Annotated in this window: 47 protein-coding genes (2 of these 47 running past the window's edge); 34 read left to right on the top strand and 13 right to left on the bottom strand. The window is 66.5% G+C overall.

The window, feature by feature from the left end:
- The 3 genes from C0R46_RS14500 to C0R46_RS14490 all read left to right on the top strand — a co-directional run.
- On the top strand, positions 1 to 1,131 hold the 3' portion of the coding sequence (locus tag C0R46_RS14500) for a glycerol-3-phosphate dehydrogenase (protein ID WP_102960361.1). It extends 381 nt beyond the left edge of the window; the window shows 1,131 of its 1,512 coding nt (coding positions 382–1,512); its start codon lies off the left edge, out of view; the stop codon is at positions 1,129 to 1,131.
- 48 nt (positions 1,132 to 1,179) lie between these two features.
- On the top strand, positions 1,180 to 2,112 hold the full coding sequence (locus C0R46_RS14495) for a TIM barrel protein (RefSeq protein WP_102960360.1): 933 nt from the start codon (positions 1,180 to 1,182) through the stop codon (positions 2,110 to 2,112).
- A gap of 238 nt (positions 2,113 to 2,350) precedes the next feature.
- Positions 2,351 to 2,857 carry a cupin domain-containing protein gene (locus tag C0R46_RS14490; protein WP_102960359.1) on the top strand — a complete coding sequence of 169 codons (507 nt, stop codon included), beginning with the start codon at positions 2,351 to 2,353 and terminating at the stop codon, positions 2,855 to 2,857.
- 75 nt (positions 2,858 to 2,932) lie between these two features.
- Here C0R46_RS14490 and C0R46_RS14485 read toward each other — a convergent pair whose 3' ends face one another.
- Positions 2,933 to 3,523, bottom strand: a complete 591-nt coding sequence (locus C0R46_RS14485) for a TetR/AcrR family transcriptional regulator (RefSeq protein WP_102960358.1) — start codon at positions 3,521 to 3,523, stop codon at positions 2,933 to 2,935.
- 546 nt (positions 3,524 to 4,069) lie between these two features.
- Between C0R46_RS14485 and C0R46_RS14480 the strand changes: the two genes are divergently transcribed.
- The 3 genes from C0R46_RS14480 (at position 4,070) to C0R46_RS14470 (ending at position 9,088) form a co-directional block, all read left to right on the top strand.
- Positions 4,070 to 5,305 carry an efflux RND transporter periplasmic adaptor subunit gene (locus C0R46_RS14480; RefSeq protein ID WP_102960357.1) on the top strand — a complete coding sequence of 412 codons (1,236 nt, stop codon included), beginning with the start codon at positions 4,070 to 4,072 and terminating at the stop codon, positions 5,303 to 5,305.
- Positions 5,306 to 5,377: 72 nt separating this feature from the next.
- On the top strand, positions 5,378 to 8,554 hold the full coding sequence (locus C0R46_RS14475) for an efflux RND transporter permease subunit (protein WP_102960356.1): 3,177 nt from the start codon (positions 5,378 to 5,380) through the stop codon (positions 8,552 to 8,554).
- Between the two features lie 168 nt (positions 8,555 to 8,722).
- Positions 8,723 to 9,088 (top strand): cupin domain-containing protein, encoded by a 366-nt coding sequence (locus C0R46_RS14470; RefSeq protein WP_102960355.1) that lies wholly within the window; start codon positions 8,723 to 8,725, stop codon positions 9,086 to 9,088.
- 104 nt (positions 9,089 to 9,192) lie between these two features.
- On the opposite strand, the gene C0R46_RS14465 is transcribed toward C0R46_RS14470, so the two are convergent.
- Positions 9,193 to 10,098, bottom strand: coding sequence for an AraC family transcriptional regulator (locus C0R46_RS14465; RefSeq protein ID WP_102960437.1), 906 nt, complete (start codon positions 10,096 to 10,098; stop codon positions 9,193 to 9,195).
- Positions 10,099 to 10,197: 99 nt separating this feature from the next.
- Between C0R46_RS14465 and C0R46_RS14460 the strand changes: the two genes are divergently transcribed.
- Entirely contained in the window at positions 10,198 to 10,953 is a 756-nt protein-coding gene (locus C0R46_RS14460) for an SDR family oxidoreductase (protein ID WP_102960354.1), read from the top strand.
- A gap of 90 nt (positions 10,954 to 11,043) precedes the next feature.
- On the opposite strand, the gene C0R46_RS14455 is transcribed toward C0R46_RS14460, so the two are convergent.
- Positions 11,044 to 11,637: a TetR/AcrR family transcriptional regulator gene (locus tag C0R46_RS14455; protein WP_102960353.1), complete on the bottom strand. Its 594-nt coding sequence runs from the start codon at positions 11,635 to 11,637 to the stop codon at positions 11,044 to 11,046.
- A 78-nt stretch (positions 11,638 to 11,715) separates the two neighbouring features.
- On the opposite strand from C0R46_RS14455, the gene bdcA reads away from it, so the two are divergent.
- Positions 11,716 to 12,423, top strand: coding sequence for an SDR family oxidoreductase (bdcA, locus tag C0R46_RS14450; protein ID WP_102960352.1), 708 nt, complete (start codon positions 11,716 to 11,718; stop codon positions 12,421 to 12,423).
- 61 nt (positions 12,424 to 12,484) lie between these two features.
- On the opposite strand, the gene C0R46_RS14445 is transcribed toward bdcA, so the two are convergent.
- Positions 12,485 to 13,417: a LysR family transcriptional regulator gene (locus C0R46_RS14445; RefSeq protein WP_102960351.1), complete on the bottom strand. Its 933-nt coding sequence runs from the start codon at positions 13,415 to 13,417 to the stop codon at positions 12,485 to 12,487.
- Between the two features lie 90 nt (positions 13,418 to 13,507).
- Here C0R46_RS14445 and C0R46_RS14440 point away from each other — a divergent pair, with 90 nt between their 5' ends.
- The 8 genes from C0R46_RS14440 (at position 13,508) to arcC (ending at position 22,400) form a co-directional block, all read left to right on the top strand.
- Positions 13,508 to 14,524: an NADP-dependent oxidoreductase gene (locus C0R46_RS14440; protein ID WP_102960350.1), complete on the top strand. Its 1,017-nt coding sequence runs from the start codon at positions 13,508 to 13,510 to the stop codon at positions 14,522 to 14,524.
- A gap of 26 nt (positions 14,525 to 14,550) precedes the next feature.
- Positions 14,551 to 14,853 carry a putative quinol monooxygenase gene (locus C0R46_RS14435; RefSeq protein ID WP_102960349.1) on the top strand — a complete coding sequence of 101 codons (303 nt, stop codon included), beginning with the start codon at positions 14,551 to 14,553 and terminating at the stop codon, positions 14,851 to 14,853.
- Positions 14,854 to 15,173: 320 nt separating this feature from the next.
- Entirely contained in the window at positions 15,174 to 16,766 is a 1,593-nt protein-coding gene (locus C0R46_RS14430; RefSeq protein ID WP_102960348.1) for a hypothetical protein, read from the top strand.
- Between the two features lie 43 nt (positions 16,767 to 16,809).
- Positions 16,810 to 17,112 carry a hypothetical protein gene (locus C0R46_RS14425; protein WP_102960347.1) on the top strand — a complete coding sequence of 101 codons (303 nt, stop codon included), beginning with the start codon at positions 16,810 to 16,812 and terminating at the stop codon, positions 17,110 to 17,112.
- A gap of 655 nt (positions 17,113 to 17,767) precedes the next feature.
- The gene (arcD, locus tag C0R46_RS14420) at positions 17,768 to 19,234 is read left to right on the top strand and encodes an arginine-ornithine antiporter (RefSeq protein WP_102960346.1); all 1,467 of its coding nucleotides are present in this window, start codon (positions 17,768 to 17,770) and stop codon (positions 19,232 to 19,234) included.
- 26 nt (positions 19,235 to 19,260) lie between these two features.
- Positions 19,261 to 20,469, top strand: coding sequence for an arginine deiminase (locus C0R46_RS14415; RefSeq protein WP_102960345.1), 1,209 nt, complete (start codon positions 19,261 to 19,263; stop codon positions 20,467 to 20,469).
- A gap of 19 nt (positions 20,470 to 20,488) precedes the next feature.
- Positions 20,489 to 21,490, top strand: coding sequence for an ornithine carbamoyltransferase (argF, locus tag C0R46_RS14410; protein WP_102960344.1), 1,002 nt, complete (start codon positions 20,489 to 20,491; stop codon positions 21,488 to 21,490).
- Position 21,491: 1 nt separating this feature from the next.
- A complete protein-coding gene (arcC, locus tag C0R46_RS14405) occupies positions 21,492 to 22,400 on the top strand; it encodes a carbamate kinase (RefSeq protein WP_102960343.1) in 909 nt (302 codons plus the stop codon).
- A 193-nt stretch (positions 22,401 to 22,593) separates the two neighbouring features.
- Here arcC and C0R46_RS14400 read toward each other — a convergent pair whose 3' ends face one another.
- Together C0R46_RS14400 and ftsH are read right to left on the bottom strand one after the other, a co-directional pair.
- Positions 22,594 to 24,465: a heavy metal translocating P-type ATPase gene (locus C0R46_RS14400; protein ID WP_102960342.1), complete on the bottom strand. Its 1,872-nt coding sequence runs from the start codon at positions 24,463 to 24,465 to the stop codon at positions 22,594 to 22,596.
- A 12-nt stretch (positions 24,466 to 24,477) separates the two neighbouring features.
- Complete coding sequence (ftsH, locus tag C0R46_RS14395) at positions 24,478 to 26,334, bottom strand: ATP-dependent zinc metalloprotease FtsH (RefSeq protein ID WP_102960341.1); 1,857 nt, start codon at positions 26,332 to 26,334, stop codon at positions 24,478 to 24,480.
- 345 nt (positions 26,335 to 26,679) lie between these two features.
- Between ftsH and C0R46_RS14390 the strand changes: the two genes are divergently transcribed.
- The 4 genes from C0R46_RS14390 (at position 26,680) to C0R46_RS14375 (ending at position 31,945) form a co-directional block, all read left to right on the top strand.
- Positions 26,680 to 26,895 carry a YgaP family membrane protein gene (locus C0R46_RS14390; RefSeq protein WP_198598341.1) on the top strand — a complete coding sequence of 72 codons (216 nt, stop codon included), beginning with the start codon at positions 26,680 to 26,682 and terminating at the stop codon, positions 26,893 to 26,895.
- Positions 26,896 to 27,042: 147 nt separating this feature from the next.
- Positions 27,043 to 28,086, top strand: coding sequence for an HlyD family secretion protein (locus C0R46_RS14385; protein ID WP_102960340.1), 1,044 nt, complete (start codon positions 27,043 to 27,045; stop codon positions 28,084 to 28,086).
- Positions 28,083 to 30,815, top strand: a complete 2,733-nt coding sequence (rbbA, locus tag C0R46_RS14380; protein WP_102960339.1) for a ribosome-associated ATPase/putative transporter RbbA — start codon at positions 28,083 to 28,085, stop codon at positions 30,813 to 30,815. Before C0R46_RS14385 ends, rbbA begins: the two co-directional genes overlap by 4 nt.
- Positions 30,816 to 30,817: 2 nt before the next feature.
- Positions 30,818 to 31,945, top strand: coding sequence for an ABC transporter permease (locus C0R46_RS14375; RefSeq protein WP_102960338.1), 1,128 nt, complete (start codon positions 30,818 to 30,820; stop codon positions 31,943 to 31,945).
- Between the two features lie 87 nt (positions 31,946 to 32,032).
- On the opposite strand, the gene C0R46_RS14370 is transcribed toward C0R46_RS14375, so the two are convergent.
- Positions 32,033 to 34,735, bottom strand: a complete 2,703-nt coding sequence (locus C0R46_RS14370) for a cation-translocating P-type ATPase (RefSeq protein ID WP_102960337.1) — start codon at positions 34,733 to 34,735, stop codon at positions 32,033 to 32,035.
- Positions 34,736 to 34,957: 222 nt separating this feature from the next.
- Here C0R46_RS14370 and C0R46_RS14365 point away from each other — a divergent pair, with 222 nt between their 5' ends.
- From C0R46_RS14365 to C0R46_RS21140, 3 genes are all read left to right on the top strand, one after another.
- Complete coding sequence (locus tag C0R46_RS14365) at positions 34,958 to 35,941, top strand: zinc-dependent alcohol dehydrogenase family protein (protein ID WP_102960336.1); 984 nt, start codon at positions 34,958 to 34,960, stop codon at positions 35,939 to 35,941.
- Between the two features lie 59 nt (positions 35,942 to 36,000).
- Positions 36,001 to 36,864 carry a Crp/Fnr family transcriptional regulator gene (locus tag C0R46_RS14360; protein WP_198598340.1) on the top strand — a complete coding sequence of 288 codons (864 nt, stop codon included), beginning with the start codon at positions 36,001 to 36,003 and terminating at the stop codon, positions 36,862 to 36,864.
- Positions 36,865 to 37,070: 206 nt separating this feature from the next.
- A complete protein-coding gene (locus C0R46_RS21140) occupies positions 37,071 to 39,752 on the top strand; it encodes a hybrid sensor histidine kinase/response regulator (protein WP_245413593.1) in 2,682 nt (893 codons plus the stop codon).
- Between the two features lie 15 nt (positions 39,753 to 39,767).
- Here C0R46_RS21140 and C0R46_RS14350 read toward each other — a convergent pair whose 3' ends face one another.
- Complete coding sequence (locus tag C0R46_RS14350) at positions 39,768 to 40,514, bottom strand: response regulator (protein ID WP_102960334.1); 747 nt, start codon at positions 40,512 to 40,514, stop codon at positions 39,768 to 39,770.
- 393 nt (positions 40,515 to 40,907) lie between these two features.
- On the opposite strand from C0R46_RS14350, the gene C0R46_RS14345 reads away from it, so the two are divergent.
- On the top strand, positions 40,908 to 42,476 hold the full coding sequence (locus C0R46_RS14345; protein WP_102960333.1) for a bifunctional aminoglycoside phosphotransferase/ATP-binding protein: 1,569 nt from the start codon (positions 40,908 to 40,910) through the stop codon (positions 42,474 to 42,476).
- Positions 42,477 to 42,585: 109 nt separating this feature from the next.
- Here C0R46_RS14345 and C0R46_RS14340 read toward each other — a convergent pair whose 3' ends face one another.
- Positions 42,586 to 43,233: a BON domain-containing protein gene (locus tag C0R46_RS14340; RefSeq protein WP_102960434.1), complete on the bottom strand. Its 648-nt coding sequence runs from the start codon at positions 43,231 to 43,233 to the stop codon at positions 42,586 to 42,588.
- Between the two features lie 97 nt (positions 43,234 to 43,330).
- Positions 43,331 to 43,999, bottom strand: a complete 669-nt coding sequence (locus C0R46_RS14335; protein WP_102960332.1) for a GAF domain-containing protein — start codon at positions 43,997 to 43,999, stop codon at positions 43,331 to 43,333.
- A 460-nt stretch (positions 44,000 to 44,459) separates the two neighbouring features.
- Here C0R46_RS14335 and C0R46_RS14325 point away from each other — a divergent pair, with 460 nt between their 5' ends.
- The 4 genes from C0R46_RS14325 to C0R46_RS14310 all read left to right on the top strand — a co-directional run bounded on the left by C0R46_RS14325 (position 44,460) and on the right by C0R46_RS14310 (position 47,750).
- Positions 44,460 to 44,717, top strand: a complete 258-nt coding sequence (locus C0R46_RS14325) for a hypothetical protein (protein ID WP_102960330.1) — start codon at positions 44,460 to 44,462, stop codon at positions 44,715 to 44,717.
- A gap of 104 nt (positions 44,718 to 44,821) precedes the next feature.
- Positions 44,822 to 45,679, top strand: a complete 858-nt coding sequence (locus tag C0R46_RS14320) for a universal stress protein (protein ID WP_157944651.1) — start codon at positions 44,822 to 44,824, stop codon at positions 45,677 to 45,679.
- Positions 45,680 to 45,799: 120 nt separating this feature from the next.
- Positions 45,800 to 46,873, top strand: a complete 1,074-nt coding sequence (locus tag C0R46_RS14315) for an NAD(P)-dependent alcohol dehydrogenase (protein ID WP_102960328.1) — start codon at positions 45,800 to 45,802, stop codon at positions 46,871 to 46,873.
- Between the two features lie 172 nt (positions 46,874 to 47,045).
- Entirely contained in the window at positions 47,046 to 47,750 is a 705-nt protein-coding gene (locus C0R46_RS14310; RefSeq protein ID WP_102960327.1) for a DUF1003 domain-containing protein, read from the top strand.
- Between the two features lie 107 nt (positions 47,751 to 47,857).
- Here C0R46_RS14310 and C0R46_RS14305 read toward each other — a convergent pair whose 3' ends face one another.
- A complete protein-coding gene (locus tag C0R46_RS14305) occupies positions 47,858 to 49,573 on the bottom strand; it encodes an HAD-IIB family hydrolase (protein ID WP_102960326.1) in 1,716 nt (571 codons plus the stop codon).
- A gap of 205 nt (positions 49,574 to 49,778) precedes the next feature.
- On the opposite strand from C0R46_RS14305, the gene C0R46_RS14300 reads away from it, so the two are divergent.
- From C0R46_RS14300 to C0R46_RS14270, 6 genes are all read left to right on the top strand, one after another.
- Positions 49,779 to 50,699: a universal stress protein gene (locus C0R46_RS14300; protein ID WP_102960325.1), complete on the top strand. Its 921-nt coding sequence runs from the start codon at positions 49,779 to 49,781 to the stop codon at positions 50,697 to 50,699.
- Between the two features lie 458 nt (positions 50,700 to 51,157).
- The gene (locus C0R46_RS14290; RefSeq protein ID WP_102960323.1) at positions 51,158 to 51,709 is read left to right on the top strand and encodes an Hsp20/alpha crystallin family protein; all 552 of its coding nucleotides are present in this window, start codon (positions 51,158 to 51,160) and stop codon (positions 51,707 to 51,709) included.
- A 574-nt stretch (positions 51,710 to 52,283) separates the two neighbouring features.
- The gene (locus C0R46_RS14285; protein ID WP_102960322.1) at positions 52,284 to 52,634 is read left to right on the top strand and encodes an ArsR/SmtB family transcription factor; all 351 of its coding nucleotides are present in this window, start codon (positions 52,284 to 52,286) and stop codon (positions 52,632 to 52,634) included.
- Positions 52,631 to 53,044 (top strand): arsenate reductase (glutaredoxin), encoded by a 414-nt coding sequence (gene arsC, locus C0R46_RS14280; RefSeq protein ID WP_102960321.1) that lies wholly within the window; start codon positions 52,631 to 52,633, stop codon positions 53,042 to 53,044. The genes C0R46_RS14285 and arsC overlap by 4 nt, the downstream gene beginning before the upstream one ends.
- Entirely contained in the window at positions 53,041 to 53,766 is a 726-nt protein-coding gene (gene arsH, locus C0R46_RS14275; RefSeq protein WP_102960320.1) for an arsenical resistance protein ArsH, read from the top strand. The genes arsC and arsH overlap by 4 nt, the downstream gene beginning before the upstream one ends.
- Before the next feature lie 34 nt (positions 53,767 to 53,800).
- Positions 53,801 to 55,105 (top strand): arsenic transporter, encoded by a 1,305-nt coding sequence (locus tag C0R46_RS14270; RefSeq protein WP_102960319.1) that lies wholly within the window; start codon positions 53,801 to 53,803, stop codon positions 55,103 to 55,105.
- Positions 55,106 to 55,314: 209 nt separating this feature from the next.
- On the opposite strand, the gene C0R46_RS14265 is transcribed toward C0R46_RS14270, so the two are convergent.
- Positions 55,315 to 56,484, bottom strand: coding sequence for a Gfo/Idh/MocA family protein (locus C0R46_RS14265; protein ID WP_102960318.1), 1,170 nt, complete (start codon positions 56,482 to 56,484; stop codon positions 55,315 to 55,317).
- Positions 56,485 to 56,594: 110 nt separating this feature from the next.
- Positions 56,595 to 57,671 carry the 3' portion of a GMC family oxidoreductase gene (locus tag C0R46_RS14260; RefSeq protein WP_102960317.1) on the bottom strand. The gene runs 555 nt beyond the window's last position, so only the last 1,077 of its 1,632 coding nucleotides appear in the window; its start codon lies off the right edge, out of view; it ends in the stop codon at positions 56,595 to 56,597.

Below are 57,671 nucleotides of genomic sequence, written 5' to 3'. Positions count from 1 at the left end.
CTCAGCCGCGACCCGGAAGGGGCGCCGCTGCTCGATAAATACACACGCGGCTTCGAATATTCGGACTGCTGGGTGGACGACGCGCGGCTTGTGGTCCTCAACGCCGTCGGCGCCCAGGAGAGGGGCGCCGAGGTGCTCACCCGCACGGCCTTTGTCGGCGCCAGGCGCGAGTCCGGTGCCTGGACGGCGGAGCTGCGCAATAGCCGCACCGGGCAGACTCGGACGGTGCGCGCCCGCGCCATCGTCAATGCCGGTGGCCCCTGGGTGCAGGGCGTGATCGATCATATTGCCGGGACGGAGCACCGCCGGAAGGTGCGCCTCGTCAAGGGCAGCCACATCGTCGTTCCGAAGTTCTGGGAGGGGGCAAACGCCTATCTCGTCCAGAACCACGACAAGCGGGTGATCTTCATCAACCCCTATGAGGGCGACAAGGCGCTGATCGGCACCACCGACATCCCCTATGACGGGCGCGCCGAGGACGTGACCGCCGACGAGAGCGAGATCGACTACCTGCTCGCCGCGGTGAATCGCTACTTCAAGGAAAAGCTGACCCGCGCGGACGTGCTGCGCAGCTTCTCCGGCGTCAGGCCGCTGTTCGACGACGGCAAGGGCAATCCCTCGGCGGTCACCCGCGACTACGTCTTCGACGTCGACGACACGGACGGCGTGCCGCTCCTCAACATCTTCGGCGGCAAGATCACCACCTACCGCGAGCTTGCCGAGCGCGGCATGCACAGGCTGAAGCGGTTCTTTCCTGCGATGGGGCCGGACTGGACGCATGACTCGCCACTGCCGGGCGGCGAGATTCCGGATGCCGACTATGAAGCCTTCCGCGAGCGCCTGAAGGCCAATTACCCCTGGATGCCGGGTTCGCTGCGGCGCCATTACGGCCGTGTCCACGGTTCGCGCACCGCAGAGATCGTCGGCACGGCCACTTCGCTGGAGGGTCTCGGACGCCATTTCGGCGGCAATCTCTACGAGGCGGAGGTGCGCTATCTCGTTGACCACGAGTGGGCGCTCACCGCCGAGGACGTGATGTGGCGTCGCACCAAGCACCGGCTGCATCTGAGCGAGGCCGATCAGGCCGCTTTTGCCCGCTGGTTCGAAGCCGAATACGCCGTCGCCGCCTGATCGCCGTTTGCCGCCGTCTCGCACCGCCGTGCCGACCGGAGCCTTCCCATGCCCCTGACGCTCTCCCTCAATACCAATCCGCTGGTGAACCGCTTTGCCGATCCGGACGACCTGATCGGCACGGTGGCGCGGGACCTGCGCATCCGCGACCTGCAGCTGACCCACGAGTTCATCAACCCGTGCTGGCCGGCGCCGGTGATCCGCCGGCTGACGCGGCAGATGGACAAGGCGCTGGAGCGCACCGGCGTGCGCGTCACGAGCGGCATGACCGGTCCCTATGGCCGCCTCAACCATTTCGGACATCCGGACCGCGATGTGCGCCGCTACTATGTCGACTGGTTCAAGACCTTCGCCGACATCACGGCCGATCTCGGCGGCACCTCGGTCGGGACGCAGTTCGCGATCTTCACCTTTGCCGATTACGACGATCCGGCGCGGCGCGAGGACCTGATCCGGATCGCGGTCGACTGCTGGGGCGAAGTCGCCGAGCACGGCAAGCGGGCGGGCCTTGCTTACGTCTTCTGGGAGCCGATGTCGGTGGGCCGCGAGTTCGGCCACACGATCGCCGAGTGCATGACTTTGCAGGATCGGCTGACATCGGCCGGGCTCGCCATCCCGCTCTGGATGATGGCCGACATCGACCATGGCGACGTGACCTCGCCGAACCCCGACGACACCGACCCCTATGCCTGGGCCCGAGCGGTGCCGAAGGTCTCGCCGATCATCCACATCAAGCAGTCCAAGATGGACAAGAGCGGCCATCGGCCGTTCACCGCCGAGCACAATGCCAATGGCCGCATTCAGCCGGAGCCGCTGCTGCGTGCTTTCGCGGAGGGCGGCGCGGTGGACAACGAGATCTGCCTTGAGCTCTCCTTCAAGGAGCGCGAGCCGGACGATCGGCGCGTTATTCCTGCCATCGCCGAAAGCATCCGCTACTGGGCGCCGCATATCGACACGGGCGAGAGCAGCCTTCGCGTTTGAGCGGCAGCGGGCCTACCAAAGCCGTTGGCCCGCTCGTCCGCGACGATCCCCGCGACCGTGCCTTAGACGAGGGCCACGCGCGGATGGGGCTGCATCCGAGCTTCGGACAATTTCGAGGCGGAGGCCGCACCCGGCGCGAAGGCGCTAAATGGCTTGCGCGACACTAGGCAGCGGATGATTGGTCCTCGACCCCGCCGGCTCCTGGGGGAATGATGCCGCAAGCACAGGGAGAGCCGCGATGAGCCACGACCATCAACATTCGCACGGGGCTGCGGACGGCGAGCCGCGCTGGAAGCACGACGGCATTCGCGTCATCAAGGGCGATGCGCTGGACTCCAACACGCCTCAGACGCCCGGCATGTTCCGGCAGGCCGCAATCAACGCCGCCCGCGTGGGCGCGCAGAAGATCTGGGCGGGCACCGTCAGCATCGCGCCGAATGCCAAAACGGGCGTCCACCATCACGGCGCGTTGGAGAGCGTGATCTACGTCGTCAGCGGACGAGCGCGGCTGCGCTGGGGCGACAGGCTGGAATTCGTCGCCGAGGCGGAAGCCGGCGATTTCATCTTCGTGCCGCCCTACGTGCCACATCAGGAGATCAATGCCGATCCCTCTCAGGTGCTGCAATGCGTGCTGGTGCGGTCCGATAACGAGGCGGTGGTGGTGAACATCACCGATGTCGATCCCGTCGAGAAGCCGGAAGAGGTGTATTGGGTCGATCCGATCCACCGCCATCCGCACGGGTAGCGGTGGCTACGGGATCCGGTTGCGGTCGTGCGGATCGTGGCGGTCGCTGGTCGCTGCGAGCCGTCGACGAGCACCTTACACCGGCGGCCATGTCCGCATGGTCATTTCGACCACGCGGCGCAGTTCCTCCTTGCTCGCGCCACTGGCAGCCTGGACCGCGATGCCATTGCCCACCGACATGACATAGCGCGCCAGATCCGCGGGGTCGGCGCTTGGCGGCAGGTCGCCTGCGTCGCGCCATTCGGCCATGCGCCGGCACAAGGCAGCCTCGTTTTCCGCCCGCCGCAAGCACAGTTCCTGCCTGATACGCTCGCCTGCCGCGCTGCAGACGAGGGCTCCTTGCACCATCAGGCAGCCTTTGGGCATATCCTCGGCCGCATCCACCCCCGCTAAGCCGAGGAGCAGCCGCTCCACCGCCCGCCGTGAGGTCGGCTCGTTCAAGGCGCCGTAGGTGGCATCGGCATGCTGCGCGGCATAGCGATCCAGCGCCTTTCGGAACAAGTCCTCCTTGTTGCCGAACACCGCGTACAGACTGGGCTTGGCAATTCCCATGGCCTCCGTCAGGTCCGCCAGCGACGTTCCCTCGTAGCCCTGACGCCAGAAAAGCTCCATCGCGCTGTCGAGCGCTTCGTCAGGGTCGAACTCGCGCGGACGACCGAGTGCCATCTGCTTGCCTCCTCCGGCTGTGGGGCCACACCGGCCGCCATTAACTTTTATACCTATCGGTAAAATAGTCCGTTGACAGCTGCAGTCCAACCCCCTAATTCATTCCATACCGATTGGTAATGAACAAAGATAGTTCCTTGCTACCGGAACCGTCGCTCCCATTCACGTGCGGTTCCGAGTGGGTCGGTGCCGAGCCGGCACCTCGTACAGATAATCCGCCGGCGTATCGCCGAGCGGCGGGTGGTTGCGCGGCCTGAACGCTGCACTCCACCCGGATCCAAACCATAGAAGGCCAGCAAAGGCTCCGCGACTTCTCAAGGCGCGGCAACGACGCCTTGCGTCCTCTCGCCCAGGAGACCCGTCCATGAACCGCAGCATTGCCGCCGCCGACGCCGCCGTCTTCCTATCTGCAGGTCTTAGCCTGGCCTGCAACTTCGTCCCGGGCGTCCGCAGCGTCTGACCCGACATCCGCTCCAAGAACGCGCCGCAAGCCCCTTGTGGACCCTCGTGGGTCCTGGCTCGCGGGTACTCAGAAGAGATCCGTCCATGCTGAAACTGCAGACCGTCCTGAACCGGCTTTCCGCAACCGTCGGCGGCCTCACCGCGGCCACCCTTGCGCTCGCCTTCCTGAGCGTCGGCATCCAGGCCGAGGAGAAGGCAACCGCTGCCGGCACGGAGTCCGCAGCGGAGACCACTCCCGCCGCGCCCCCCGCCATTCCCGCCTCGGTCGCCCGCGTGGAGCGGCGGCCGGTGGAACTCTGGCAGCGCTTCTCCGGCCGCCTCGAAGCGGTCGAGCGCGTCGAGATCCGCTCGCGCGTCGCCGGCGCGGTCGAAGCCGCCCATTTCCGCGAAGGCGCGCTGGTGGAGAAGGGCGCACCGCTTCTCACCATCGATCCGGCACCCTATGAGGCTGCGGTCGCACGCGCCGAATCCGACCTGAAAGCCGCACGGGCGCGTCTCGCCTTTGCCAGCGGCGAGCGGGAACGCGGCGCCCAGCTGCAGGGCAACCGAACGATTGCCGCATCGGAATATGCGCGCCGCGTCCAGGCTGCCGACGAGGCAGCCGCGCAGCTTACGTCTGCCGAGGCAAGCCTTCGTACCGCCCGGCTCGATCTGTCCTATACTGCCATCCGTGCGCCGATCTCGGGCCGCATTGGCCGTCTGGAGGTGACCGAGGGCAATCTCGTATCGGCGGGCGCCGGCTCGCCGGTGCTGACGCGCATCGTTTCCATTGATCCGATCTATGCGACCTTCGACGCCGACGAAGCCTCGGTCGAGCGTCTCCTGCGCACCGCCGGCGGCATCGATGGCATCGAACGCGTTCCGGTGGAGATGGATCAGGGCGATGGCAAGGTCGTCCGCGGCCGCATCCAGCTGGTAGACCCGAGCGTCGACCCCGTGAACGGAACGGTCGCGATCCGCGCCAGCTTCCCCAATCCGGACGGAAGGCTTCTGCCGGGCCAGTTCGCCCGCCTGCGCCTCGGCGAGCCTCGCGCGGAGCCCGCCGTGCTCGTCTCCGAGCGGGCGGTGGGAACCGACCAGGACAAGCGCTACGTCCTCGTCGTCGACGGCGACGACACGGTGCAGTACCGCGAAGTCGATCTCGGACCGGCCGCGGGCGACATGCGGGTCGTCGAGAACGGTCTGAAGGCCGATGAGCGCGTGGTCGTCAACGGACTGCAGCGTCTGCGCCCCGGCGCGAAGATCGCCCCCCAGATGGTCTCCATGGAGACCGGCCGCTCGCTCGACCGGCAGGCCAGCGTAGATCCCAAGGCGCGCTAGCCAGCCCCGCCCGGCGGAGCCCGTCCCCCGCTCCGCCGGGCGCCTTTTTCCTTTCCAAGAAAGCCCGCTGCGATGAACATCTCCCGGTTCTTCGTCGACCGCCCCGTGTTTGCGGGCGTCCTGTCCATGATGATCTTCCTGGGCGGCCTCCTCTCGATCTTCGCCCTGCCGATCTCGGAATATCCCGAGGTCGTGCCGCCGTCGGTCGTGGTGCGCGCGACCTATCCCGGCGCCAACCCCGCGGTGATCGCCGAGACCGTCGCGACCCCGCTGGAGGAGCAGATCAACGGCGTCGAAGGCATGCTCTACATGTCGAGCCAGGCCACCACCGACGGCGCGATGCAGCTCACTGTCACCTTCCGCATCGGCACTGATCCCGACCAGGCTCAGCAGCTCGTGCAGAACCGGGTGGCGCAAGCCGAGCCTCGCCTGCCGGAGGAGGTGCGCCGCCTCGGCGTCTCCGTGGTGAAGTCCTCGCCCGACCTGATGCTGGTGGTGCACCTGACGTCACCGAACGGGCGCTACGACCTCACTTACCTGCGCAACTACGCGCTGCTCAACGTGCGCGACCGTCTGGCGCGCATCGACGGCATGGGCCAGGTCCAGCTCTTCGGCTCGGGCGACTATTCCATGCGCATTTGGCTCGACCCAGAGAAGACCGCGAGCCGCGGCCTGTCCGCCACCGACGTCGTCACCGCCATCCGCGAGCAGAACGTCCAGGCTGCAGCGGGCGTCATTGGCGCCTCGCCGAGCGTGCCGGGTGTCGAGTTCCAGCTGTCCGTGAATGCGCAAGGGCGCCTCAAGGATGTGGAGGAGTTCGCCAATATCATCGTGCGCACCGATGCGGCGACCGGCGCGATCACGCGCATCCGCGACATCGGGCGGGTCGAGCTCGGCGCATCCGAATACGCGCTGCGCTCGCTCCTCTCCAACGAGCCGGCCGTCGCCATCCCCGTGTTCCAGGCGCCCGGTTCCAACGCCATCGCGATCGCCGACGAGGTGCGCAGCGTGATGAGCGAGATCAAGCAGACAATGCCGGACGGCGTGGACTACGAGATCGTCTACGACACGACGCAGTTCGTGCGCGCCTCGATCGACGCGGTCGTGCACACGCTGCTCGAGGCCGTGGTGCTGGTGGTGCTCGTGGTCGTGGTCTTCCTCCAGACCTGGCGCGCTTCGATCATCCCGCTGCTCGCCGTGCCGGTCTCGATCGTCGGCACATTCGCCGTGATGCATCTCCTCGGCTTCTCGATCAACGCGCTCTCGCTGTTCGGCCTCGTGCTTGCGATCGGCATCGTGGTCGATGACGCGATCGTGGTGGTGGAGAATGTCGAACGCAACATCGAGAATGGCCTGCAGCCCCGCGAGGCGACCTACCAGGCCATGCGCGAGGTGTCGGGCCCGATCGTCGCGATCGCGCTAGTCCTGGTCGCCGTATTCGTCCCGCTCGCGTTCATCTCGGGCCTGACCGGGCAGTTCTACCGCCAGTTCGCGCTGACGCTCGCCATCTCCACGGTGATCTCGGCCTTCAACTCGCTGACGCTCTCGCCAGCGCTGGCCGCTCTCCTCCTGCGCGGCCACGACGCGCCCAAGGACCGGCTGACGCGCATCCTCGACGGCTCGCTTGGCTGGTTCTTTCGCGGCTTCAACCGCTTCTTCTCGGCCTCCTCGCATCGGTACGGGAAGGGTCTTGGCGGCGTCATCACGCGCAAGGGCATGACGCTGGGCCTCTATGTGGTCCTGGTCGCGCTGACCGGCGTTCTCTTCCGCACGGTCCCCGGCGGCTTCGTGCCGGCCCAGGACAAGCAGTATCTCGTCGGCTTCGCGCAGCTGCCGGATGGCGCTTCGCTCGACCGCACGGATGCGGTGGCGCGGCGCATGGGTGAGATCGCGCTGAAGGTGCCCGGCGTGGAAAGCACGCTCGCCTTCCCGGGCCTCTCGATCAACGGCTTCACCAACTCCTCCAACGCGGCCGTCGTATTTCTGACGCTGGCTCCCTTCGAGGACCGCCAGACGCCCGAGCTGTCAGCCGGCGCCATCGCGCAGGCCTTGAACGGCCAGTTCGCAGGGATCGAGGAGGCCTTTACGGCGATCTTCCCGCCCCCGCCCGTCCAAGGCCTGGGCACGATCGGCGGCTTCAAGCTGCAGATCGAAGATCGTTCCGGCCAGGGCTTCCAGGCGCTCGACGAGGTGGTGAAAACCTTTCTCGCCAAGGCCTACCAGACGCCCGAGCTGACGGGGATGTTCACCGGCTACGGCATCAATGTGCCCCAGCTCTACGCCGACGTCGACCGAGCCCGGGCGCGCCAGCTGGATGTGCCGATCACCGAGATCTTCAACACTCTGCAGATTTATCTCGGCTCGCTCTATGTGAACGACTTCAACGAGTTCGGGCGCACCTACTCGGTGCGCGTCCAGGCCGACGCGCCTTATCGTGCCCGGGCCGAAGACATCGGCAACCTCAAGGTGCGCTCGAACTCCGGCGCGATGATCCCGCTCTCGGCCCTGATGAGCGTCAATCCGGTGGCCGGGCCCGAGCGCGCGCTGCGCTACAACGGGTTCCTGGCCGCCGACGTCAACGGCAATGCCGCGCCCGGCTTCTCCTCGGGCCAGGCGCGGGAGGCGGTGGAGCGGATCGCGGCAGAGACCCTGCCGCCGGGCTTTGCCTATGAGTGGACGGAGATCACCTATCAGGAGATCATCGCGGGCAATTCCGGCGTCGTGATCTTCCCGCTCGCGATCCTTCTCGTCTTCCTCGTGCTTGCCGCCCAGTACGAAAGCCTGACCCTGCCCATCGCGATCCTCCTGATCGTGCCGGCCGGGCTCTTCTCGGCACTGGCGGGAATCTGGCTGACGGCAGGCGACAACAACATCTTCACGCAGATCGGACTGATCGTGCTGGTGGGACTGTCGGCCAAGAACGCCATCCTGATCGTGGAGTTCGCGCGCGAGCTGGAGGCGGAGGGGCGCAGTCCCCGCGAGGCGGCGATCGAGGCGGCGCGACTTCGCCTGCGCCCGATCCTGATGACGTCGCTCGCCTTCGTCATGGGCGTGTTGCCCCTGGTGCTCTCGACGGGCGCAGGCGCGGAGATGCGCTCGGCCATGGGCGTCGCCGTCTTCTCCGGCATGATCGGCGTCACGCTGTTCGGCCTCTTCTTGACGCCACTCTTCTACGTCCTCGTGCGCGGACGGCGGACGAAGCAGGCTGCTCCCGCCGCGATGCCCCTGGCGCTCGGCCACGAGTCGTAGCGCAGGATCGCAAAGGCCCGAAGAAGGGTGATGCCGCGGTTTGCGCGGCATTGCCCCTTACAAAGGCTAATGACGCTCTTTAGCAAAATCAGCTTCCCACCCCCGTGGCACGGCAGCAGTTGTCAGGTGTCCAGCCCCCTCTCTCGCCTCAAACGAAAGGAATAGCTGATGAACTCGGTCAATCTGGTCGCTGCCGCCGAGGCCCTCACCGAGCACTGGTCGCCCAAGGTGGTCGGGCGTGTGAACGACCAGTATGTCAAGGTCGCCAAGCTCCTCGGCGAGCTTACCTGGCACAAGCACGATGACGAGGACGAGCTCTTCCAGGTCCTGCACGGCCGCCTGCGCATCCAGTTCGAAGGTGGGCGTGAGACCGTACTGGAGGCGGGCGAGTTCTGCGTGGTGCCGAAGGGCACCCTGCACAACCCGGTTGCGGACGAGGAATGCTGGATCGTGCTGATCGAGACGGTCACGACGAAGCATACGGGCGACGTCGCGACATTGCGCACCAGGTCGATTGAACAGCAGCTGGCGTGATGGTGCGGGGTTTGGCGCACGGCGTGCCCGCTCGAAGCCGCGCCCGGCGCATGGACGCCATACAACCGATCGCTCGCGGCTGGAGCGCTCGGCAGCGGACGGTTCTAGCTCGGTATAGACGCGCCCAGGCGCGCGAACTGCATCGGCGGCACGCCCACGATCCGCGTGAAGGCAACGCTGAAGGAGCTGGCGGAGCCGTAGCCGACCGATTGCGCGACTTCCTTGACCCCGCCCTCCCCACGCCGCAGCATGTCCCTGGCGCGCGCCATTCGCCACCTCAGAAGGTACTCCATCGGCGGCACCCCCACCTCCTTGCGAAACCGGTCGAAGAAGACCGAACGCGAAAGGGACGCCGCCCGCGCCAGTTGCTCCACGGTCCAGCTCCGTCGGGGATCCGCATGGATGCTTCGTATGGCATTTGCCAGACGCGCGTCTGCAAGCCCCCTGAGCAAGCCCGGTTCAGCGGCAGCGCCCAATGTCGCGCGCAGCGCCTCGATCAGGAGCACCTCCAGCAGCCGCGCGAGGACCATCTCCCGGGCAGGTCGTGCGTCCTGCGCTTCATTTCTGACGAGCTGGACGAGAGTCGCGATCCGCTTCAGGTCCTGAACGTGGATGAACTCGGGAAGCAGAGACAAGAGCAACCCGGCATCCGGAGAACCGAAGGCGAGACGGCCGGCGAGCATGCGCACATTGGTCGGCCCTTCCGCATCGCCATGCCTCGTCTCGTCGTCCAGCATCGTGTGGACCGTTTCTCCCTTGGGCGGGCCGCCATCGAGGCTGGACATCGTGAAGTCACGTGCCGTGGGCACGAGGACGAAATCGTTCGCCCTCAGCTCAATCTCGGGCCGTCCATCCAGGGACAGGAGCACGGATCCCTCCAGGATCACGCAGAACAGCGGATCACCGGTGACCGAGACGTCGATGCGCCATGAGCCGGCGCCGCTCGCCTGCTTCGAGAAGGGCAGGCTCGGCTGGAGCAGCGCCACGACTTCCGCGAAGGGGTCAGTCAATTCAGGACTCTCGCGAATACCAACAGGACTTCCAATGATAGGCAGTCTCATCAACAGCGTCCACATGTCGTCCGTGCCATTGCACGCCAAGGAGACACCATGAACACCGTTCTTATCACAGGCTGCTCGTCAGGCTTCGGGCTCGACATTGCGAAGCACTTCCTCAACCAGGGCTGGAAGGTCGTCGCGACGATGCGCACGCCCAACGAGAGCGTTCTCCCGGCCTCGGAGAATCTGCGTATCCTCCCCCTGGACGTCCGCAGCGACGAGAGCGTCCGGCAGGCGATCGAAGCGGCGGGACCGATCGACGTCCTCGTCAACAATGCGGGCATCGGCTGGCTCAGCGCGCTCGAAGGCACGCCGATCGACGTGGCCCGCGACATCTTCGAGACCAACACGATCGGGACGATGCGGACGATGCAGGCTGTCCTGCCGCAGTTCCGCGAGCGCCGGTCGGGCACGATCGTCAATGTGACGTCCACCGTCACGGTGAAGCCGCTGCCGCTCCTGTCGGTCTACACCGCGAGCAAGTCGGCCGTGAACGCCTTCACCGAGTCCGTCGCCATCGAGCTTGAGCCCTTCGGCATCCGGGTCCGCATCGTGCTGCCGGGCCTCGCGCCTGAGACGAGCTTCGGCAAGAACGCGTTCGGCCGCATGGAGGAAGAGGGTGGGTTCCCCGACGCCTACGCGGACTACATCAACGCGACCGTCGCCCAGATGCGGCAGCACTCCGGACCTATCACCAAGTCAACGGATGTTGCCGAAGCGGTCTGGCGCGCGGCCACCGATCCGAGCTGCCCGATGAAACTTCCCGCAGGCGCCGACGCCGTGGCGGCCGCCGACTGGGAGAGCTGAGCCGCGCCGCTGCGGGCGGTGCGAAGGTCGGCGGAGCAAGCTCCCGCCGCCCTTCCCATCAATCGAGCCAAATACCGCTGTCGCAGCGTCTCAATCCGCGAGTGCCTGCCGGATCGCCGCCGCTGCCAAGCGGGCAGTCGCAAGAAGCTGGTCGGCTCCATGTCCGCTTCGTGCCTTGGCGGACAGGCCAAACATGGTCGTCGCAACGAAGTCCGTCAGGCGGTCGGCCTCCTCCGGATGGCGTGCCGCGATATAGGCCTTGATCATGTCTTCGGCCGCCACGTTATAGGCACGAGCCGCCTCGCGGGCTTGCGCATCGTTGCACCGGGTTCCTTCCACGACCAGGCAGCCGGCCGTCGCGGGATCAGCGGCATAGCGGCGAGCCGCTTCCTCCAACAAAGCCGCGAGGCCCTCAGGGACGGGCCGCTCGGGCCGCAAGATGTCTTCGAAGGGTATGGCGCCGGTATCGGCGTAAAGGTCCAGGATACGAGTGTAGAGGCCAAGCTTGCTGCCGAAGGCGGAATAGAAACTCGGTGGATTGATGCCGAGCGCTTCGGTCACATCCGTGACGCTGACAGCATCATAGCCGTGGGCCTGGAAGAGATGCTTGGCCGTGGCGACGGCCTCGTCTGGATCGAAACGTCGAGGCCGACCGCGCGGCCGGGAGTTTTTTGTACTCGTCATTATAAAAATCGTTGACCGTGTCTGCCTGCGGATTTATGTAGCGCCTCCTAACTTAATCCTCAAGAAGAGGCGGTATCGATGTTTCAAGGTAAATCCGTGCTCGTGCTCGGCGGCAGCCGCGGGATCGGCGCTGCGATCGTGCGGCGCTTTGCGAAGGATGGTGCGGCAGTCACCTTCACCTATGCCGGATCGCGCGAGGCAGCCGAGCGTCTGGCGGACGAGACCGGCAGCAAGGCGGTCCGCACCGACAGCGCCGACAGGGACGCCGTGATTGCGACCGTGCGCGAGAGCGGCCCCCTCGACGTTCTCGTCGTCAATTCTGGCTTCGCGGTCTTCGGCGACGCGCTCGAGCAGGATCCGGACGAGATCGATCGGCTGTTTCGGGTCAATGTCCACGCCCCCTACCATGCCTCGGTCGAGGCGGCGCGACGGATGCCCGAAGGCGGGCGGATCATCGTCATCGGCTCGGTCAACGGCGACCGCATGCCGGTCCCGGGGATGGCGTCCTACGCTCTCAGCAAGTCCGCCCTCCAGGGCTTAGCACGGGGCCTGGCGCGGGACTTCGGGCCGCGCGGCATCACGATCAACATCGTACAACCCGGGCCAATCGACACGGATGCCAATCCGGCAGACGGTCCGATGCGCGAGCTGATGCACAGCTTCATGGCGATCAAGCGCCATGGTCGGCCCGAGGAGGTCGCCGGCATGGTGGCGTGGCTCGCAGGCCCGGAGGCGGGCTTCGTCACCGGTGCGATGCACACGATTGACGGCGCCTTCGGCGCCTGACCGGCGAAGAGCGTCCTAGCCCGGTGCCCCGGGCCAAGGAAGCCGAACCGGACGGCGGCGCTCACTCGGGCGCCGCTGCTCGCATCTGCTCCCGGAAGGTCTCGTGCAGCGTCAAAAGGAACGCGCGCACGGCCGGGTTGGTCCGGCGGCTTGCTGGCCAGAGCGCCGTGATGTTGTCGCGCAGCACCGCAAAGGGCGACAGGACCGGCACCAGCTCGCCGCGTGCGACGTAAGGCGCGGTGACAAAGGTCGCCGCCATCCCGATGCCGCCGCCCGCCACGAGCATGGCGATCAGCGCCTCGCTGACGTCGACCGACAGGCCGGAGGCAGGCGTCATCTCAACCAGCCGGCCGCCGATCCGGAAGGGCCATTGCAGGATCTGGCCGGTGCTCTGGTAGCGCAGCGTAATGGTCTCGTGGCCGGCGAGATCGTCCGGGTGCTGCGGCGTGCCGCGCGCGGCAAGATAGCCAGGCGAGGCGAAGCAGCACAGGCGATGCGGCGCGAGCCTGCGCGCCAGGAGGCGCGTGTCGTCGAGCTCGCCGATCCGCACCGCGATGTCGATCCCCTCCTCCACGATGTCGACCATCCGGTCGCTTAAGCGGAGATCGATGCTCACCCGAGGATGTCTGCGGCGAAAGGCCGGCAGCGCAGGCGCAATCACATGCTGGCCGACCGGCAGCGGGGCTGCGATCCGCAGCGAGCCGGCCGGCTCGGAGCGCGCAGCCATCGCGGCCTGCTCGATTTCCTCCGCCTGGCGCAGCAGTCGGACGGCGCGCTCGTGCAGTTCCCGCCCCTCGGCGGTCAGCGTCAGCGAGCGGGTGGTGCGGGTGAAGAGCGCCACGCCGAGATGCGTCTCCAGCCGCTGGATGCTCTTGCTGACGGCCGAGGGCGAGATCGACAGCGCGTGTGCAGCCGCCGTGAAGCTGCCGAGCGAACCGGCCCGGGCGAAAGCCGCAAGACCGGCCAGCCGCTCCAATGCGATCTGTTCCTTCATGGCATGATTGAAATGTCGTCAGCCTCAATAATCAAGACCATCGCGACCGCTTAAATCGCTGTCATGTCCAACCCTCAGATGGATCGACCGATGAGTGACACGATGAAAGCCGTCCGCCTGCATGCCTTCGGCGGTCCGGATGTTCTGCACTACGAGGATGCGCCGGTGCCGAAGGCCGAATCCGGCGAAGTGCTGGTGCGGGTGCACGCCGTAGGCCTCAATCCGCCCGACTGGTACCTGCGCGACGGCTACCGGGCCCTGCCGCCGGAGTGGCAGCCCCATCCGGCGTTCCCGCTGATCCTCGGCTCCGACATCTCCGGCACCGTCCATCAGCTCGGCGATGGCGTGACGAACGTCTCCGTCGGGGACGAGGTCTATGCCATGGTCCGCTTCCCCGCCGACGCGATGCGGGGCGGCAAGGCCTATGCGGAATATGTCAGCGTCCCGGCTTCGGAGCTCGCGCTGAAGCCCGCCGGGATCGGTCATGTCGAGGCGGCCGCGGCGCCCATGTCGCTGCTCACCGCCTGGCAGTTCCTGATCGACCTCGGACACGAGGCGCCGAACCCGTTCCAGCCCTTTCCCCACGCGCCCGTGCCGCTCGCCGGCAGGAGCGTTCTCATCAACGGCGCCGGCGGCGGGGTCGGGCACCTCGCCGTTCAGCTCGCCCGCTGGCAGGGCGCACATGTGATCGCGGTCGCCTCGGGCAAGAACGCGGCACTGATGCGCGACCTCGGTGTCGACGAGTTCATCGACTACACCAAGGCCGCGGCGGACGAAATCGTGCGCGACGCCGACCTCGTGCTCGATACGGTCGGCGGCCAGGCGGCGGCGCGCTTCCTGAAGACGCTGAAGCGAGGCGGCGCCCTCTTTCCCGTTTTCCCGCTCGGCTTCGACGCCCATGACGAGGCAGCACGTCTCGGCATCACCGTGTCCTCGACGCAGGTCCGCTCCAGCGGCAGCCAGCTCGCGCAGGCATCCCGGCTGCTTGCCGACGGAACCGTCCGCGTCGTCATCGACAGCACCTTTCCCCTCGCCGAGGCGGCCCGGGCGCATGCGCGCGCCGAGGCGGGCGGCATCCAGGGCAAGATCGTCCTGACCGTCGACTGACCGGCTGCAGCGAGAGGAGACGAACCATGCTGATCGTTACCGGATACATCCATGTCGCGCCGTCGGACGCCGCTGCCTTCCTCAGCGAGATGGCCGCCTTCGCCGAGGCGGCGCGTGCCCGCGACGGCTGCCTCTTCTTCGCTGTCGCGCCGGAGGACATCGGAGAGGGCCGCATGCTCGTTGCCGAGCGCTGGCGCGATCAGGCGGCGTTGACCGCTCATCTCGGCGCCGAGGAGACGGCGGCCTTCGTGGCCCGCTGGCAGGCGCGGATGAGGGATGACATCGCCAAATTCGACGCCGCCAACGCGCGCACGCTCATGGCGTCATGAGGCTCGACCAGGAGGCCTGCTCGGCGTCCTGACATAGCGCGGATGCTGCAAGGCGGGGTCAAGCTCGGCGCTTTCCCTGGCGCGCTGTCGCTGGCCTCGCCGGGCCCAGGTGCTGCGGCAAGGCCGGTGCGGGCGTGTGACCTAGACGAGGTTGTGGCGGGATGACGAGCACAGCTCAACCGATGCTCTGCCGGATGGTGTGCCGGGCAGACAATCCAGAGCCTTATGGGATGCCGCCCGGATCGGCTGTTGCTACTGGTTTGCCTTTGCTGCCGTAGCGGCTAGAAGCCGTCATCATCAGAGGGAGAGGGGGAGTCTTCATGGTCCGCAGCGCCGTCATGTCCGTCTTCATCCTGGCCGCCTCCGGGCTGCCGGGCCATGCGCAGACGCCGGACTTGTCGGCGCCCGAACCGGCCGTTGCCGGAACGGCCGAAGGCGCCTTGCAGCTGCGCGACGCTCTCGCCTCGTACCTGACGTCTACCCCGTTCGAGCAGAAGCTGCTGCGAATCGAGCCTGACCCGGCCGGCCATCGCATCACGCTCGATCCCGCCGCGGCGCTGTCCGCTCTGGCGGGCAGCCCGGTCAAGTTCGCGCCACTGTCCTTCATCGTCAGCGAGCGTGCGGACGGAAGCTGGAACGTCTTCACCAAGGATCCGATCGACGTTGCGGCGTCCGGCGTGATCGAGGGTCAGACCCAGAGCTTCAGCTACAAGCAGGGCTCGCAGGCCTTCAAAGGGGTCTACTCGCCCGCGCTCGCAGCCTTCCTTTCCGCCTCCAGCCGTTCGGAGAAGACGGAGACGCAGTCGCACGACGCCCTGTCGGGCTCTATCGCGACGATCCGCGCGACGACGGTCGAGATGACGGCCAAGGCCGGGGCGAACGGCGGCACCGACATCAACGCCCGCCAGACCTACGAGGGCGTGAAGCAGACGACCACGGTGACGATCCCGCAGGAGGATACCGGCACCGATCCGACCTCGTTCGGCTTCGAGGCGAGCGCCGGGTTCATCGACACCACCCTCACAGCGAGGGACGCCCGGACGGCAGCCATGCGGGACTTCTACCTCATGGTGATGCGCTACCTGCCGCAGTTGCAGGCGGATGCGACACTGCCAGCCTCCGGGCCGCTCATGGCGCAGTTCAAGGACGGGCTCGGCGATCTCCTGCCGCTGTGGTCGACGCTCGAGGGCAATATCCTGGCGCGGGACGTCGGTATCACCTCGCTCTATGGCGGACTGAAATTCGCCGAGGCACGGCAGGTGGTTCGCTTCACCGGCGTCGACAGGAACGCTTCGTTCGACCTCGACTTCGCGCTGAACGGCATTCGCATCGACAGCGCGCTCGTCCCGGCATGGTCGGCGACTCTGCTGCCTGACGTCATCGAGATCGGCTACACCGTCTCCGGCGTGGATCTCCTGACGCCGGCCGAGATCGCATTGCGCGAGATCGACTTCGCCAAGGAACCGCCCCTTTCGGAGGCTGCACAGGCGCGCATCAGCGCAGCGTTCCAGCCGGAGCGCATCAGGAACAGGCTCAAGCCGAGCCGCATCGTGTCCAAGGATTTCGACGTCGCCCTCAGCGGCGATTTCAGTTTCACCGAAGCCAAGCCCCACGCCAGTATCAAGGTCGACATGGCCGGTCTGGACAAGACCGTTGCCACTCTGCAATCCGCAGCCGCGGCCAATCCCGACCTCTACCAGGCCATTACCATGCTGCAGTTCGTCAAGGGCATGGGGCGCCCCACGGATGGTGGCAGGATCGAATGGCTGGTCGATGTCGCCGCGGATGGATCTGTGAGCGTCAACGGGACCACCGTCAAAGGGCCGGACGAGACCCTGACGCCCGAAGAGCCGGATGGGGACGCACCGGCCCTCGATCAGCCGCTCGATGCACCGGCCGGCGACGATCTCTGACGCCGCGCCAACCCCAACTGTCCTATTGCCTGAAAGCAGCTTCATGTCCCTTGCAGTCCGTCTGGTTCTTGCCGTCGTCGCCGCGCTGGTGGTGGGAGGAGGCTTCATGGCGCTCGACCGCTTTAGAGGCGCCGAGTGGGTGGTCTCGCCGCAGGCGATCGAGGCAGCCAAGGCGCAGGGCAAAGTCGGCGTCGAGGACGACCGCGGTTCGGTCACCGTTCTGCCGATCCGCAGCGAGACGGCCGATGTGCTGCCGATCAAATGGGCCCTCGCGGGCGTGGGTGCAGGTGTTCTCGTCCTTGCCGCCACCCGCAAACGGCCGGCGGTGCGGGCGCAGAAGCCCTGACGGGAACCGGCGCGCAGGGAGGGTGCGCGCTGGAAGGCCTTTCTGCGATAGCTGCGCTGCAGCGCGGGAAAACATGCTTGGAGGCGACCACGCCGCGACCGAGGCCGGGCCGCCAACTCGGTCATGGCGGAAGCGGGTACATCAAGAAATCGGGGATCGGCCTCCGGAGCGCCGGTCGTTTGGAATGCTTCGGTGTGAACCGTCCATGCACTGACGCGGCGTGAGGCGGTGCTCCCGTTTTCCCGGCATCGAGGTAGCTCGACGTCACCGTCACGCTGGACGAATGCCTCCGCCCTCCGCCGTGCGGGTCACGAGCTGGTCGACAAGCTGGCTGGACGGAGCGTCTGCGGAACTTGCCCCGGGCGATCCGAAGATCTTCGCGAGACGGTGCGGCGGCCATCGCCGGTGGCCTCGCACCTCCACCCTCTCATGCGACTCTCAGACCGAACCTCAGGCACATGCTCCGTGCGATACTTGGCTACCGCTGCCCAGATCGAGCGGGGCTCGAATCCATGACGACGAGCAGCCTGGCTGCCCGTCGGCTCGGTTCCGTTCAGGGCACCGGCAGCGTCGGCGATTGACCGGCGTCAAAGTGCCGAGGCGGAACTCGGCGTTCCCTCCCTTGCGTCAACTCTGACGACCGGGAGAAACGATCATGGTGACGACTAGCATCGGAGAGCGGCTGCCTGACGCGTCCGCCACCAAATCAGGCAAGCTGCGTCTGGGCGCACTCACCGCCCTCGTGGTCGGCTCGATGGTCGGCTCGGGCGTCTTCAGCCTTCCGCAGAACATGGCTGCCGGCGCCGGTCCGCTTGCCATCCTGATCGGCTGGGGCATCACCGCGGCGGGCATGCTCGCCCTCGTCTTCGTCTACCAGACGCTCGCGGTCAGGAAGCCGGAGCTCGACGCCGGCCCTTATGCTTACGCCCGGGCAGGCTTCGGACCTTTCATCGGCTTCAACAGCGCCTGGGGCTACTGGATCAGCGCCTGGGTCGGCAACGTCTCCTATGCCGTTGTGGTGTTCAGCGCCCTCTCCTACTTCTTTCCCGGCTTCGGCGAGGGCAATACGTGGCAGGCGGTGCTCGGCGCGTCGTTCCTGCTTTGGCTGATCCACATGCTGATCCTCGCCGGCATCCGGCAGGCCGCGGTGGTCAACGCGCTCGTCACGCTCGCCAAGATCGCGCCGATCGTGCTGTTCATCGGGATCGCCGCCGTCGCCTTCCAAATCGATGTGTTCTCGATCGACCTGACCGGCCTCGGCACCGCCGATCTCGGCTCGATCACCACCCAGGTGAAAAGCACCATGCTTGTCACGCTGTGGGTGTTCATCGGGATCGAAGGCGCGAGCGTCTTCTCGGCCCGGGCGGAGCGTCGGCGTGACGTCGCCGTCGCGACCGGCGTCGGGTTCTTCACCTGCCTCGCACTTTACGCGCTGGTGTCTCTCCTGTCGCTCGGCGTGATGACGAGGCCGGAACTCGCCAGCCTCAAGAATCCGTCGATGGCCGGCGTGCTCGAGCATGTCGTCGGCCCGTGGGGCGCGATCCTGATCAACTTGGCGGTCGCCGTCTCCGTTCTCGGCGCATTCCTGAGCTGGACGCTGCTCGCCGCCGAAATCCCGCATGTAGCTGGACGCGACGGCACGATGCCGGCGTTCTTCGCCCGTGAGAGCGAGAACGGCGTGCCCTCCACCTCGCTTTTGATCACCAACGGCCTCGTGCAGCTGTTCCTGATCATCACGCTATTCGCCGAGAGCACCTACCAGGCTTTGTTCTCGATCGCCTCGGCGGCCATCCTCGTGCCCTATATCTTCTCCGGCGCCTATGCCGCGAAGCTCGCCTTCACTGGCGAAAGCTACAAGGAAGGCGAGTCGCGCTGGACCGGACTGGTCCTCGGACTGGTCGCGACCGGCTACGGCCTCTGGCTCGTCTATGCCGCCGGACCCGCCTACATCTTCATGTGCGCCGTACTCTATGCCGTGGGCGTGCCGTTCTACGCCTACGCCCGGCGCGAGCACCGTGAGCGGCTCTTTGGTCCGTTCGAGATGGTCCTCGCCGTCGCCCTCGTCGCGGTCGGCCTCTTCGCCGCCTACGAGATGTGGACCGGCGCCGTCAGCCCGCTCTGAAATAACGATCATCGAGAGAAACAACGATGCCCATACTCGGCGTCCATTCGGAGGTGGGTCGGCTCCGCGAGGTGCTCGTCCATCGCCCCGACCTCGGCCTGCGCCGCCTTACGCCGGCCAACTGCCATGCTCTCCTCTTCGACGACGTCCTCTGGGTCCGCAAGGCGCGCCAGGAGCACGACATCCTCACCGATACGCTCGAGGAACGCGGCGTCGCCGTTCGCGATCTCGGGACGCTTCTGGCGGAGACCATGGCTCTGCCAGAGGCCAGGCGTTGGCTGCTCGACCAGCGACTGGATCCGGAACGTCTCGGTTGGGATCTGCTCGACGAGCTCCGTGCCTGGCTGGACGAGATGCCGGCGCAGGAACTCTCGACCTATCTCGTCGGCGGCGTCACCAGGGCCGAACTTCCCTTCGTGCCGGTGGGACTTAGCGGGCTGTCGCTCGCGCCGCAGGACTTCGTGCTGCCGCCGCTGCCGAACCAGCTCTTCACCCGCGACAGCTCCTGCTGGATCTACGATGGAGTCAGCGTGAATTCGATGTTCTGGCCCGCGCGCCGGCCGGAGACGCTCAATGTCGACGCGATCTACCGTTTCCATCCTCGCTTCGCGGGCGCAGGCTTCACCGTCCTTTCGCAGCCGGGCCAGGCGACATTGGAGGGCGGCGACGTCATGCCGGTGGGCGACGGCGTCGTCCTCGTGGGAATGGGCGAGCGGACAACGCCGCAGGCGGTGAGCGCTCTGGCCAAGCGCCTCTTCGCAACCGGGACGGCAAGGCGGGTCGTCGCGGCGCTGATGCCGCGCGACCGCAGCTTCATGCATCTCGACACGGTCTTCACCTTCTGCGACCGCGACCTCGTCACGCTTTTTCCGCCGATCGTCGATCGGCTGCGCAGCTTTTCGCTGCGGCCGGGTGATCGGGAGGGTCAGATCGAAGTCGTTGAGGAAGCTCGACCTTTCATCGACGTGGTCGCCGAGGCGATGGGTCTGCCGAGGCTGCGAACGGTGGCGACCGGCGGCGATATCTGCGAGGCCGAGCGCGAACAATGGGACGATGGCAACAACGTCATTGCGGTCGAGCCCGGCGTCGTCATCGCCTACGATCGCAACGTCTACACCAACACTCTCCTGCGCCGAGCTGGCGTCGAGGTCATTACCGTCGAGGGCGCCGAGCTCAGCCGCGGACGCGGCGGCGGACATTGCATGACCTGTCCCCTCGCCCGCGATCCGGCCTGAAGCTTCGGGAGTTGCCGACATGCCTGTCAATCTGCACGGCCGCAGCGTTCTGACGCTGGACGACCTCTCGCCGCCTGAGATCCGCTTCCTCCTGCGTCTTGCTGCCGAGCTGAAGGCGGCGAAGACCAGCGGTACGGAGAAACCGTGCCTCCAGCGCAGGAACATCGCGCTGATCTTCGAAAAGGATTCGACACGCACGCGCACGGGCTTCGAGGTCGCAGCCTATGACCAGGGGGCGCACGTGACCTATCTCGGCCCCTCCGGCAGCCATATCGGCCACAAGGAGTCGATCAAGGACACTGCCCGGGTGCTCGGCCGCATCTATGACGCGATCGAGTTTCGCGGTGCAGGCCAAGCGATGGTCGAGGAGCTCGCCGCTTATGCCGGCGTACCCGTCTACAACGGCCTGACCGACGAGGCGCACCCCACACAGACGCTGGCCGACTTCATGACGATGCGCGAGTTCACCCACAAGCACCTGTCCGACATGGCGGTGACGTTCCTCGGCGACGGCCGCAACAATGTCGCGCGCTCGCTGGCCGTCGGCGCCGCGAAGGTCGGCATCGACATGCGCATCGCCGCGCCGAAGCCGCTCTGGCCGGACGAAGGCTTCGTCCTCCACCTGCGCGATCTCGCCGGCAAGAACGGCGGCAGTGTCACCGTCACGGAAGACGTCAGCCAGGGAGTGGCCGGTGCCGACTTCCTTTACACCGATGTCTGGCTCTCGATGGGGGAGCCGGAGTCGGTCTGGGCGGAGCGCATCCGCATGCTCGTGCCCTACCGCGTCACTGCGGCCGTGATGGAGGCCACCGGGAACCCCTACGTCAAGTTCATGCACTGCCTGCCCGCCTTCCATAACACCGAGACTGCGGTTGCGCAGGACATCGCAAAGCGCTTCGGCATCGACTGCATGGAAGTGGCCGAGGAGGTGTTCGAGTCGCCGGCCTCGATCGTCTTCGATCAGGCGGAGAACAGAATGCACACCATCAAGGCGCTTCTTGTCGCCACGATCGGGGGCTGAGATGCGCATCACCGTCGCGCTCGGTGGGAACGCTCTTCTCCGGCGAGGTGAGCCGCCGAGTGCGCAGAACCAGCGAGCGAATGTGCGAAAGGCCGCCAAGGCGCTGGCCGAACTCGTCGCAGCGGGACACCAGATCGTCGTCACCCACGGAAACGGCCCGCAGGTCGGGCTTCTCGCGCTGCAGGCCGCCGCAGGCCCCGCCGACGGCGCCTACCCCCTCGACATCCTCGATGCCGAGAGCGAAGGGATGATCGGCTATCTGATCGAGCAGGAACTCGCCGGTCTCCTGCCGGGGCGAGCGCTGGCGACCCTTCTCACCCTCGTGGAGGTTGACCGGAGCGATCCGGCCTTCTCCCGGCCGACCAAGCCTATAGGCCCGCTTTACGACGAAGCGACTGCCCGGCGCATGGAGGCCGAGCGCGGCTGGTGCGTGGCGCCGGATGGGGTTGGATGGCGGCGTGTGGTCGCCTCGCCGATGCCGGTGAAGATCATGGAAGCGGCCACGATCGCCATGCTCGTCGAACACGACGTTACGGTAATCTGCGGCGGCGGCGGCGGCATACCGGTCGTGGAGAGACCGGATGGCAGCCTTCAGGGTGTGGAGGCCGTGATCGACAAGGACTTTGCCAGCGATCTCCTGGCTCGCGGTCTCGGCGCCGACATGCTCTTGCTCCTGACGGATGTCGATGCGGTCTACGACGCGTTCGGCACGCCGGATGCCCGGGCGATCCGGCTGGGAACACCCGCCTCGCTCTCACCCGCGCGCTTCCCGGCCGGCTCGATGCGACCGAAACTCTCGGCGGCCCTCGCCTTTGCGGAGGCGACCGGGCGCCCCGCGGCCATCGGCCGGCTGGAGGATGCGCCGGCGATCGTGGCGGGGACACAGGGGACGCGGATCGAGGCGCGGTAAACTTAAGCCGATCCTGCCGGATAGCGGGCGGCGCCGAGACAATCCTGTCGAACCTTCAGCTTGCCACATTGCCCGGCAGCCACCTGCCGAGCCGATGATGGTCAGACGTTCGACATTCGGCGGGTTCGGGTGCGAGCATCCGGGGAAGGCCTCTGCCGCTCCGGAAGGAGCAGGAGCGTGAAACAAAGGACAGTCAGGTGAGCCAGGTCCCCCGACGCTCCCTTCGGCCGGCGCCGAGCGCCCGGAGCGCATTGAGAATGACGGCCACATCAATCGCCTCCTGCAGCAGAGCGCCTTCGACCGGACTGATCTGGCCTGCCGCAGCGGCGAGCATTCCAAGCGTTGAGAGGCTGATGCCGGCCAGCGCGCTTTGCAGCGCGATGTGCCGCGTACGCCGCGCGACCTTCATAGCTGGCAGGACGCGCGCGAGATCATCGACGAGGAGCACCATGTCCGCCGCCTCCGCCGAGGCGGCGGCGCCACGGGCGCCCATAGCGAGCCCGAGATCTGCGGCAGCCAGCGCAGGCGCATCGTTGACGCCGTCGCCGATCATCATCACCGGGCCGTGCTTGCGCTCGGCGAGAACGAGGAGGACCTTGCGCTCCGCCGTCAGCTCCGCGCGAACGGCATCAAAGCCGAGGCCGGCGCTGGCCGCGGCAGCAACCTCTCGGCGGTCGCCGGTGGCGAGCACCAGCCGCTCGACGCCGAGCGAGCGCAGGCGATCGATTAGGTGCATCATGCCGCTGCGCACGGGATCGGCATAGACGAGTTCGCCAGCGAACCGGCCATCCACGCCGACAGCGACCACCAATTCGCCCGGCCCTGCCTCCGCCCCGATGCCAGCCGCCACGCCGAGCCGGCCGGCGACGAACTGGCGCCCGCCGACCACCACGGCGCGCCCATCGACCTGCCCGGCAAGGCCTTCGCCCGGACGTTCCGATGTCGCCACGGGAGCTGCGAGCGTCAGCTTGCGGGTCTTTGCCTCTGCCACGATGGCCTGTGCGATCGGATGCGGCGAAGCCTGATCCAGCGACGCGGCAAGCCGCAGGAGCTCGTCCTGCAGCAGGCCTCCTGAGGGGCGGATGACGACCAGCCGCGGCCGCCCTTCGGTGAGCGTGCCGGTCTTGTCGAGAACGATCACCTTGATCCGCGCCAATGTCTCCAGCGCCTTCGCCCCCTTGACCAGCACGCCCTGCGCTGCCGCGCGCGACATGCCGGCGAGGAGCGCCACGGGGACCGCGAGTATCAGCGGACAGGGCGTCGCCACCACCAGCACCGCGACGGCACGGGTCGCATCCCCGGTCAGACCGTAAGCGGCCCCCGCCATGAGCAGTGTCGCGGCCAGGAATCCGAGGGCGTAGCGGTCCGCCATGCGAGTCATCGGCGAGCGTGAGCGCTGCGCCGCTTCGACCAGCCTAACGACGCCGGCGAAGGTGCTTTGGTCGGCCGTCCGCATCGCGACCATCCGAAAGGCGTCAGCGATATTGACTGTGCCGCTCAGAATCCGGTCGCCAGCGGCATGCCGGACAGGCATGGCCTCTCCGGTCAGCGCGGACTCGTCGAGCACGCAGAGACCGTCCGTCACCCGTCCGTCCACCGGCACAGTGTCGCCGCCGCGTATCATCAGCCGGTCTCCGGCCGCAATGGCAGCAATTGGAACCGGCTCCAGCCCGCTAGCAGTCTCACGCAGGGCCGAGCGCGGCACGCGGTCCAGCAGCGCCGTCATCTCCCGCCGTGCCCGGCGCTCGGCGAAGATCTCCAGGTACTGTCCGCCGGCGTACATCAGCGCGACGATCGCCGCAGCGAAGACTTCACCGACCACGAGCGCGGTGATCATCGAAAGCGCGGCGATGACGTCGAGGCCGAACTCCCCATGCTTCAGTCCAGAGCCGATCTCCACGACCAAGGCAGCGAGCACCAACAGGACCGCGGACGACAGGATCAGCGCGGCTGCACCGTCCAGGCCCGCCGATCGCGCCCCGAGGCCCAGAGCGAGCCCACCGGCTGCAACGCTCACGAGGTATGGACGGATGGTCTGCTGCAAATCGGCGGCATTCCAGGACATGGACGGCGGCGCTCAGGCTGCGGCTTGCGGTACGGCTTCGCCGCCTTGGCTTGTGCCGCCCCGCCGTCGCAGCGGCGCGAACTCTTCGGCCGTCAGCGTTTCTTTCTGGAGCAGCAGCGCAGCGCCCGCTTCGAGGTCGGATCGGCGCTGCTCGAGGATGTCCCGCGCGTGCCGGCCTGCCTGCTCGATGAGCTGGCGTACAGCCAGATCGATCTCTCGCCCGGACGCTTCCGACGCATCGATCGTCTGAGGCCGAGATCTCATCAGGAGGTTCTCGGCAGAGGCGACATAGGTCCTCTCACCCACGGTTGCGTCCATCCCGTACTTGACCACCATCTCGAAAGCGACCTCCGTCGCCCGCTGCAGATCGTCGGCCGCTCCGGTCGAGACGTCGCCGAAGATCAGCCGCTCCGCCGTCCGCCCGCCCATCAGCACCGCGAGGCGATCGGCGAGATCGCTCGACGAAAGCAGAAAGCGGTCCTCGGTCGGTCTCTGCATCGTATAGCCGAGAGCTCCGACACCGCGAGGAACGATCGAAACCTTCTGCACCGGATCCACGCTGGGAAGCGCCGAAGCCACGAGCGCATGGCCCATTTCGTGATAGGCGACGCGCCGCCGCTCCTCCTTGCCGAGCACGCGGCTCTTCTTCTCGATGCCGGCGACGATCCGTTCGATCGCTGCGGTGAAATCGTCAAAGCCGACCGCCGGGGCATTGCGCCGCGTCGCGGCGATCGCCGCCTCGTTGACAAGATTGGCGAGGTCGGCACCGGTGAAGCCGGTGGTGAGGCCCGCGACCTTGGTGAGATCGACTTCGGCGGCGAGGCGGATACGGCGGGCATGCACGCGCAGGATCGCGAGCCGCCCGCTGTGATCGGGCCGGTCGACGAGCACCTGCCGGTCGAAGCGACCAGCGCGCAGCAGCGCGGGGTCCAGTATCTCCGGCCGGTTGGTGGCGGCCAGCAGGATAACGCCGGAGCTCGGATCGAATCCGTCGAGTTCGGCGAGCAGCTGGTTCAGCGTCTGCTCTTTCTCGTCGAATCCGCCGGCCAGGCCGGGGGCGCGGCTGCGGCCGAGCGCATCGATTTCGTCGATGAAGATGATGCAGGGCGCAGCCTGTCGTGCTTGCTCGAAGAGATCGCGCACGCGAGCCGCTCCAACGCCCACGAACATCTCGACGAATTCCGAGCCGGAGATGGAGAAGAAGGCGACGCCGGCCTCGCCGGCGACCGCCCGGGCCAGCAGCGTCTTGCCGGTGCCCGGTGGTCCGACGAGAAGGATGCCTTTCGGCACCCGCGCCCCCAGCCGGCCGAAGGTCTTGGGATCCTTCAGGAAGGCGATCACCTCCTGCAGCTCGAACTTGGCCTCGTCGACCCCTGCGACGTCAGCGAAGGTCACCTTTGTGTCCTTCTCGACATAGATCTTGGCATGCGACTTCCCGATCGTCATCAGGCCGCCAAGGCCGTGGCGGTCCGCCATTCCTCGAATGAGGAACGTCCAGACGAGGTAAAAGAAGAAGGCCGGCAGCACCCAGGAGAGGATGGTGGAAATCCAGCCGCCAGACGTCGCGCCGGTGACGCGCACGCCATGCGCCGCCAGTTCGTCGGCAAGGCCGACGTCGACGCGCTCCGTCGCGAAGGCGAGCCTGCCGCTGGGCAGCGGCGCCCTGAGGGTGCCGTCGATCCGGTCCGGCGCGACGACGACCTCCGCGACCTTGTTCTCGCTCACCAGTTGACGGAACTGGCTGAACGGGATGGCCTCGACTGGCGAGATCCGCTCCAGCCCCCACTGAAGCAGCATCAATGCCAGGAAGGCGACAAAGACGTACCAGACGGTAAAGTCGTGCTTGCGGTTGGATGGGGCTGTGGCCATGGCATGATCCGTTTTGAAGTCGAAGGCTGATGCGCACTTCGTGATGGCGGCGCCTCAGCCTTCCCGGTCTCGTTTCCAGACAGGCGGTCCCCGCCACGATGGCGGCATCGGAACCGATCAGCCCGCAATCATCCGGTCCGACGATCGGAGAAACGTCTTCGAAGGCGGCGGCGCATTGACGCCGGTCAACCCCCAACCGTCCCCGGCTCCGGCCGAGCCGGAGCCGGCAGGCGAGGACGGCGTCCGGCGCGATGCGATTGATCCAGCGCAAGAAGGGCGGGAGCCGTCGGGGCGAAGCTGGCATGCGAAGACGCAAGCGTCGACGCGGAGAGGAAGGAGGATTCCATGTTCAGAATGGCCAATGTCGGAACTGCCGATCAGGTGGTCCGCCTCATACTGGCGGCTGCGACAGTGCTGGTCGCGGTCTACACGCTGGCAGCGCTGTGGAATTGGGCGGCCTATGTCGTGGCGGCCATATTGGCGCTGACGGCGATCGTGCGCTTCTGCCCGGCCTATGCGCTGTTCGGTGTCTCGACCTGCGAGAGCCCGAAGCGCTTCTGAGGCACCAAGGACGCCGGCGCCATGCTCCGGATTGACCGGCATCAAAGTGCTGCCTGCGCAATGGTGGGAAACACGCGTCGAGCGATGCCGGCTAGCTGTGTAACGGCGGCGGCACATGCAGATCACGAGGTGTGAGAGCCGCCACCGATGAGAACGCAATACCGTGCGACGTGCTTCGCCATCGCAGGCCTGCTGGCGCTGGACCCGATTCTCCACCAAGCCGGATTAGCGCCGTGGTTGCACCGCCCCGCTGTCGCGGAGTCGCGGCTGCAGCAGTTCATCCACCGCCTCCGCGGGGACCAGCTCCCCGCTACAATCGCCAGCTCGAACGGCCGGATCGAGGCACAGGAGATCGACGTCGCCGCGAAATATGCCGGCCGGCTGGCCGAGGTTCTGGTGGATGAAGGCGATACCGTCGATAGCGGGCAGGTCATTGCCCGGCTCGATGATCGTGAATACCGCGCCCAGTTGCTCGGAGCGCAGGCGGAAGTGCTTCGAGCCGAAAGCGCGCTTGCCGAGGCGGAGGCGCTGATCGCGCAGCGTGACAGCGAGGCGGCGGTTGCCCGATCGAGCTTTACCCGGATCCAGGAGCTCTTTGCGTCGGGTCATGCGACCGCACAGACGCTGGACGAGCGCCGCGGATCGCTGCGCACGGCGGAGGCAGCCCAGCGCGCCGCTGCGGCGGAGCGGGCGCAGGCACAATCCAGCATCGCCGCCGCGGAAGCCGAGGTCTCGCGGCTGAATGCCGTTCTCGACGACATGGTGATCACCGCCCCGCGCCGCGGCCGTGTGCAGTACGAGCTGGCCAGGACCGGCGAGGTGGTCGCTGCAGGCGCGAAGATCGTGACCCTGCTCGACCTCACCGACGTGTCGATGTCGCTCTACCTGCCGGCGGAGCAGGCGGGGCGGGTCGCGCTCGGCGACGAGGCGCGCATCATCCTCGATCCTGCGCCCGACGTCGTCATCCCGGCCAGCGTCACCTTCGTATCCGCCGACGCACAGTTCACGCCAAAGGCGGTGGAAACGCGCGATGAACGCGAGAAGCTGGTCTTCCGGATCAAGATCCAGATTCCCCGCACCCTGCTCGAGCGGTTCGAGCAGCAGGTCAAAGCGGGCGTGCGCGGTACCGGCTTCGTGCGCACCGATACCACGGCCCTCTGGCCCGACTTCCTTCAGGTGAAGCTGCCGTGACGGCGCCTGTCCTCGCGCTGTCCGCCGTCACGCACCGATACGGCTCCAGATTCGCCCTCGATCACCTCGATCTCGTTGTCCCGGCCGGCTGCATGGCAGGTCTGATCGGTCCGGACGGTGTCGGCAAGTCGACCCTGCTCGCCCTCGCCGCCGGCGTTCGGCAGCTTCAGGCCGGAGAGGTCCGCACGCTCGGTGGCGACATGGGCAAGGCGCGGCAGCGCCGCCTCTCGGCCCCGCGCATCGCCTACATGCCGCAGGGTCTTGGTCGCAGCCTATATCCCACCCTGAGCGTGGAGGAGAATCTCGAGTTCTTCGGCCGTCTCTTCGGTCACTCGCAATCGGTGCGTCGGCGGCGGACCGGCGAGTTGCTCGCTGCAACCGGCCTTGCTCCCTTCGACGATCGGCCGGCAGGCCAGCTCTCCGGAGGAATGAAGCAGAAACTCGCCCTCTGCTGCGCTCTGATCCATGACCCGGACTTCCTCATCCTGGACGAGCCGACCACAGGCGTCGATCCCCTGTCACGCCGCCAATTCTGGGAGCTGATCGCCTCGATCCGGGCGCGGCGTCCCGCCATGAGCGTCCTCGTCGCCACCGCCTACATGGAGGAAGCCGAGCGTTTCGACTGGCTCGCCGCCATGCATGCGGGCCGGATCATCGCCACCGGTACGCCGGCCGACATCCGGCAGCATGCGGGCACATCGACGCTGGAGGCCGCATTCATCGCACTGCTGCCGGAGAACGAGCGCATCGGGCACACCGCGATTTCAGTCCCGCCGCGAACGCCCAGCAAGGGAGCCGCCTGGGCCGTCGAGGCGGAGAACCTCACCTGCCGCTTCGGCGATTTCACGGCCGTTGACGACGTCAGCTTCCGCATCGAACGCGGCGAGATCTTCGGCTTCATCGGATCGAACGGCTGCGGCAAGACGACGACCATGAAGATGCTGACGGGCCTGCTCCAGCCGACCAGCGGATCGGTGAAGCTGCTCGGGCGGCCGATGGATCCGCACGACATGGAGACGCGCCGCAACGTCGGCTACATGTCGCAGAGCTTCTCGCTCTACGAGGAGCTGACCGTCCGGCAGAATCTGGCGCTGCATGCGCAGCTGTTCCGGGTGCCCGCATCGCAGGTGGGGAGCCGGGTTCAGGACATGCTGAGCCGCTACGGGCTTGTCGATTCGGCTGACCGGAAGCCGGATACTCTTCCGCTCGGAATGCGCCAGCGCCTGCAGCTGGCGGCCGCCGTGATCCACCGGCCCGCAATGCTCATTCTCGACGAGCCGACCTCCGGGGTCGATCCGGTCGCGCGAGACGCGTTCTGGCGCAGTCTGATCCAGCTGTCGCGCGAGGATGGCGTGACGATCTTCATCTCCACCCACTTCATGAACGAGGCCGAACGCTGCGACCGCATCTCGCTGATGCATGCCGGGCGGGTGCTTGCGGTCGGATCGCCGCAGTCGCTCGTGACGGACCGGGGCGCAGCATCGCTGGAGGAGGCCTTCACCGATTATCTGCGGGCGGCAGAGGCGCCGGGCAAGGCGCCGGGACTGGTGTCCGACGAAGCGCCGGCCGCCTCGGGACGTGCCCCTCTGGCGGCCGCTGCGCCGAGGCGTTTTTCGCCGCAGCGTCTCTGGGCCTATACGATCCGGGAAGCCAAGGAGCTTAGCCGCGATCGCATTCGCCTCTTCTTCGCCCTCGCCGGGCCGCTCATCCTGATGATCACCTTCGGCTATGGCATCTCCTTCGACGTCGAAAGCCTGCAGTTCGCCGCCTTCGATCAGGATCGCACACCGCAGAGCCGCGACGTCATCGAGCAGTTCACGGCCTCGCGCTACTTCGAGGCGCAGCCGGAGATCACGTCTTCGGCGGAGATGGAGGCCCGCCTGCGCTCCGGCAATGTCGCGATCGTCCTGCAGATCCCCAGCGGCTTCGGCCGTGACCTGGTGGCGGGCCGGCGGCCCGAACTCTCCGTTGCCCTTGACGGGGCGATGCCCTTCCGCGCCGAAACCGCTCGCGGCTACGTGACGGGGCTCGCCAGCACCTACGCCGCCACGCTTGCCGCGCGAAGCGGTACCGATGCGCCGAGCCCCTACGTGCTGCAGCCGCGTCTGCGCTTCAACCAGGCCTTCCGCAGCGTGAACGCCACGGTCCCGAGCGTCATCATGCTGATGCTGGTTCTCATCCCGGCCATCATGTCGGCGGTCGGTGTGGTGCGCGAGAAGGAAACCGGTTCGATCGCCAATCTGCGCTCCACGCCGATCAGCAAGCTCGAATTTCTCCTCGGCAAGCAGATCCCCTACATCGCGATCAGCCTCGTCAGCGCATTGGCGCTCGTCCTGATCGCTCGCCTCCTGTTCCAGGTGCCGTTCCGGGGTTCCTACGCTCTCTTCGCCGTTGCCGCCGTGCTCTATGTCACGGCGACCACCGGCTTCGGTCAGCTCGTCTCCTGCTTCACGCGTACCCAGGTGTCCGCGATCTTCGCGACGTCCATCCTGACCATGTTGCCCGCCGTCAACTTTTCGGGGCTGGTGGTCCCGGTGTCGTCCCTGCGCGGCTTCGGACGGTATCTCGGCCTCGCCTTTCCGTCGGCCTGGTTCCAGCCGATCAGTTCCGGATCCTTCACCAAGGGGCTCGGCTGGGCCGAACTCTTGCCAAACCTCCTGGCGCTGGCCGGCTTCGGGCTTGCCTTCCTCCTCCTGTCGCTGGCCGCATTGCGCAAGCAGGAGCGCTGAGGATGCTTCGTGCGCTCTCCAATATCCTGCGGCTGATCGGCAAAGAGATGCGCAGCATCGGCGGTGACCCGGTCATGCTGGCGCTGGTGGTCTACAGCTTTACCGCGATGATCTACCTCGTCTCCAACGACGCGTCGACGGAAGTGCGGGATCTTGCCGTCGCCATTGTCGACGAGGATCATTCGCAGCTCTCGCTGCGCCTCGCCGAGGCGATCCGCCCGCCGCAATTCCAGGCGCCGGTGCAGATCCGGGCCGATGAGGTCGACGAGGCTCTCGACCAAGGGCGCTTCATCTTCGTTCTCGACATACCGCCAAATTTCGAGGCCGACCTGATGGCGCGCCGCCAGCCTGAGCTGTCGCTTCAGGTCGATGCGACGGCCATGGCCCAGGCCGGCAACGGTGCGACGGATCTCGGCGGCATCATCGCCTCAGAGATCACATCGTTCATGACCGGCGGCACAGAGGCCGAGGGTGCCCCGATCGACGTCGTCATCCGGACCTGGTTCAACCCCAATCTGGAGACGTCGTGGTTCGGCTCGGTGATGCAGGTCATGAACAGCATCACTATGCTGACGCTGATCCTTGCGGGGGCCGCATTGATCCGGGAACGCGAGCACGGCACGGTGGAACACCTCCTCGTCATGCCGGTGTCGGCAGCCGAGATCGTCCTGTCGAAGATACTGTCCAGCGGACTCGTGATCGTCGCCGCGGCCGCGCTGTCACTGCTGATCGTGGTGCAGTGGGCCCTCGGCGTGCCGGTCAGCGGTTCGGTCCCGCTCTTCCTCTTCGGCGCCGGCATCTACACCGTCGCGATCGCTTCCCTGGGCATTTTGCTCTCCACCTTCTCGACCTCCATGGGTCAGTTCAGCCTGCTGGTGATCCCGGTCATGGTCGTGCTCAACCTCCTCTCCGGCGGGATGACGCCGCTAGAAAGCATGCCCGACTGGCTCCGTCTGGTCATGAGACTGCTGACGCCTTCACCGCATTTCGTGGTCTTTGCGCAAGGCGTCCTGTTCCGCGGCGCGGGCATGATCACGGTCTGGCCCGAGCTTCTGGCCCTGGCAGCGCTGGGGACCGCATACTTCGCGTTGTCGCTGACGCAGTTCCGTCGTGTTCTCCTACGCAGCTAGAATTGCGCGGCATCCCAGACCGCATCCATTCAGCATGGGCTGCCGAAGAGAGCGTCGCAGGGAGGCCGGGCCTGCTGAGGCTGTGGGTCAGCGCCTCCGACGGAGCAGCAGCTTGTCCAGTTCCATGACCAACAGCGCGCTCGCTGCGATGGGAACCAGGACAAGCCACAGGCCGAGGCTGATCGGGGCGATCTCCAGGACGTCGCGAAGTCCCGGCACAAAGGCGGCGCCGATGTGGATCGTCTGCGCCCCGCCGACGGCCGCCATCAAGGGCCAGTTGTTCGCCGGCGGGACCGAGAAGGCCGAGCGGAGTTCCGAGCGGCAGTTGAAGACATGGATGTTCTCGAACAGCACGAACAGGAAGAGAAGCGCATTGCGCGCCTCGAATTCGCTCCAGCCTCTGGACAGCAGCCAGGCGAACGTCGCGAAGGCGGCCGCGCCCATGTAAAGACCGGAGATGCCCGTCTGACGGATCATGAGCCGATCGAAGATCGGTTCGCCGGGCCGGCGGGGCGGCCGCGAGAGAAGCTCGGCCTCCCGCTTCTCGAATGCGAGCGCAACATCCTGTCCGCCATTTGTCACGAGGTTCAACCAGAGCAGCTGGACTGCGGACAGCGGCGCCGGCAGACCGGACGCTATGGAGAGGAGGAACAGGACCACCTCGGCCGCTCCGGTGCTGACGAGCAGATAGACGACCTTGCGGATGTTGGCATAGGCGGCCCGTCCCTCCTCGATCCCGGCCACGATCGAAGCGAAGTTGTCGTCGGCCAAAACGAGGTCGGCGGCGTCGCGAGCCGCATCCGTTCCGCCGCGGCCCATCGCAACGCCGAGATCCGCTTGCCGCAGCGCCGGCGCGTCGTTGACGCCATCGCCCGTCATCGCGACCACCTCGCCCGCTTCGCGAAGCGCCCCGACGATGCGGACCTTCTGTTCCGGCTCGACGCGGGCGAAGACCGCCGCCCGCAGGATCCGCTCGCTTACCGCATCGTCTGCCTGCAGCGCCCGCAGTTCAGCACCGCTGATCACCTCTGCAGACGTCTCGGCAATCCCGAGATCGCGGGCGATGGCGAGAGCCGTCGCCGCATGGTCGCCGGTGATCATCTTGATGGAAACGCCCGCCCGCCGGCAGGCGGCCACCGCCTGCCTTGCCTCGGGCCGCAAGGGGTCGATGAAGCCGACGAGACCCAGAAGGGTAAGGTCGGCGAGATGCGCTTCGAGATCGGCGCCGGTTGCGGTCGACGTTCCGGCGGTCTCGACCATTCGGCTCGCGACCGCCAGGACGCGGAAACCCTCTGCGGCCATACGATCGGCCGCATCGAGAACGCCGCCGATATCGACATCGCGGCACAGCGGGACGATCACCTCCGCCGCGCCCTTGACGTGCAGCCGATGACCATCCTCGTGCCGATTGAGACTGGCGGCAAGCTTCCTCGTCGCGTCGAAGGGGATTTCGGCGAGGCGAGGCGCATCCTCCGCCAGGGTCCGCAGGTCGAGCGAGGCCTTAACCGCCAGGACCAGGAAGGCCAGATCGACGGCATCCCCGCTCGGCCGCTGCGTGGATTCGGGATCCGGCAGAAAGGCGTCGTTGCACAACGCCGCCGTTCGCCCGAGCCGGTGGAGATCGAGCTGCGCCTCGCCGTGTAGCGGAACGCCGTCGCGACGAACGCCGCCTTCAAGGCGGTGGCCCTCGCCTTCGACATGGAGGTTGCCGTGGTCGGGCAGCCAGACGCGCTTCGCGGTCAGGACGTTGACCGTCAGGGTTCCGGTCTTGTCGGTCGCGACCACCGTACATGCGCCGAGGCCTTCCACCGCCGCCAGCTGCCGCACGATGACGTTGCGTCTGGCCATCCGGCGGGTGGCGACCGACAGCGCTACCGTGACGGCGACGGGTAGCCCCTCCGGTATCACCGAAACCGCGAGCGCCACGGCGACGAAGACGGTCTGACGAAGCGGGGCTCCCATAGCCAGCTGCAGACCCAAAACCAGACCGACGAGTACAACCGACGCAACGCCGAGGAAGCGGCTCAAGCGCTCCAGACGCAAGGTCAAGGGCGGAAGCGGGGCGCGCTCGGCGACGGCGAGGGCGATGCGCCCAAGTTCGGTCGCCGCACCGATCGCGACGACGAGTGCTTCGGCGCGCCCGCGCTGCACCGTCGATGCGGCATGCAACATGTTGAGGCGGTCGGCCAGCGGCGTGTCCGGCGGCAGCGAAGGAAGGGGAGCCTTCTCGACGGGAAGCGATTCACCCGTCAACGCGGCCTCGTCCACCTGTAGATCGCTCGCGACATGGATGCGCAGATCGGCGGGAATCCTGTCCCCCGCCTCCAGGATGACGACGTCTCCGGGAACCAGCGTGGATGCATCGACGGAGCGAACCACTCCGTCTCGGCGCACCCGGGCGGTCAGCGGGACCGCCGATCGCAGCGCGGCCGTGTTCGCCTCGGCTCGCCACTCCTGCGCTGCGCCAATGCACGAATTCAAGATCAAGACGAGCAGGATGAAGACAGCGTCCTCCACATCGCCGAAAGCAAGCGACAACAGGCCGGCCGCCAGCAGCAGGAGGATGAGGGGCCCCTTGAGCTGCGAGAGCACGATGAGCGGCAGAGTGCGACGAGCAGCTTCCGGAAGGCGATTGACTCCGTGGACGAGACGGCGACGTTCAGCCTCGGCTTCGGTCAGGCCGCTCTCGCCGCCCAGTCGCGAGAAGAGTTCGGCCTCGTCCAGCGCGTGCCACGGAACGACGCTCTGCCGCTCGTCCTCGGGTCGATCGGCACTCGGGCGGTCGAGCATCGCATCTGCCTTCCATGCGCCAGCGCTCGGATGGTCGGCCCATCGGCCCTGATCGTTTCATTCACGGCGCGCACCAACGCTGAACCGTGTCGCCACACAGTTGAGCCTCTTCAAATGCCGATCGACTTTGATCGAGATCAGACGGGCGCTCCTCTTGCGCTGATGTCCTGGCCGCGTTCCGCACGCGGCTGCGGATGAAGGTGGATGGGAGTAGAGCGACCGATGAAGGCGATGGTTCTGGAAGGCATCGGGCAGCCGTTGCATCTTCAGACACGGCCGGACCCCTCCCCCGGCCAAGGGGAAGTCGGCATTCGGATCGAGGCTTGCGCGGTCTGCCGGACGGACCTGCATGTGGTGGACGGCGACCTGCCCAGCCTCAAGCTGCCGCTTGTCCCGGGTCACGAGATCGTCGGCGTCGTCGAGACGCTCGGGCCGGGAGTCGTGTTGCCCGCCATCGGGACCCGTGTGGGAGTCCCTTGGCTCGGCGGCACCTGCGGATGCTGCCCCTATTGCGCTGCGGGGCAGGAAAACCTCTGCGATCATCCCGTCTTCACCGGCTACACGCGGGACGGCGGCTTTGCCACCCACGTGATCGCCCGGGCCGAATTTGCAATCCCGCTGGAGGGGTTCGACGATCCCGTTGCAGCAGCGCCGCTGATGTGCGCCGGCCTGATCGGATGGCGATGCCTCCGCATGACGGAGAGTGCGACCTCGATCGGGCTCTTCGGCTTCGGAGCCGCGGCCCACATTCTCGCGCAGATCTGCCGCTGGCAGGGGCGCGAGGTCTTCGCCTTCGTGCGCCCCGGCGACGAGGATGCCGCCCGCCACGCGTCGTCTCTCGGCTGCCAATGGGCAGGCTCATCCGAAGACCGGCCACCGCGTGATCTCGATGCCGCGATCATCTTCGCACCCGTGGGCAGTCTTGTGCCCAAAGCGCTCGCCTGCGTGCGGAAAGGCGGCGTCGTGGTCTGCGGCGGCATCCACATGAGCGACATTCCGGCATTTCCATACCGTCTGATGTGGGAGGAGCGACAGTTGCGCTCCGTCGCAAATCTCGCACGCCGCGATGCGGCGGAGTTCCTGTCGGTCGCAAAGACCGCCCGGATCCGTACGAAGACCACGGTCTACGCGCTGGAAGACGCCAATCGAGCGCTCGACGATCTGCGCCACGGCCGGTTTCAGGGTGCTGCAGTGCTGACGCCGTGACGGAGCGGCTCCGGATGCCGACGTGTTCGGGACCTGCCGCAGCTCTGTACGGACAGACAATGCCTCGTACAAACGGTCACAAAACGTCTCGAAATCTTACCTGCCTCGGAAACCCTGGTGACAATGGCCTGCTGAATTGCGTGCAGAACAAACAAGCAGGGGACGTCCAGAAAATGCTTTCTTCCTCCGTTTCAACTGACCGCTCGCTCCCGTTCAGCCTGGACCTGCGGCCTCGCCCCGAGACCCTGCGCGATCTCTTCACGGATCGTCCGACGCAGGCGATCGGGATCGGCAAGGCCGCTTTCTGGGAGGGCGATACCGCCTCGCATGTAACGCTGGTCATTGAAGGATGCCTGCGGCTGTATCGCATACTCCCCGACGGCCAGAGGGTGATCGTAGGCTTCGCCTTCAAGGGCGAAATGCTCGGTCTCTCCTCGCCGCACGTCTACGCCTACACGGCGGAAGCGGTGACTCCGGTGCGCCTCGGCAGAGTGGCGATGAGCCGCTTCCGCGAGATCGTGGACGGCTCGACCGTGTTGCGTCCGCAGTTTCTCGACCTCCTCTGCGAGGAGATGCGCGAAGCTCGCCGGCACATGATCCTGGTTGCCCGGCTCAGCGCCGACGAGCGGATCGCGAGTTTCCTGCTGTCTGCCGCCCGCCGGCTCGGCACCGATCGCGACGATCGTGTCGTCGTGGATCTGCCGATGCAGCGCCTCGACATCGCGGATCATCTCGGCCTCACCATCGAAACGGTCTGCCGTGTGCTGTCCAGGCACAAGCGTGCGGGAACGATCGAGTTCCTCGAGCGGAACAAGCTCGTTCTGCGGAAGATGTCCACGATCAGAGAGCTTGCCGGCTGGAGTGACGACGATGCCGGTTGCTATTCACCGTCGCGGAGCCGAACGGCCGATGTCGTGCACTGATGGCGGGGCAATTTGCGGCCGATCGCCCGTGCGGGGCAGTGCGGAGCTGGCCACCCTCCGCGCCCGAACATCACCGGAGCGGGCGAAGGGATTGCACCATCATGCCGGTGGCCGCCGGTTGCGTTAGCGTCCGTGACACTCGATCCTGCACCCGCTCCTCGATAGGCAAGAACCCATGACCATCGCAGGTCCGACGGTGAAACGTCATGCAGACCGTCAACGATGAAGTCGGATCGGATCCAGTTGCGCCGCCGAGAGGCGGGCGGGGCGCTCGGTCACGCGCGCTCTCTGGCTCGGCGGGTCGAGCGGATGCGGGTCAAGCCCGCTCGCTGAGAACGCATCTGCTCGCCTTCTGCGGCTCGCTCCTTCTTCCGGTCCTCGCCTTCGCCATGCTCCTCGCGTGGCTCTATGTCAGCTCGGAGCAGCAGCGTGTAAGAGATCGGGCCCAGCTTTCCGCACAGCAACTCGATCTTGCCGTCGACCGTGAATTGGCCGCGCCCACGCGGATGCTGCAAGCCCTGGCCACGTCGCCGCTGTTGCAGGCCGGTGACCTGCAGACCTTCTACGAACGGGCAAGCGAGCTTGCCCGCGGGCTTGGCGTCACCGTGGTCCTGCGCGCGCCCGGCAGCCCGCGGCAACTGGTCAACACCTCGGCCCCCTGGGGAACGCCCCCCGAGGGCGACAATCCCGACATCCTGGCATTGGAGGAAGAGGCGGCCCGCGCGCAGAAGCCGGTGATCTCCGACCTGATCCGCGGCTCCGCGCACGATGTCGGGGTCGTCGTGGTCATGGTGCCCGTTCTTCGGGACGGGCGGGCCATCTACGTTCTGTCCGCCCGCCTGCCCGCGGACAGGATCGCGACCGCGTTGCGGGACGTTCGGCTGGATCCAGACTGGTTCTCGGTCGTGGTCGATCGCAACAACATGGTGGTGGCACGACTGCCGGATCACGAGCAGTTCGTCGGCAAGCCCGCTCCGCCGGGGTGGAACGATCGGGCAACCGGCATGGATGGAATGTGGATCGGCCGCAACCTCGAAGACGTGGCGGTCCACACAGCCTATGTCAGATCGCCTCGAACAGGCTGGATGATCGCCGTCGGCGCGCCGGACACGATCCTCAACGCGCCGCTGCGCAGAGCCCTGCTCGCGCTGACGCTCGTGGGAACAGTCATCCTTTCTGTCACCTCGGCGCTCGCCTACCGATCTGCCGACACGATGGCTCGCGCCGTCCGCACTCTGAGCCGGACGGCGCATTCGGTCTTCCAAGGCGAACCCGTCGCTGCGGTCGAAACGCCGGTTCGCGAGGTCAACGACGTCTCGAGAGCATTGGAGGTCCTGGCAGAGGGAGCCCTGACTCGCGAGGCGCATCTCCAGTCGATTCTCGATACCGTGCCGAGCGCCATGATCGTCGCCGACAGTCGCGGCACCATCCGCTCCTTCAGCAAGGCAGCAGAGAGGCTATTCGGCTATTCCGCCGAAGAGGCCATCGGGCGGAACGTCAGCATGCTGATGCCCGAGCCCGACCAGGGCCGCCACGACAGCTACATCAACCGCCATCTGGCCACCGGCGAACGGCGGATCATCGGCGTCGGCCGTATCGTGTCGGCCATGCGCAAAGACGGAACCATACTGCCCGTCGAACTCCACATCGGAGAGGCCGATGCACATGGAGAGAAGGTCTTCACGGGCTTTCTGCGCGACCAGTCCGAAAAGCTGCGCATCGAGCAAGAGCTCCGGCAGACGCAGAAAATGGAGGCCATCGGCAAGCTCACCGGCGGAGTTGCACACGACTTCAACAACCTCCTCACGGTGATCAAGGGAAACCTCGAAATGCTGGACACCCGTGTGGACGGCGAAAGGCCGAAGGCGCTACTCAAGGATGCGCAGGAGGCGACGGATCTCGCTGCACAGTTGACGGCAAGCCTCCTCGCCTTCGGCCGGCGCATGCCGCTCGCGCCCAAACTGGCCGATGTCGGCCAGCTCGTTTCGGGAACGGCAGATCTCCTTCGTCGAACTCTCGGTGAGACGATCTCCGTTCGCACCGTCATCGACAGCTCCTGCAATATCTCCGTCGATATCCACCAACTGCAGAATGCGCTCCTCAACCTTGGGATCAACGCACGTGATGCGATGCAGGACGGCGGCAAGCTGACCATCGAGGTTTCGCAAGTCGAACTCGATGCGGAATATCGTGCGCAGAACCCGGACGTCGCACCGGGCGCCTACACGATGATCGCGGTCACCGACACCGGCACCGGCATGTCGCCCGAGGTTCGGGACCGTGCATTCGAGCCCTTCTTCACCACCAAGCCGGCAACCTCCGGGACGGGTCTGGGGCTCAGCACGGTCTATGGCTTCGTCAAACAGTCCGGGGGGCACATCTCGATCTATAGCGAGCTCGGCCACGGCACGACCGTCCGGATCTATCTCCCGTGCGTCGGGGAGGTGGCCGAACGGGCACCCCATGCCTCAGCCTCGACCATCTCGATGCCGCGGGCGCAAGGCGAGACAATCCTTCTGGTTGAAGACGAGGCGCGGGTGCGCCGGATCACCAAGGCACGGCTGACGGAGCTCGGGTACAACGTGCTGGAAGCAGAGAGCGGCCCTGCCGCTCTGCAGATCTTGGCGCGTGAGCCCGTCGTGGACCTGCTTTTCACCGACATGATCATGCCGGGAGGGATGACGGGATCCCAGCTGGCTGCGGAGGTGCGACACACCCGGCCCGACCTGCCGGTGCTGTTCGCGTCGGGCTATGCCGACCCGGACATGGTGAAGCAGGCCTCTGTTCAGCGGGGAAACTGGCTGGCCAAGCCATATCGGGCCGCGGAACTGGCGCAAAAGTTGCGAGCGGTTCTCGACCAGCCGATGTCCGACGACACGACGGGCTAGAGCATTCCGTCGACGCTATCCGCCGGCGGGCTCCACCCTCTCGGCAAGGACATAGCCCACGCCCCGGACAGACTTGAGGAGCTTGGGCTCCTTCGGGTTCGCCTCGAGCTTCCGGCGAAGCCGCGAGATCTGCGCATCGATGCTGCGGTCGAAGACCTCCCAACTGCGCCCCCGCGTGTGGTCCATGAGGAAGTCGCGGGACAGGACGCGGCCCGGATGCTGAACGAAGACGTGCAGGATATCGAATTCGCCCGTCGTCAGCGGCACCTCTGCGCCGTCCGGAGCGGTGAGACGGCGCCGCTCGGCATCAAACGTCCATCCCTGGAACCGCTTCGTGCTCCCCGATGCGGCGGTCTCGACGGTCGTCTCGCGCGACGCCGGCTGCAACCGCCGAAGTACGCTCCTGATCCGGGCGAGAACTTCGCGCAGGCTGAACGGCTTGGCGATGTAGTCGTCAGCGCCGACTTCCAGTCCGACAATCCGGTCTACCTCGTCGGCGCGACCGGTGATCATGATGATGCCGGCGTCGCTCCGCGCGCGGATTTCCTTGACGAGCGAGAAGCCGTCGCCGTCAGGAAGCACGAGATCGAGCAGGACAAGATCGATGCGCGGTCCCTGCAGTTGCCGGCGCAGTTCCGCCGCCGTGCCGGCGAGGCTGACATCAAAGCCTTCGTCGGCGAGATAGCGCGACAACATCACGCGTATCCGATCGTCGTCATCGACGACGAGGAGGTGCGAAAGGCGACCCGATTCGCCACTCATTCTATTCACCCGAGAACAACAACACCTGCTTGCGGTCCAGTCAGGCGGTGACCCCTGCCGAACGCTTATCACCGGCACGCCGATGACCTACCGTTACGTAATCTGTAGCACATAGAGGAATCGATGTGCGACGAAACTGTTTCAGCCGCAATCGCGGCTGTCCCCCGGGGGGGGAACGCTCCAGATCGCGGCACCCCTCCAGCAGCAAGCGTGCGAGCAGCACGGCCGTCTGCCATCGTTGATCCGGATCAAGGAGCGAGTACGTTCGGCCGATAGCCTCGACACGCCATCGGGATTGCTGGCGAGACGGGATGATGCGGCTCGGCAAGCCGTCCCACAGACCCGGCCGCCGCAGGTGCGATCCATCGGCCGACGCGTGAGGGAGCAACCCAGATGGCCGAGCTGCAGGACGAGGTGATCCGCTGGCTCAGCGAAACCGCTCTGGCGGATCATGAAGAATCGGTCGAGACGATCGAGACTCACATCTCGCGCATCGTCCTGTCGGGGCAGCGCGCCTTCAAGATGAAGCGGGCGATCACGCTGCCCTATGCCGACTTCTCGACCCCCGAGCGGCGTCTCGCGGCCTGCAAGAAGGAAGTCGCCCTCAACCGGCGGACCGCGCCCGAGCTCTATTTGGGAACTCGGCTGATCACGCGGGAGGCCGGTGGCACCTTCACTTTCGACGGCCCAGGCGAACTCGTCGAAGCCGCCGTCGAGATGCGCCGGTTCGATCAGTCCTGCCTGCTTGATCACATGGCTGAAGCCGGCATGCTGACCCCGTCCCTGATGACGCAGGTCGCAGGCGTGATCGCCGACTTCCATCGCAGCGTTCCGCCCGTGCATGCGGGATCCGGAGCGGCGAACATCGCCGCAGTCATGGACATCAACAGGGCGGGATTTGCCACCAGCCACGTCTTTGCCGCCGACGAGGTCGCGGCGCTTGATTCATCCTTCCGCGCCGCGCTTCGGAGCCACACCGGACTTCTCGACCGGCGCGAGGCTGCAGGCCGGGTCCGGCACTGTCATGGCGACCTCCATCTTCGCAACATCTGCCTGCTGGACGGCATCCCTCGCCTGTTCGACTGCATCGAGTTCAACGACGCGCTGGCCACGATCGACGTTCTCTACGACCTCGCCTTTCTCCTGATGGATCTGTGGCATCGGAAGTGTCCGACGCTCGCCAGCCTCGTCGCCAACCGCTACCTCGACATCGCCGACGAGGAGGATGGCTTCGCTCTCCTGCCGTTCTTCATGGCGCTGCGGGCGGCGGTGCGCGCCCACGTCATTGCGACGCAGTGCCAAGCCATGCGGACGGAGGCGCCGCCAGAGGAGCGACAGCGCCTGGTCGCGGAGGCGCGGGCCTATTTCGCGCTCGCAGGCGAGATCCTGCGGCCCGTCCCTCCGCGTCTGGTCGCGATCGGCGGTTTCAGCGGCTCCGGAAAGACCACGGTCGCCGACGCACTCGCCCCGCACCTGGGAGCGCCCCCCGGCGCCCGCGTCCTCGAAAGCGATCGCATCCGCAAGGCCATGCACGGCGTCTCGGCGGAGACCCGATTGCCCGATGCAGCCTACAGCGCCACGATCTCCGCCAGCGTCTATCGCACGATCGCCGAGCGCATCGGTTCGATTCTCGAGTCGGGCGGATCGGTCGTCACTGACGCCGTCTTCGACCGGACGAGCGACCGCGTGCGTGTCCAGCAGGCGGCTATCGCCCGCGGCGTCCGTTTTCTGGGAGTCTGGCTGGAGACCGATCCGGATGTGCTGCGTCAACGCGTTCGAGGCCGCAAAGGCGGCCCATCCGACGCGACGCTCGACGTCCTGTCGCGGCAACTGGCGGGAACGTTGACCGAGCTGACCTGGCACAGGATCGACGCTGGTCGCGATCTTCAGGCAGTCGTAGACGAGGTCGGGAATCTGGTCGAAGCAGACCCGCCGCTCGACCGCACGTCCCCAGGCGCCTGATCGCCCTTCGGCGCAGTATCGCCCGCCTGATGATGCCGGAATTCAAGTCACTCAGTTCGAGGTTCAGCGGGCCGCGCCGCCTTCGGCGGCGCAGCCCTGCCATATCACGTCAGGCAACCCTGATATGGTCGGTCACGGTCTGCACCCCCGGCGCCGACCAGGCGGCTCGCTCGGCCGCGTAGCGCTCGGTCCAGGTCTTCACCTCGCCCTCCAGCGTTACCTTGCCGCCGGCCACATCGACCTTGATCGCCTTCGCTTCGGTCTCGGCATTGCGCTTGAGAGCGTCCTCGATGCGCTTTTTCACGTCGCCCACGAAAACATGCGGCTTGACGGAGATCACGTTGCTGACACCCAGAACGCCCGCCAGAGACTTGACGGCGTTGGTGGCGGCCGTCTTCTGATACTGCCAGTCGACCTCGCCCGAGAGGGTGACCCAGCCCTTCTGGACCTTCACCTGCACGGCGCCGTCGGGGATGACGGTGTTCCACTGGATCGTGTTCAGGGCGCGCTTGGCGATCTCGTCGTCTGCCGTCTTGTTGGCGCCGAACGGACGCACCTCGATCTCCTGCGCGATGCCCTTCACGCCCTTGACCCGGCGAACCGTGTCTTCGGCGTCGAGCTTCTCGGCATAAGTCGACACGTGCCCGGTGAGGGTGACGACGCCGTTCTCCACGGCCACGCCGATGTGGTCGGCGTTGATGCTGGGCTCGAAGTCCAGCTCGTCGATGACGTCCTGCTTCAACTGGCTGTCAGTGATGAACATTGTTCTGCCTCCGTTGCAGAGACGAGCGATCGCTCGTCGTCTTGACAGGGGCGAGAATGCTGCTGGCCGCAGGCATCGAAATTGACGAGAATCAAGCGCTCCACTCGGTGTGGATCGCGCCGCCGTCCTCGGCACCGGCTGCAGCTGCCTCCGTCAGATGCTCGGTCAGTATGACGGCGGCACGAGCTGCTAAGTCGTCGATCGGAGGGAGCTCCGGAGCACCCGAGGGGCGCGGCATGCGGAAATACGTCGACAGGATTCCGACGGGGGCGCCATCCAGGGAGATCAGCGGCGTCGACTGGAGCGCGCGGATCCCCTCGGATCGGGTCTCTTCGAGAATGGATGCAAAGGCGGGATCCTGTTCCACATCGCGGACGAGGATCTGCTCCCTCTTCCTCAACGCATGATCGCATACGGTGCCGCTGCCACTATCGACATGCGCAAAGCGCTCGATGAACGAGCCATGCAGGCTCCGTTGCGCGATGAGGTGCAGCATCGCAGTGCCCTCCTCCCAAATCTGCAACGTTCCAAAATCCGCGCCGTGCCGGGTCATCGCAGCGCCCAGCAACTCGTCCAGCGCTTCGCCGTGCTCCTTGCCCAGATCGGGATAGGTCCACGTCCACACCCACTCGATGAGTGCAAGCTCGTGTTCGGCCTCCTTCAGGAGTCGTAGCGCGGTCTCGCGCAGCAAGGGGCTATCCTCCTCAGCAAGCATCCGTCGAAAACGAAGGATGTTCTGCCTGAGGATGAAGCGCTGCATGCTGGCCACCGTAGTGTCCCTCCGGTGGAGCGAGTCCGCTCCCGGCTAAGCTGTAATTGTCTAGACCTTCGCTGACATTGTCCAGCGGTCGGTCATCGGCATCGGAAAGTCCGGTCCTGGCCGCCGCAATGCATTGGCTTGATCCAAGTCAAGCGAAGCCGGCGACTTCTCGCCAGAATTGCCCTCGTCGAAGCAAGCGGTGCCGACGGAGAGCGAGATGGACACCGACGTATCGAAGTTCGAGGGAAAAGCAGCACCGGGAGGCAGGATCGTCGGCAGCCGCGTGCCCGTTGCTGACGCGGCCGATCGGCCGGTAGCTCCGGGCAACGAGGGCTGCGCAAGGATCAGCACGCGTTGCGCTGGTTCCTCGGACGCCGACGGATATCGGCCAAACGCGTCAGGCCTTCACCCGGCCTTCAGCCTCGCGCCCCAGGCTGCAGCCGCAGCGCTCGACTGCGGCATGGCGAGCCTCGATTTTCTTTGCCGCCGCTTCAGGAAGAACACGGCGCTCGCGGGTGATCTGATCGGCCGGGCTGCGGACGAAGATCCTCAGGCCGTTGTCGCCGACTACTGCAACGAGACCTTCGTCGACTATGCCGACGCACTGTCTGCAGGTCTGGCGGACCTGGCGGAGCGTGTCGAGCAGCTGCGTCTGACGCTCCGCAGGGTGACCGATGCCATCATCGACGACCTGAGCGCTCGTACCATCGCCCCCTGAGGACGGCGGCGGCGGATCGAGCCGATCGAGATGCTCGGCGTCGTGCAGCCGGCCGGATCGCGTCGCCACAACATCGTCGCCACAACAAACCCGGAGCAGAACAGATGTCCTCCACGCCACGCCAGACCGCTACCCGACCGATCCTTCGGAACATCATGGTCAGCGTCGATCTCGATCTCGACTGCGACTCGCGACTGAAGCTGGTCCGGGACCTTGCCGATCGATACGGCAGCTCCGTTCTGGGAACTGCCGCCCGCGAGATCGTGGCTCCCGTCGTGGCCGAGGGTGGGGTCCTGATGCAGGCCGACCTGATCGAGGAGGAGCGGCGTCAGGCCCAGCACGAGTTCGACGAAGCCGAAGCCTTGTTTCGCCGCACGCTCGCCCGGGACGACAAGATCGAATGGCGCTCGGCCGTCGAAGTCGGCAGCTTCTGGTTATGCCAGCAGGCGCGATCGGCAGATCTGGTCGTTTGCGGTGCCCGTCCGCGTGACGGCGGCCGCGGGGGCCGCCTCCGGATCGACCCGGCCGACGTCGTCATGAATCTCGGTCGACCTCTGCTGGTGGTGCCGCCGCGGACCGACTTCCTGCCTGCCCGCCGTATCGTGGTCGGATGGAAGAACTCTCGCGAAGCGCGCCGCGCCGTCGCCGACGCGCTCCCGTTCCTCGTGCCGGCTGAAAGCGTCCTCGTCGCCGCCCTCGGCGACTACCCGGACGAGCAAGGAGCCAAGGACGTCGCCGAATATCTTCGCCGCTACGGTATCGACTGCGAAGTCGCCGGACGGGGCCCGAATGCCCCGGTCAGCAGCGTCGCCGACGAGCTTTGGGACTGTTCCGCCCGATACGGCGCGGACCTCGTCGTGTGCGGCGCCTACGGGCACAGCCGACTGCGCGAATGGATGTTCGGCGGCGTGACGAAGGACGTTCTGGACGACACGCGGATTGCCTGCCTCCTGTCGCACTAGGATGTGCCGAAGGAGATCGATCGCCAATCGCGCGAGCGCCGTGCTGCCGATCCAGTGTGGAGCGACCTGCCCGAGACGCTTGAAGACCGAAACTGCTGGAGCGATGAAGGAGTAGCGTGCATGTCGAAGATGATGGCTGCCGTATTCGCCGAGCCCGGGCGGATCGTGCTCGAGGACAAGCCCATTCCCGATGTCGGGCCCCTGGACGCGCTCATCCGCATCACCACGACGACGATCTGCGGGACGGACGTTCACATCCTGAAGGGGGAGTACCCCGTGAACAGAGGTCTCACGATAGGGCACGAACCCGTCGGCGTGATCGAAAAGCTGGGCTCGGCGGTCCAGGGCTATCATGAAGGTCAGCGCGTCATCGCCGGCGCGATCACACCGAGCGGTCACAGCAATGCCTGCCTATGCGGGATGCACTCCCAGGACGGTGCGGGCACGATGCACGGTTGGAAAGCGATGGGCGGCTGGCGCTTCGGCAACACCATCGACGGCGCGCAGGCCGAGTATCTGCTCGTGCCCGACGCAATGGCGAATCTCAGCCCCATTCCGGACCATCTGACGGACGAACAGGTCCTGATGTGCCCGGACATCATGTCGACCGGCTTCTCCGGCGCGGAACGCGGCGGCGTGAGCATCGGCGACACCGTCGCCATCTTCGCGCAGGGGCCGATCGGTCTCTGCGCAACGGCGGGCGCCCGCCTATCCGGCGCCACAACGATCATCGCGGTCGACCGTCTCCCGGACCGCCTCGACGTGGCACGGCACATCGGCGCCGACCATGTGATCGACGCGTCGAAGCACGATCCCGTCGCTGCGATCATGCACCTGACGGACGGACGCGGCGTAGATGTCGCCATCGAGGCGCTCGGAATCCAGTCAACCTTCGAGGCCGCCCTGCGGGTGCTGCGGCCGGGTGGAGCGCTTTCCAGCCTCGGCGTGTATTCGAGCGACCTGACGATTCCTCTCGGGCCCTTCGCAGCAGGCCTCGGTGACCATCGCATCATCACCACGCTCTGTCCGGGCGGCAAGGAGCGCATGCGCCGTCTGATGGAGGTGGTTGCCTCCGACCGCGTCGATCTCACTGCCCTCGTCACGCATCGCTTTTCGCTCGCCGAAATCGAAACGGCCTATGAGCTGTTCGCCAATCAGCTCGACGGCGTGCTGAAGGTCGCGATCACACCGTGAGAAAGCGGCATTAGAACGCTTAACAATCGTTCGCAGCGGTCGTCTGTGCGCTATGCCTCAAGTTGATCCTGCCCTATGCGTCCAGCCGCGGAGGCGAATATCCGACGCGGCAGTCAGGCTGGACGTGCCGCGCCAGCTTCTTTCCAGGCGAAGAGCACGTCACGAGAGCACAATGGCGTCCGAAACCAACGATTCATCCAAGGTCAGCATTTCGCTGAAAAGCGGGCTGTCCGGGCGAGAGCTTGCCGAGGCGGATGCCGTCCACATCGACAAGCTTCATCCCGGCGTCTGCGCGATCATCCGACAGGAGCGGCCGGACCTGGCGCCTGATGCCCTCGTCAGCCGCAGCGAGGCGAATGCCTACCGCCTGCGCTATGTCGAGAACCTCCTCCTGGAGGAGCGCGGCGAATTGTCGGATCTGGAGCGCGAAGTGGCTCGCAGCATGGTGGAAGGGGCCACCGTCTCCGCCAATGTCGAACAGCAGGCGGAACGTGTCGCCGCCCTGCCGGACCGTCTCTCTGACAATCTCGCCAGCTTCGGCGGAAGTTGGACCTTCCTGATTGCCTTCGCCCTGGTTCTGGGTGCGTGGATCGTGATCAATGCGGAGACCGCCCGGCCCTTTGACCCCTACCCCTTCATCCTTCTCAACCTCATCCTGTCCTGTCTGGCGGCGATCCAGGCGCCGATCATCATGATGAGTCAGAAGCGGCAGGAGGCCAAGGATCGCCTGCGTTCGCTGAACGACTATCAGGTCAACCTGAAGGCGGAGCTCGAAATCCGTCACCTCCACGAGAAGGTCGACCATCTGCTGTCAAGACAGTGGCAGCGGCTGGCGGAAATCCAGCGGCTTCAGATCGAACTTCTGCAGGAGAGGTGATCCGCCTCTCGGGCGGACCACGCGGACGCATGTCCTGCCCACGACCGCGTCCGGGACGCACCGGATCGCGTCATCGCCGGGCGGGCTTCGCCTCCTCATAAGAGTCCCTAGCTAACGTCGCTTCGCGCAGATGGAGCGGCATAGCGCCGCCAGATCGCCTTGCGGATCCTGCGCCGGCTTTCGCGCGGCGTCAGCGACGTGTCGGCCTCGACCCGAGCCGCTTCCAGTGACAGGTCGGGGTCCTTTATGACGTGCCGGAACCAAGCCGAGTAGTCGCCAGCGCGCAGGTGATGCTCCCAGACTTCGTCATCCAGCGCCGTCGCGAGATCGATGAAGTCGTAGAGATTGCGGGCCGGCAGGTTCAGCGCCTTCGTCGGTCCGCGGAAGTAGAAGCTGCGGACGGCGCCGACGTCGCCATCGGCATATTTGCCTCGGTGGCGGCGATGCACCTGGAGCGGCTTGATGAGGTTGACCGGGATGGCACCTGCGGCACCCTGCCGGCACCAGACGAGGCCCTCCGACGCCTCGAGGCCCCCCTCGTGCCGCAGACCGGGCCAGTCCATCCGCCCTGCCAGGGAAGCGGCGACACTGCGCGCCGCGCTCCCCAGGACGATCAGGGTCTCGACCGATCTCAGGAGCTCCGTGCATAGGCTGTCAGGATAGGCGGTCAGCAGCACGGTTCCCGTCGACATGGACACGGATGACTCGCGAGAGGCGTCCCTCGGGAAGATCTGATGGGCCTCGTCGACGGCAATCCAGTGAGGTCTGCCCGTTTCCGCCCGCATTGCCGCCGTGCGACGCAGCATCGTCCAGCACAGGCGCCGGCGGACATCGATCGGCAGAGACTGCGTGTTGACGACGAGGTTGACCGAGTCGTCGCGAAGCAGCTTCAGCGTCTCGGCAGCGGGAGGCGGCGAGCGGAGCGTCCCGATGAAGACCGTGTGTTCGAGATCGATGTAGTCTCCCTCCGGGTCGAAGACGCAGAACTCGTAACGCCGCGCGGCGAACTGCTCGGTCAACGCGGTCGCGAAGGTCGACTTGCCGCAACCCGACGGCCCGGTGACGAGAACCAGCCCACCGAAGGGCTCGATCAGAACCGGCTTCCCGGCCTGGTCCGAGCCGACCGGAATGCCGTGGCGCTCCGGTGGCACGAGGGCGTGATCCTCCGCCAGCAGACGTTCGACCAGTTCCTCGACACCCGCACCGGCCGCCTTGTTGAGACGGACATCCGCGATCGCCGCAAGAGCCGGCATGGCATTGGCGACGGTCGCCCGGCAGCCGCCGATCTGGAGAAGTGCATGATCGTTCTCCGCGTCGCCGACGCAGACCACGTTGTGACGGGAAAGCTCCATCTCCTCCAGTGCCGCGACGAGCCCCGAACCCTTGTTGACGCCGGGCGGCAGGATCATGAGGGCCCCCTTGTTGAAGATGATCTGCATCTCCAGGCCAAGCTCGTGAATGGTGTCGAGAACGGCCGACCGATGAGGCTCCCATGTTGCGAGAATGACGCGCCCCTCGGAGAGGGAGCTGACGCCCCGCTCCCTCAATCTCGAGGCGAGCTCCTTCGGCGGCGGCGGTGCCAGAAGCCGCTCGGATCCGGAGGCGGGATCGAACAACAACGCCCCGTTCTCCGCCACGATGCGATCGAAGACGGTCGGGTCGGGAATGAGCCGCAAGAGCTCCGGCAGTTCCCGGCCCGTGACGAGGATCAGCCGGCGGCCGGCGGCACGAAGGCGACGCAGGGCCAACCACGTCGTCGCCTCGACGGTGTCCCGATCCGCCAAGGTGCCGTCGTAGTCTGCTGCGAGCGCCAGGAAGAACATGCCCTCTCCTTCAATTGCAGGCGAAGGATGCCGAACTCCGGTTGGCCGTTCTTGATCTGCGACAAGCATTTCGCAGCGGAGCAGCGGCGGCAGGCTTTGCTGCGGCGATAAAGAACCGCTGGTCGATTGACTGGCGTCAAATTGGCCGTCCGGCCTTCGGCGCATCGTCGCCTTCGTTCAGACAAGAACAAGGGAGACGACAGCCATGAGCAATCTTCGCCAGATCAGCCCCGAGGCCGCGACCGTCCTTCAGCAGGATGAGCAGCCCCAGGATCTGATCGCCGCTCCGCGCATCCCGGGCATTGCCGATATCGCAGTCCATGTCGACGGCAGTGCACGTGACGAGGACAAGATCAGATATGCCGAGGCCCTCGCGGTTGCGGCCGGAGCCCACCTGTCGATCTTCTTCGGCAACGAGATCATCTCCTCGCCTCTGACCAGCCCTGGCAGCGAATGGGTCATTGCCGAGGTGTGGAAGCAGGCCGCCGTCGTCGGCAACGAGATCGAGGAGCGCTTGAAGCAACGGCTGGCGCTCGTCGAGCCGACCACGGATCTGCGGCGCAACGATGCAATTCTGTCCGAACTGATCCTGGCGGCGGCAAGATCGGCAAGGGTCTGCGACCTGTTCGTCTGCGGCCGCCCCTATGGAACCGAGCGTCACTGGCCCGAGATCGTGGAGGCCGTCCTCTTCGACGAGAGCGCGCCGGTCCTGATCGTGCCGCCCAGCTTTCAGGATCACACGCCGCCTGCGACGGTGGTGGTCGGCTGGCGCGACACGGCCGAATGCGCCCACGCCATCACGGCGGCCCTGCCTTTCCTGAAGGCGGCCGAACACGTGCATCTCGCCAGCATCGCCGACAGCAGCACCTCGGACGAGGAGCAGCATCGCGAACCTATGGCGGACATGGCGCGGCATCTCGCGCGCCACGGCGTCGAAGTCGAGATTCGCCACCTGCCTCACTGGGACCGTCCCGGAGAAGGCCTGATCAACGAGGCCAAGCTTCTGGGTGCGGATCTCATCGTGGCCGGAGCATACGGCCATACGCGGTTCCGGGAGTGGATCCTCGGCGGAGCGACCCGCGAGCTCCTCACCGATTCTCCGGTGCCTCTTCTCCTCTGCCACTGACGGGGGTGCCGATCATGCAACGCAGCGGCATCCTCTACAGAGTCGAACCCAGGGGCGATGGCTGGACCGTGTCCTTCTGCGGGCAGTCCTACGGCTGCTTCGAGCGGAGGATCGATGCGCTTCGCTCCGCCGCACGCGACGCCCGCCGCGTCCACGCACTGGGATATGACGTCGTCATCGAAGTGACCCGGCCGTATCGGACCGCCGGCAGGATCGGCAATGCGCTGAAGCGTCTCGGCTGGTCGGAACCAGTGCATGGAATCCGTATGCCGGAGCACGGTCCGGGCTTGCCCGGACCGTGAGGGTTCCTGTCCGCGTGGTGCGCGCTTCGGCCGCGTGCCGCTGTGGACACCCGAGTTCCCGGATGAACGGAGGCAAGGACGGCATGCGCTTCAGTGCCATGCCGGCTACCGAGTCCGGGACTTTCGCCAACTGATCCACTCAACAGGAGAATGAAAATGGCTGATGCCGCCACCCAACTGCCCGTCACGAAATCGCAGGTCGATGCGCCGTCCGCCCCGCCGGCGACGACCGGCAACGACTGGATCTCGTTCCGCACGCTGCGCGACGAGATGGACAAGGTGTTCGACATGTTCGGCTTTGGTCGGTCACGTTTGTCGCTGCCCAAGTCGATCCTCGACATCGACTTGAACGCTCCTGCGCGCTCCATCTTTGCCGGCACTCCCGCGGCCGATATCCGCGAGAAGGATGCCGAATACGAGATCACCGCGGAATTGCCCGGGCTCGATGTCAAGGATGTGGAGGTGAGGCTCAGCGACGGTGTGCTGACGCTGAAGGGCGAGAAGAAGGAGGAGAAGGACGAGAGCCGGGCCGACTACCATCTGTCGGAGCGCCGATACGGCTCCTTCGTACGCTCCTTCGTGGTTCCGCGCAGCGTCGACGTCGATCGGATCGAAGCCAGCTTCTCGAACGGCGTGCTCAAGCTGCGTCTGCCGAAGAGCGAGCAGGCGCTGGCGCAGGAGAAGACGATCGAGATCAAGGCGGCCTGACGTGCCTGACGAGGAGACGGCGCAGTCATCCTGCGCCGTCCGATCTGTAGAGACCTCTCCAGTCTGTGACGCAAGCAGGCCCGGCAGCGGCTGCTGTCGAGGCCGAGCCGGGATGCCCTCCCGCGGCGCGACCGCTCTCCTATCGTCGACGCCTCGATGCCTGTCCTCGACCGAGAAGCCGTGATGTTGATCGACGGATTGGCTTTCTCCCCGGAGCATGCAGCGCTCGTCTGCGCCTGTTCCGGCCCCGTGCTCGCCAAGCGGCTCGATCGAGCCCGTGGACAGCTCGCACGCATGATGCAGCCTGAGCGATCGGCGGGTCATGCGCTCGAATTCGGCTTCGTTGGCTGGCGAAACGGTGCAGCCTTAGGAGCAGCAGCCTTAGCGCATTGAAGGCCGACCCGCTCGCCTTCGTCTGCTGGATCCACGTGGCCGAGGCCGGCACGATGGCCCTGGAGCCTAGACTTCGGCCCGTCCTGCCAAGTCGACAGAAGAGTGCCTGGATCGCGCGAAATCCGGGTCGAGGAGCCGATCACCCCTTGAACATTACAATTATGCTTGGAATATTGGAGGGATGAACGACGCCTTAGCCGTTGCCGCCCTGTCTGCTCTCGCCCAGGCCGACCGCCTCGCGGCCTTCCGGATGCTGGTCCGCGCCGGTCCGAGTGGGATGCCGTCGGGGGAGATTGCCGAGGCGCTGCGAATCCCCCCAACGCGGATGAGCTTCCACCTCGCGACGCTGGAGCGCGCCAGGCTTCTACGCTCGTGGCGTGACGGCCGCCGCATCCTGTACGCGGCGAGCTATGACGACATGCGCCAGCTCCTCGCCTTTCTGACGGAGGACTGCTGTTCAGGGAACCCGGAGATCTGCGGGGACCTCGGCAACGCCTTCGCCGCCACCTGCACCCCGGAGAGCTGCTCATGACCGTTACGATCTACCACAACCCCGCCTGCGGCACGTCGCGCAACACGCTGGAGATGATCCGCCAGTCCGGCGAGGAGCCGGAGATCATCGAGTACCTCAAAAACCCGCCGAGCCGGGAGGTTCTGTCGGAGCTGCTCGAGATGATGGGTCTGCGGCCGCGCGATGTCCTGCGCGAGAAGGGCACCCCCTACGCCGAACTCGGCCTGGACGATCCCCAACTCTCCGACGAGGAGCTGCTCGACGCGATGATGGCGCACCCGATCCTGATCGAGCGTCCCATCGTCGTGACGGACAAAGGCGCCGCTCTTTGCCGCCCGTCCGAGACGGTGCTGCCGCTTCTTGATCATCCCGTTGCCACCTTCACCAAGGAGGACGGCGAGGTGGTCGCCGCGCCCGGCGCGTCGGCATGACCGATCCCGTCCCTTTCGACCTGCCCAGCGTCGCCCTTGAGCAGCTTCGGCCGGTCGACGTGGACGCGCTCGCCGGACCGGGCGCCCCGACGCACCCGCCGCGCATCCTCATCCTCTACGGCTCGATCCGCGAACGGTCCTATTCCCGCCTCCTGTCCGAGGAGGCGGGTCGCCTCCTGCGCTGGTTCGGCTGCGAGGTGCGCAGCTTCGACCCCCGGGGCCTGCCGCTCCCCGACGGGGCGGAGCCCGACCATCCGAAGGTCAAAGAGCTTCGTGAGCTCGCCGACTGGTCCGAGGGCATGGTCTGGGTCAGCCCGGAACGCCACGGCGCCATGACCGGGATCATGAAGGCGCAGATCGACTGGATACCGCTTGCGCTGGGCGCCCGGCGCCCGACCCAGGGCAAGACGCTCGCCATCATGGAGGTGTCCGGCGGCTCGCAGTCCTTCAACGCCGTGAACCAGATGCGCGTGCTCGGCCGCTGGATGCGCATGGTGACGATCCCGAACCAGTCGTCGGTGCCGAAGGCGTTCCTCGAGTTCGACGAGACAGTACGAATGAAGCCCTCCGCCTACTACAGCCGCGTCGTCGACGTCTGCGAGGAACTGGTGAAGTTCACCCATCTCGTACGCGGCCGCTCCGCTTACCTGACGGACCGCTACTCGGAGCGCGTGGAAAGCGCAGAGGCGCTGTCGACCCGCGTGAACCAGCGCGCCCTCTGATCCTCCCGCCTGTCCTCCGGCCACGGACCCAGCCATGCTCGCCCTCGCGATCTTCGTCGCCACCCTCGTCCTCGTCATCTGGCAGCCCCGAGGCCTCGGCATCGGCTGGTCGGCACTGCTTGGCGCTGCCGTCGCGCTGGCGACCGGCGTCGTCGGCTGGGGCGACATCGGGACGGTCTGGGGCATCGTCTGGGACGCGACCTTCACCTTCGTTGCGCTGATCGTCATTTCGCTCGTCCTCGACGAGGCCGGGTTCTTCGCCTGGGCCGCGCTCCACGTCGCGCGCTGGGGCGGGGGCAATGGGCGGCGGCTGTTTCCGCTCGTCGTCCTGCTCGGCGCAGCCATCGCCGCCGTCTTCGCCAATGACGGCGCGGCGCTGCTCCTCACCCCGATCGTGCTCGCCATCCTCCTGCGCCTCGACTTCCCGGCGCCCAGCGCGCTTGCCTTCGTCGTCGCCTGCGGGTTCGTCGCCGACACGACCAGCCTGCCGCTCGTGGTGTCGAACCTCGTGAACATCGTCACCGCGAACTTCTTCGACGTCTCCTTCGGCCGCTACGCCGCCGTCATGGTTCCCGTGAACCTCGTTTCACTGGCGGCGACGCTCCTCGTCCTGTGGCTATGGTTTCGCCGCGACGTGCCCGCCAGCTACCGGGTCGACGAACTGGAGGAGCCGCGCCATGCCGTCCGCGACATGGCCGTGTTCCGGACCGCGTTCCCGCTCCTCGGGCTTCTGCTCGTCGCCTATTTCGTGACGGGACCGCTGGGCGTGCCGATCGCCTTCGTGACCGGCGCCGCCGCCTTGATCCTGATGGCGGTCGCCGGGCGCTGGTTCTCCGGCGGACGGGGAGCCGTGGTGGACTTGGTCAGGGTCTTGCGCGGCGCGCCTTGGCAGATCGTGCTCTTCTCGATCGGCATGTACCTCGTCGTCTACGGCCTCGGCAACGCCGGGCTGACCGACATCGCGGCTGGCGTCCTGCGCTGGCTTGGCCAGCAAGGCACGTTGATTGCCACCGTCGGCACGGGCTTCGTCGTGGCCGTGCTCGCCTCCGTCATGAACAACATGCCCGCTACGCTCGTCGGGGCGCTCGCCATCGACCGGGCCGATGTAGCGCCCCTAACCCGCGAGTTGATGGTCTACGCCAATGTCGTCGGGAACGACCTCGGGCCGAAGCTCACGCCGATCGGTTCGCTCGCGACCCTGCTTTGGCTCCACGTCCTCGCGGGCAAAGGGCAGCGGATCACCTGGGGAGCCTATATGCGGGTCGGCCTCGTCCTGACCCCGCCCGTGCTGCTGGCGACGCTCGTCGCCCTCTGGGTGTGGCTGCCGCTTGTGTCCTGACGTCCGCTCTACCCGAAGTCGCGCGACAACGAACCTGGGGCTCTCCATCCTCGGCAGTCATCTTCACGTGTCTCTCGTCCACCTGGCCATAGGGTCCGCCATCGTCGAACTGGAGGCGGTTGGCGTCAGGATCCCGGAGAGCGCAGGCAGCCGGATGAGCGGCCCCGCACCTGGAGCCTCCCTGCGCCCTCGCCATGCCGCAAACAGCCTCAAGCCTTGGGGATGTCCACCCAACGTCCGAGGCGCGAGGACTCCATGCAGGCGTCGACGATCTGGCAGATGTGGTGACCTGTCTCGAAGGTCGGCCACATCGGCGTGTTGGTCGCGACGGAGCGGACCACCTCGGCGACTTCGATGATCTTCGTCTCGTTGTAGCCGAGGGCGAAGTTCGGCAGCGGCAGGAAGGCGCGGTAGTTCGAGTTCTCGGGGCCGACATCGATCTCCCGGAATCCGCGGCGGCCAGCGCCGTCCCCGTTCGTGTAGAAGCGCAGGCGGTTCACCTCGTCGTAGTCGAAGACAAGGCTGCCCTTGGTGCCGTAGACCTCGTAAGTCTGCATGAACTTGCGCCCAGTCGCGACCCGGCTGAAATCGACGATGCCCCGTGCCCCGTTCTCGAAGCGGCAGAGAAGGTTTGTGCCGTCCGGGTTCGTGACGTCGGCCAAGGCCTCGTCCCCCGTCAGCCCGACCTGCTCGCCAATGGTGAGGCCCTTCACCATGGGTCGCCGCGGCGTCGCGACGAAGTTGTCGGCGATCACCGAGCTGACGCGGCCGACCAGGAACTCCATGAAGCTGAAGACATGCGAGCCTGTGTCGCCGACGATGCCCGTCGGCGCGAGCGTCCCGTCGGCCCGCCACATGAACGGTGCGGCGGGATCCGCGAAGACGTCGATGTGCTGGCAACCCTTGAACAGCTTGATCTCGCCGATCTCGCCGGCTTCGATGATTTCCTTGGCGCGGTCATGGACGGGGTTGCGCGGGAAGGCGTGTCCGACGCGCGTCACGGTGCCCTTCTCGCGCGCGATGGCTGCGAGCTCTCGCGCTTCCGCCGCCGTGTCCGCCAGCGGCTTCTCGCAGAAGACATGCTTGCCGGCCAGAAGGGCCGCCTTGGCAACTTCGTAGTGCAGGTTGTCGGGCAGGCAGATGTCGACGAGGTCGACCTCGGGGTCATTCACCGCCTGCCTCCAGTCCTGAACGACCCGTGCGCCCGGAACCTTTCGCTCGAGTTCCCCGGCGGCTCCCGGGTTCCTGTCCACGAGCACCGCGACGCGTGCCGTCGCACCGCCCGTTCCGAAGAAATGCGCGAAGGTCAGGTAGGCCATAGTGTGCACCTTGCCCATCCAGCCGGAGGCACCGATCACCGCGACTCTGACTTCCTTCATGTCGGCACTCCTTCTCTGTTTGTTGAAGCCGCAGGCCGTCTGTCTTCACGGCCCCGATCTCCCGGCGGCGAGGCGACATCCGCCTCGCCGAGACCAGCTCCTGCCTGTCCTCACGCCGTCGCAGCCTGGCGTCGATTGCCCGAGAACACCGCCGGCGGAAGCGGGTGCATCCCGCGGATGAGGTCGGCCCCCTTCTCCCCGACCATGACCGTCGGCGCGTTGGTGTTCGAGGACGGCACGAAGGGCATGACCGAGGCATCGCAGACCCGCAGGCCTTCGATACCGCGGACCTTCAGGTCAGGGCCGACCACGGCCATGGCGTCGTGGCCCATCTTGCAGGTCCCGACGGGATGGTGATCCGTCTTGGCGTTAGCACAGCCATATTCGAATAGGTCCGCGTCGCTCGTCGCCTTCGGGCCGGGCAGGACCTCACGCTGGACGAAGGGCTTCAACGCGTTTGCCGAGAGGATCTCGCGGGCGATCCTCAGGCCCTTGATCGACATCTCCCGGTCGTAGGCGTCGGCCCAGTAGTTCGGGTCGATCAGCGGGGCCGCGGCGGGATCGGCGGAGCCGAGCCGCACGGTGCCGCGCGAGCGCGGCCGCAGGAAGGCGGAATTCAGGGTGACGCCGGCGTTGCCGAGCCTCTCGACGCCCTTCTCGATGCCGGAGCCGAGACCGAGGTGGAACTGGATGTCGGGATACTCGGCCGTCGGATCGGCGTACCAGAAGCCGCCGGTTTCGAAGAGGCTGGAGGCCACGGGGCCCTTGCGGGTGAGGATGTACTGGAGCCCCGCGATCACCGTGCGGTGCGGCTTGGCGACGCCGTCATAGGTGTGATCGCCCGTGCACTCGGCGATCACGAAGAGGTCGAGATGATCCTGGAGATTCGAGCCGACGCCCGGCAGGTCATGGACCGTCTCGACGCCCACAGCGCGCAGGTGATCGGCCGGGCCGATGCCAGACTGCATCAGGATCTTCGGCGAGCCGATCGCGCCGGAGGACAGAACGATCTCACGCTCCGCGCGCAGCGTTTCCGCCCCGGTCTCGCCCCGGATCTCCACACCGGCGGCGCGGCCCCTTTCCACCAGGATTCGCGATACGCGAACGCCCGTGCGGACGACCAGATTCGAGCGCTTCTCGGCGGGCCTCAGATAGGCGACGGCGGCGGAGGAGCGGCGCGCGTTGCG

The sequence above is a fragment of the Mangrovicella endophytica genome (assembly GCF_002893625.1).
GTDB lineage: Bacteria > Pseudomonadota > Alphaproteobacteria > Rhizobiales > Rhizobiaceae > Mangrovicella > Mangrovicella endophytica.
The sequence above is the reverse complement of the archived record's forward strand: the minus strand, read 5'-3'. Positions and strand labels throughout refer to the sequence as shown.

Coding starts and splice junctions, on each gene's coding strand:
- C0R46_RS14495 (WP_102960360.1), top strand. CDS start 1,180: ATGCCCCTGACGCTCTCCCTCAATACCAATCCGCTGGTGAACCGCTTT.
- C0R46_RS14490 (WP_102960359.1), top strand. CDS start 2,351: ATGAGCCACGACCATCAACATTCGCACGGGGCTGCGGACGGCGAGCCG.
- C0R46_RS14485 (WP_102960358.1), bottom strand. CDS start 3,523: ATGGCACTCGGTCGTCCGCGCGAGTTCGACCCTGACGAAGCGCTCGAC.
- C0R46_RS14480 (WP_102960357.1), top strand. CDS start 4,070: ATGCTGAAACTGCAGACCGTCCTGAACCGGCTTTCCGCAACCGTCGGC.
- C0R46_RS14475 (WP_102960356.1), top strand. CDS start 5,378: ATGAACATCTCCCGGTTCTTCGTCGACCGCCCCGTGTTTGCGGGCGTC.
- C0R46_RS14470 (WP_102960355.1), top strand. CDS start 8,723: ATGAACTCGGTCAATCTGGTCGCTGCCGCCGAGGCCCTCACCGAGCAC.
- C0R46_RS14460 (WP_102960354.1), top strand. CDS start 10,198: ATGAACACCGTTCTTATCACAGGCTGCTCGTCAGGCTTCGGGCTCGAC.
- C0R46_RS14455 (WP_102960353.1), bottom strand. CDS start 11,637: ATGACGAGTACAAAAAACTCCCGGCCGCGCGGTCGGCCTCGACGTTTC.
- bdcA (WP_102960352.1), top strand. CDS start 11,716: ATGTTTCAAGGTAAATCCGTGCTCGTGCTCGGCGGCAGCCGCGGGATC.
- C0R46_RS14445 (WP_102960351.1), bottom strand. CDS start 13,417: ATGAAGGAACAGATCGCATTGGAGCGGCTGGCCGGTCTTGCGGCTTTC.
- C0R46_RS14440 (WP_102960350.1), top strand. CDS start 13,508: ATGAGTGACACGATGAAAGCCGTCCGCCTGCATGCCTTCGGCGGTCCG.
- C0R46_RS14435 (WP_102960349.1), top strand. CDS start 14,551: ATGCTGATCGTTACCGGATACATCCATGTCGCGCCGTCGGACGCCGCT.
- C0R46_RS14430 (WP_102960348.1), top strand. CDS start 15,174: ATGGTCCGCAGCGCCGTCATGTCCGTCTTCATCCTGGCCGCCTCCGGG.
- C0R46_RS14425 (WP_102960347.1), top strand. CDS start 16,810: ATGTCCCTTGCAGTCCGTCTGGTTCTTGCCGTCGTCGCCGCGCTGGTG.
- arcD (WP_102960346.1), top strand. CDS start 17,768: ATGGTGACGACTAGCATCGGAGAGCGGCTGCCTGACGCGTCCGCCACC.
- C0R46_RS14415 (WP_102960345.1), top strand. CDS start 19,261: ATGCCCATACTCGGCGTCCATTCGGAGGTGGGTCGGCTCCGCGAGGTG.
- argF (WP_102960344.1), top strand. CDS start 20,489: ATGCCTGTCAATCTGCACGGCCGCAGCGTTCTGACGCTGGACGACCTC.
- arcC (WP_102960343.1), top strand. CDS start 21,492: ATGCGCATCACCGTCGCGCTCGGTGGGAACGCTCTTCTCCGGCGAGGT.
- C0R46_RS14400 (WP_102960342.1), bottom strand. CDS start 24,465: ATGTCCTGGAATGCCGCCGATTTGCAGCAGACCATCCGTCCATACCTC.
- ftsH (WP_102960341.1), bottom strand. CDS start 26,334: ATGGCCACAGCCCCATCCAACCGCAAGCACGACTTTACCGTCTGGTAC.
- C0R46_RS14390 (WP_198598341.1), top strand. CDS start 26,680: ATGTTCAGAATGGCCAATGTCGGAACTGCCGATCAGGTGGTCCGCCTC.
- C0R46_RS14385 (WP_102960340.1), top strand. CDS start 27,043: ATGAGAACGCAATACCGTGCGACGTGCTTCGCCATCGCAGGCCTGCTG.
- C0R46_RS14375 (WP_102960338.1), top strand. CDS start 30,818: ATGCTTCGTGCGCTCTCCAATATCCTGCGGCTGATCGGCAAAGAGATG.
- C0R46_RS14370 (WP_102960337.1), bottom strand. CDS start 34,735: ATGCTCGACCGCCCGAGTGCCGATCGACCCGAGGACGAGCGGCAGAGC.
- C0R46_RS14365 (WP_102960336.1), top strand. CDS start 34,958: ATGAAGGCGATGGTTCTGGAAGGCATCGGGCAGCCGTTGCATCTTCAG.
- C0R46_RS14360 (WP_198598340.1), top strand. CDS start 36,001: ATGCCTCGTACAAACGGTCACAAAACGTCTCGAAATCTTACCTGCCTC.
- C0R46_RS21140 (WP_245413593.1), top strand. CDS start 37,071: ATGCAGACCGTCAACGATGAAGTCGGATCGGATCCAGTTGCGCCGCCG.
- C0R46_RS14350 (WP_102960334.1), bottom strand. CDS start 40,514: ATGAGTGGCGAATCGGGTCGCCTTTCGCACCTCCTCGTCGTCGATGAC.
- C0R46_RS14345 (WP_102960333.1), top strand. CDS start 40,908: ATGGCCGAGCTGCAGGACGAGGTGATCCGCTGGCTCAGCGAAACCGCT.
- C0R46_RS14335 (WP_102960332.1), bottom strand. CDS start 43,999: ATGCAGCGCTTCATCCTCAGGCAGAACATCCTTCGTTTTCGACGGATG.
- C0R46_RS14325 (WP_102960330.1), top strand. CDS start 44,460: ATGGCGAGCCTCGATTTTCTTTGCCGCCGCTTCAGGAAGAACACGGCG.
- C0R46_RS14320 (WP_157944651.1), top strand. CDS start 44,822: ATGTCCTCCACGCCACGCCAGACCGCTACCCGACCGATCCTTCGGAAC.
- C0R46_RS14315 (WP_102960328.1), top strand. CDS start 45,800: ATGTCGAAGATGATGGCTGCCGTATTCGCCGAGCCCGGGCGGATCGTG.
- C0R46_RS14310 (WP_102960327.1), top strand. CDS start 47,046: ATGGCGTCCGAAACCAACGATTCATCCAAGGTCAGCATTTCGCTGAAA.
- C0R46_RS14305 (WP_102960326.1), bottom strand. CDS start 49,573: ATGTTCTTCCTGGCGCTCGCAGCAGACTACGACGGCACCTTGGCGGAT.
- C0R46_RS14300 (WP_102960325.1), top strand. CDS start 49,779: ATGAGCAATCTTCGCCAGATCAGCCCCGAGGCCGCGACCGTCCTTCAG.
- C0R46_RS14290 (WP_102960323.1), top strand. CDS start 51,158: ATGGCTGATGCCGCCACCCAACTGCCCGTCACGAAATCGCAGGTCGAT.
- C0R46_RS14285 (WP_102960322.1), top strand. CDS start 52,284: ATGAACGACGCCTTAGCCGTTGCCGCCCTGTCTGCTCTCGCCCAGGCC.
- arsC (WP_102960321.1), top strand. CDS start 52,631: ATGACCGTTACGATCTACCACAACCCCGCCTGCGGCACGTCGCGCAAC.
- arsH (WP_102960320.1), top strand. CDS start 53,041: ATGACCGATCCCGTCCCTTTCGACCTGCCCAGCGTCGCCCTTGAGCAG.
- C0R46_RS14270 (WP_102960319.1), top strand. CDS start 53,801: ATGCTCGCCCTCGCGATCTTCGTCGCCACCCTCGTCCTCGTCATCTGG.
- C0R46_RS14265 (WP_102960318.1), bottom strand. CDS start 56,484: ATGAAGGAAGTCAGAGTCGCGGTGATCGGTGCCTCCGGCTGGATGGGC.